The organism is Mammaliicoccus sp. FSL K6-3158 (assembly GCF_038005105.1).
Lineage (GTDB): Bacteria > Bacillota > Bacilli > Staphylococcales > Staphylococcaceae > Mammaliicoccus > Mammaliicoccus sciuri.
Genome location: NZ_JBBOSL010000001.1, coordinates 1,960,828 through 2,018,498, shown reverse-complemented (window position 1 = coordinate 2,018,498; position 57,671 = coordinate 1,960,828). Strand labels below are relative to the sequence as shown.

The 57,671-nt window shown below is 32.0% G+C and carries 65 protein-coding genes and 2 pseudogenes (2 of these 67 only partly in view); 52 read left to right on the top strand and 15 right to left on the bottom strand.

Features of this window, described 5'->3' with window-relative positions; translation table 11 throughout:
• The 31 genes and pseudogenes from MHH94_RS10055 to MHH94_RS09910 form a co-directional block, all read left to right on the top strand.
• Positions 1-7: the 3' end of a PBSX family phage terminase large subunit gene (locus MHH94_RS10055; protein WP_340840919.1), read on the top strand. Its footprint begins 1,217 nt before the window's first position; the window shows 7 of its 1,224 coding nt (coding positions 1,218-1,224); the start codon falls outside the window, past its left edge; the stop codon is at positions 5-7.
• Between the two features lie 2 nt (positions 8-9).
• Positions 10-1,404: a phage portal protein gene (locus MHH94_RS10050; protein ID WP_340840917.1), complete on the top strand. Its 1,395-nt coding sequence runs from the start codon at positions 10-12 to the stop codon at positions 1,402-1,404.
• Positions 1,391-2,320, top strand: coding sequence for a phage head morphogenesis protein (locus MHH94_RS10045; protein WP_340840916.1), 930 nt, complete (start codon positions 1,391-1,393; stop codon positions 2,318-2,320). Before MHH94_RS10050 ends, MHH94_RS10045 begins: the two co-directional genes overlap by 14 nt.
• Position 2,321: 1 nt before the next feature.
• Positions 2,322-2,516 (top strand): hypothetical protein, encoded by a 195-nt coding sequence (locus MHH94_RS10040; RefSeq protein ID WP_340840914.1) that lies wholly within the window; start codon positions 2,322-2,324, stop codon positions 2,514-2,516.
• A gap of 160 nt (positions 2,517-2,676) precedes the next feature.
• Complete coding sequence (locus MHH94_RS10035; protein ID WP_204172960.1) at positions 2,677-3,261, top strand: DUF4355 domain-containing protein; 585 nt, start codon at positions 2,677-2,679, stop codon at positions 3,259-3,261.
• A gap of 21 nt (positions 3,262-3,282) precedes the next feature.
• A complete protein-coding gene (locus MHH94_RS10030) occupies positions 3,283-4,209 on the top strand; it encodes a phage major capsid protein (RefSeq protein ID WP_340840909.1) in 927 nt (308 codons plus the stop codon).
• 12 nt (positions 4,210-4,221) lie between these two features.
• The gene (locus tag MHH94_RS10025; protein WP_191835796.1) at positions 4,222-4,365 is read left to right on the top strand and encodes a hypothetical protein; all 144 of its coding nucleotides are present in this window, start codon (positions 4,222-4,224) and stop codon (positions 4,363-4,365) included.
• A gap of 5 nt (positions 4,366-4,370) precedes the next feature.
• Complete coding sequence (locus MHH94_RS10020) at positions 4,371-4,721, top strand: phage head-tail adapter protein (protein ID WP_340840906.1); 351 nt, start codon at positions 4,371-4,373, stop codon at positions 4,719-4,721.
• Between the two features lie 13 nt (positions 4,722-4,734).
• Positions 4,735-5,034 carry a Rho termination factor N-terminal domain-containing protein gene (locus tag MHH94_RS10015; RefSeq protein WP_340840904.1) on the top strand — a complete coding sequence of 100 codons (300 nt, stop codon included), beginning with the start codon at positions 4,735-4,737 and terminating at the stop codon, positions 5,032-5,034.
• Entirely contained in the window at positions 5,027-5,359 is a 333-nt protein-coding gene (locus MHH94_RS10010) for a phage head-tail adapter protein (protein WP_340840902.1), read from the top strand. Before MHH94_RS10015 ends, MHH94_RS10010 begins: the two co-directional genes overlap by 8 nt.
• A complete protein-coding gene (locus MHH94_RS10005) occupies positions 5,352-5,765 on the top strand; it encodes an HK97-gp10 family putative phage morphogenesis protein (RefSeq protein ID WP_340840901.1) in 414 nt (137 codons plus the stop codon). The genes MHH94_RS10010 and MHH94_RS10005 overlap by 8 nt, the downstream gene beginning before the upstream one ends.
• 9 nt (positions 5,766-5,774) lie before the next feature.
• Positions 5,775-6,200, top strand: a complete 426-nt coding sequence (locus MHH94_RS10000) for a DUF3168 domain-containing protein (RefSeq protein WP_340840899.1) — start codon at positions 5,775-5,777, stop codon at positions 6,198-6,200.
• Positions 6,201-6,203: 3 nt separating this feature from the next.
• Positions 6,204-6,728, top strand: a complete 525-nt coding sequence (locus tag MHH94_RS09995) for a phage tail protein (protein WP_218696636.1) — start codon at positions 6,204-6,206, stop codon at positions 6,726-6,728.
• Between the two features lie 53 nt (positions 6,729-6,781).
• Entirely contained in the window at positions 6,782-7,273 is a 492-nt protein-coding gene (locus MHH94_RS09990; RefSeq protein WP_119493535.1) for a tail assembly chaperone, read from the top strand.
• 68 nt (positions 7,274-7,341) lie between these two features.
• Positions 7,342-7,617, top strand: a complete 276-nt coding sequence (locus tag MHH94_RS09985; RefSeq protein WP_340840894.1) for a hypothetical protein — start codon at positions 7,342-7,344, stop codon at positions 7,615-7,617.
• Between the two features lie 13 nt (positions 7,618-7,630).
• Entirely contained in the window at positions 7,631-10,612 is a 2,982-nt protein-coding gene (locus tag MHH94_RS09980) for a phage tail protein (protein ID WP_340840892.1), read from the top strand.
• A 15-nt stretch (positions 10,613-10,627) separates the two neighbouring features.
• Positions 10,628-11,542, top strand: a complete 915-nt coding sequence (locus tag MHH94_RS09975) for a phage tail protein (RefSeq protein WP_340840890.1) — start codon at positions 10,628-10,630, stop codon at positions 11,540-11,542.
• Between the two features lie 10 nt (positions 11,543-11,552).
• Positions 11,553-12,818 (top strand): tail tube TT1 domain-containing protein, encoded by a 1,266-nt coding sequence (locus tag MHH94_RS09970; protein ID WP_240815407.1) that lies wholly within the window; start codon positions 11,553-11,555, stop codon positions 12,816-12,818.
• Between the two features lie 4 nt (positions 12,819-12,822).
• Positions 12,823-14,559, top strand: coding sequence for a phosphodiester glycosidase family protein (locus MHH94_RS09965; RefSeq protein ID WP_340840886.1), 1,737 nt, complete (start codon positions 12,823-12,825; stop codon positions 14,557-14,559).
• A gap of 17 nt (positions 14,560-14,576) precedes the next feature.
• Positions 14,577-16,472: a BppU family phage baseplate upper protein gene (locus MHH94_RS09960; RefSeq protein ID WP_340840884.1), complete on the top strand. Its 1,896-nt coding sequence runs from the start codon at positions 14,577-14,579 to the stop codon at positions 16,470-16,472.
• Positions 16,465-16,764 (top strand): hypothetical protein, encoded by a 300-nt coding sequence (locus tag MHH94_RS09955; RefSeq protein ID WP_340840882.1) that lies wholly within the window; start codon positions 16,465-16,467, stop codon positions 16,762-16,764. Before MHH94_RS09960 ends, MHH94_RS09955 begins: the two co-directional genes overlap by 8 nt.
• On the top strand, positions 16,761-16,910 hold the full coding sequence (locus tag MHH94_RS09950) for a hypothetical protein (RefSeq protein ID WP_167739951.1): 150 nt from the start codon (positions 16,761-16,763) through the stop codon (positions 16,908-16,910). Before MHH94_RS09955 ends, MHH94_RS09950 begins: the two co-directional genes overlap by 4 nt.
• 38 nt (positions 16,911-16,948) lie before the next feature.
• Positions 16,949-17,365, top strand: coding sequence for a hypothetical protein (locus MHH94_RS09945; RefSeq protein ID WP_340840878.1), 417 nt, complete (start codon positions 16,949-16,951; stop codon positions 17,363-17,365).
• Positions 17,349-17,744 carry a hypothetical protein gene (locus MHH94_RS09940; protein ID WP_340840876.1) on the top strand — a complete coding sequence of 132 codons (396 nt, stop codon included), beginning with the start codon at positions 17,349-17,351 and terminating at the stop codon, positions 17,742-17,744. Before MHH94_RS09945 ends, MHH94_RS09940 begins: the two co-directional genes overlap by 17 nt.
• Positions 17,745-18,163: 419 nt before the next feature.
• Positions 18,164-18,409: pseudogene (locus MHH94_RS14365) on the top strand (CHAP domain-containing protein); the annotation flags it as partial.
• A gap of 333 nt (positions 18,410-18,742) precedes the next feature.
• Positions 18,743-19,960 (top strand): N-acetylglucosaminidase, encoded by a 1,218-nt coding sequence (locus MHH94_RS09935; RefSeq protein ID WP_340840874.1) that lies wholly within the window; start codon positions 18,743-18,745, stop codon positions 19,958-19,960.
• Between the two features lie 11 nt (positions 19,961-19,971).
• Positions 19,972-20,220, top strand: coding sequence for a phage holin (locus tag MHH94_RS09930; RefSeq protein WP_204256355.1), 249 nt, complete (start codon positions 19,972-19,974; stop codon positions 20,218-20,220).
• 85 nt (positions 20,221-20,305) lie between these two features.
• Positions 20,306-21,175 (top strand): peptidoglycan recognition protein family protein, encoded by an 870-nt coding sequence (locus tag MHH94_RS09925; protein ID WP_053076881.1) that lies wholly within the window; start codon positions 20,306-20,308, stop codon positions 21,173-21,175.
• Positions 21,176-21,354: 179 nt separating this feature from the next.
• Positions 21,355-21,531, top strand: a complete 177-nt coding sequence (locus MHH94_RS09920; RefSeq protein WP_155403652.1) for a hypothetical protein — start codon at positions 21,355-21,357, stop codon at positions 21,529-21,531.
• Positions 21,532-22,122: 591 nt separating this feature from the next.
• The gene (locus MHH94_RS09915; RefSeq protein ID WP_340840869.1) at positions 22,123-22,965 is read left to right on the top strand and encodes a hypothetical protein; all 843 of its coding nucleotides are present in this window, start codon (positions 22,123-22,125) and stop codon (positions 22,963-22,965) included.
• A 20-nt stretch (positions 22,966-22,985) separates the two neighbouring features.
• Positions 22,986-23,624 (top strand): hypothetical protein, encoded by a 639-nt coding sequence (locus MHH94_RS09910; protein WP_340840868.1) that lies wholly within the window; start codon positions 22,986-22,988, stop codon positions 23,622-23,624.
• Positions 23,625-23,938: 314 nt separating this feature from the next.
• On the opposite strand, the gene MHH94_RS09905 is transcribed toward MHH94_RS09910, so the two are convergent.
• From MHH94_RS09905 to MHH94_RS09890, 4 genes are all read right to left on the bottom strand, one after another.
• A complete protein-coding gene (locus tag MHH94_RS09905) occupies positions 23,939-24,310 on the bottom strand; it encodes an AAA family ATPase (RefSeq protein ID WP_340841589.1) in 372 nt (123 codons plus the stop codon).
• Positions 24,283-24,435 (bottom strand): hypothetical protein, encoded by a 153-nt coding sequence (locus MHH94_RS09900; protein ID WP_340840866.1) that lies wholly within the window; start codon positions 24,433-24,435, stop codon positions 24,283-24,285. The genes MHH94_RS09905 and MHH94_RS09900 overlap by 28 nt, the downstream gene beginning before the upstream one ends.
• Positions 24,436-24,589: 154 nt before the next feature.
• Positions 24,590-25,057, bottom strand: a complete 468-nt coding sequence (locus MHH94_RS09895) for a hypothetical protein (RefSeq protein ID WP_142383034.1) — start codon at positions 25,055-25,057, stop codon at positions 24,590-24,592.
• Between the two features lie 43 nt (positions 25,058-25,100).
• Complete coding sequence (locus MHH94_RS09890; RefSeq protein WP_340841587.1) at positions 25,101-25,520, bottom strand: YolD-like family protein; 420 nt, start codon at positions 25,518-25,520, stop codon at positions 25,101-25,103.
• A gap of 417 nt (positions 25,521-25,937) precedes the next feature.
• Between MHH94_RS09890 and MHH94_RS09885 the strand changes: the two genes are divergently transcribed.
• From MHH94_RS09885 to MHH94_RS09875, 3 genes and pseudogenes are all read left to right on the top strand, one after another.
• Positions 25,938-26,183: a hypothetical protein gene (locus MHH94_RS09885; RefSeq protein ID WP_058592491.1), complete on the top strand. Its 246-nt coding sequence runs from the start codon at positions 25,938-25,940 to the stop codon at positions 26,181-26,183.
• Positions 26,184-26,717: 534 nt separating this feature from the next.
• Positions 26,718-26,957 (top strand): hypothetical protein, encoded by a 240-nt coding sequence (locus MHH94_RS09880; protein ID WP_058592490.1) that lies wholly within the window; start codon positions 26,718-26,720, stop codon positions 26,955-26,957.
• A 3-nt stretch (positions 26,958-26,960) separates the two neighbouring features.
• Positions 26,961-27,151 (top strand): annotated as a pseudogene (locus MHH94_RS09875) (LSM domain protein).
• 98 nt (positions 27,152-27,249) lie between these two features.
• Here the strand turns inward: MHH94_RS09875 and MHH94_RS09870 are convergent.
• Positions 27,250-27,459, bottom strand: a complete 210-nt coding sequence (locus MHH94_RS09870; protein WP_058592433.1) for a hypothetical protein — start codon at positions 27,457-27,459, stop codon at positions 27,250-27,252.
• 297 nt (positions 27,460-27,756) lie between these two features.
• On the opposite strand from MHH94_RS09870, the gene MHH94_RS09865 reads away from it, so the two are divergent.
• Complete coding sequence (locus tag MHH94_RS09865; RefSeq protein WP_088592438.1) at positions 27,757-27,861, top strand: hypothetical protein; 105 nt, start codon at positions 27,757-27,759, stop codon at positions 27,859-27,861.
• A gap of 188 nt (positions 27,862-28,049) precedes the next feature.
• Here the strand turns inward: MHH94_RS09865 and MHH94_RS09860 are convergent, their stop codons facing one another.
• The gene (locus MHH94_RS09860) at positions 28,050-28,535 is read right to left on the bottom strand and encodes a tetratricopeptide repeat protein (protein WP_058592432.1); all 486 of its coding nucleotides are present in this window, start codon (positions 28,533-28,535) and stop codon (positions 28,050-28,052) included.
• Between the two features lie 740 nt (positions 28,536-29,275).
• Here MHH94_RS09860 and MHH94_RS09855 point away from each other — a divergent pair.
• The 4 genes from MHH94_RS09855 (at position 29,276) to MHH94_RS09840 (ending at position 31,976) form a co-directional block, all read left to right on the top strand.
• On the top strand, positions 29,276-29,743 hold the full coding sequence (locus MHH94_RS09855) for a GNAT family N-acetyltransferase (protein ID WP_232156526.1): 468 nt from the start codon (positions 29,276-29,278) through the stop codon (positions 29,741-29,743).
• Between the two features lie 34 nt (positions 29,744-29,777).
• Complete coding sequence (locus tag MHH94_RS09850; protein WP_232156524.1) at positions 29,778-30,506, top strand: alpha/beta hydrolase; 729 nt, start codon at positions 29,778-29,780, stop codon at positions 30,504-30,506.
• A 108-nt stretch (positions 30,507-30,614) separates the two neighbouring features.
• Complete coding sequence (locus MHH94_RS09845; protein WP_107609507.1) at positions 30,615-31,187, top strand: LysE family translocator; 573 nt, start codon at positions 30,615-30,617, stop codon at positions 31,185-31,187.
• A 15-nt stretch (positions 31,188-31,202) separates the two neighbouring features.
• Positions 31,203-31,976 (top strand): AraC family transcriptional regulator, encoded by a 774-nt coding sequence (locus tag MHH94_RS09840; protein WP_048542081.1) that lies wholly within the window; start codon positions 31,203-31,205, stop codon positions 31,974-31,976.
• A gap of 48 nt (positions 31,977-32,024) precedes the next feature.
• On the opposite strand, the gene MHH94_RS09835 is transcribed toward MHH94_RS09840, so the two are convergent.
• Positions 32,025-32,963: a 1,4-dihydroxy-2-naphthoate polyprenyltransferase gene (locus MHH94_RS09835; RefSeq protein WP_078355618.1), complete on the bottom strand. Its 939-nt coding sequence runs from the start codon at positions 32,961-32,963 to the stop codon at positions 32,025-32,027.
• 205 nt (positions 32,964-33,168) lie between these two features.
• Here MHH94_RS09835 and MHH94_RS09830 point away from each other — a divergent pair, with 205 nt between their 5' ends.
• Genes MHH94_RS09830 through menB form a run of 4 tightly spaced genes read left to right on the top strand, consistent with a single transcriptional unit; the run spans position 33,169 to position 37,781 of the window.
• A complete protein-coding gene (locus MHH94_RS09830; RefSeq protein WP_229412500.1) occupies positions 33,169-34,503 on the top strand; it encodes an isochorismate synthase in 1,335 nt (444 codons plus the stop codon).
• A 2-nt stretch (positions 34,504-34,505) separates the two neighbouring features.
• Entirely contained in the window at positions 34,506-36,185 is a 1,680-nt protein-coding gene (gene menD, locus MHH94_RS09825) for a 2-succinyl-5-enolpyruvyl-6-hydroxy-3-cyclohexene-1-carboxylic-acid synthase (RefSeq protein WP_107609138.1), read from the top strand.
• Positions 36,166-36,987, top strand: a complete 822-nt coding sequence (gene menH / locus MHH94_RS09820) for a 2-succinyl-6-hydroxy-2,4-cyclohexadiene-1-carboxylate synthase (RefSeq protein WP_084754894.1) — start codon at positions 36,166-36,168, stop codon at positions 36,985-36,987. Before menD ends, menH begins: the two co-directional genes overlap by 20 nt.
• Complete coding sequence (gene menB, locus MHH94_RS09815; RefSeq protein WP_171992079.1) at positions 36,960-37,781, top strand: 1,4-dihydroxy-2-naphthoyl-CoA synthase; 822 nt, start codon at positions 36,960-36,962, stop codon at positions 37,779-37,781. Before menH ends, menB begins: the two co-directional genes overlap by 28 nt.
• Positions 37,782-37,844: 63 nt before the next feature.
• On the opposite strand, the gene MHH94_RS09810 is transcribed toward menB, so the two are convergent.
• Positions 37,845-39,443 carry a M20/M25/M40 family metallo-hydrolase gene (locus MHH94_RS09810; protein WP_058592425.1) on the bottom strand — a complete coding sequence of 533 codons (1,599 nt, stop codon included), beginning with the start codon at positions 39,441-39,443 and terminating at the stop codon, positions 37,845-37,847.
• A 15-nt stretch (positions 39,444-39,458) separates the two neighbouring features.
• The gene (locus MHH94_RS09805; RefSeq protein WP_058592424.1) at positions 39,459-40,616 is read right to left on the bottom strand and encodes an aminotransferase class I/II-fold pyridoxal phosphate-dependent enzyme; all 1,158 of its coding nucleotides are present in this window, start codon (positions 40,614-40,616) and stop codon (positions 39,459-39,461) included.
• A gap of 126 nt (positions 40,617-40,742) precedes the next feature.
• Between MHH94_RS09805 and MHH94_RS09800 the strand changes: the two genes are divergently transcribed.
• The gene (locus tag MHH94_RS09800; protein WP_058592423.1) at positions 40,743-41,279 is read left to right on the top strand and encodes a hypothetical protein; all 537 of its coding nucleotides are present in this window, start codon (positions 40,743-40,745) and stop codon (positions 41,277-41,279) included.
• Between the two features lie 53 nt (positions 41,280-41,332).
• On the opposite strand, the gene MHH94_RS09795 is transcribed toward MHH94_RS09800, so the two are convergent.
• From MHH94_RS09795 to MHH94_RS09775, 5 genes are all read right to left on the bottom strand, one after another.
• A complete protein-coding gene (locus tag MHH94_RS09795; protein WP_084754890.1) occupies positions 41,333-42,334 on the bottom strand; it encodes an acyltransferase family protein in 1,002 nt (333 codons plus the stop codon).
• A 148-nt stretch (positions 42,335-42,482) separates the two neighbouring features.
• On the bottom strand, positions 42,483-46,310 hold the full coding sequence (locus MHH94_RS09790; RefSeq protein WP_340840855.1) for a GW dipeptide domain-containing protein: 3,828 nt from the start codon (positions 46,308-46,310) through the stop codon (positions 42,483-42,485).
• A gap of 119 nt (positions 46,311-46,429) precedes the next feature.
• Positions 46,430-46,852 (bottom strand): GNAT family N-acetyltransferase, encoded by a 423-nt coding sequence (locus MHH94_RS09785; protein ID WP_078355623.1) that lies wholly within the window; start codon positions 46,850-46,852, stop codon positions 46,430-46,432.
• Between the two features lie 963 nt (positions 46,853-47,815).
• Positions 47,816-48,295: a DUF2538 family protein gene (locus MHH94_RS09780; RefSeq protein WP_025905460.1), complete on the bottom strand. Its 480-nt coding sequence runs from the start codon at positions 48,293-48,295 to the stop codon at positions 47,816-47,818.
• An 18-nt stretch (positions 48,296-48,313) separates the two neighbouring features.
• Entirely contained in the window at positions 48,314-49,555 is a 1,242-nt protein-coding gene (locus MHH94_RS09775) for an LCP family glycopolymer transferase (protein ID WP_241958422.1), read from the bottom strand.
• A gap of 230 nt (positions 49,556-49,785) precedes the next feature.
• Here MHH94_RS09775 and MHH94_RS09770 point away from each other — a divergent pair, with 230 nt between their 5' ends.
• The 6 genes from MHH94_RS09770 to MHH94_RS09745 all read left to right on the top strand — a co-directional run bounded on the left by MHH94_RS09770 (position 49,786) and on the right by MHH94_RS09745 (position 55,028).
• Positions 49,786-50,634, top strand: a complete 849-nt coding sequence (locus tag MHH94_RS09770; protein ID WP_232156520.1) for a WecB/TagA/CpsF family glycosyltransferase — start codon at positions 49,786-49,788, stop codon at positions 50,632-50,634.
• Positions 50,635-50,755: 121 nt separating this feature from the next.
• Complete coding sequence (locus tag MHH94_RS09765) at positions 50,756-52,129, top strand: AMP-binding protein (protein ID WP_106417888.1); 1,374 nt, start codon at positions 50,756-50,758, stop codon at positions 52,127-52,129.
• Positions 52,111-53,253 carry a thiolase family protein gene (locus MHH94_RS09760; RefSeq protein WP_106417887.1) on the top strand — a complete coding sequence of 381 codons (1,143 nt, stop codon included), beginning with the start codon at positions 52,111-52,113 and terminating at the stop codon, positions 53,251-53,253. Before MHH94_RS09765 ends, MHH94_RS09760 begins: the two co-directional genes overlap by 19 nt.
• Positions 53,216-53,578, top strand: coding sequence for a hypothetical protein (locus MHH94_RS09755; protein ID WP_078355625.1), 363 nt, complete (start codon positions 53,216-53,218; stop codon positions 53,576-53,578). Before MHH94_RS09760 ends, MHH94_RS09755 begins: the two co-directional genes overlap by 38 nt.
• Positions 53,579-53,586: 8 nt before the next feature.
• Positions 53,587-53,838, top strand: coding sequence for a hypothetical protein (locus MHH94_RS09750; protein WP_078355626.1), 252 nt, complete (start codon positions 53,587-53,589; stop codon positions 53,836-53,838).
• Between the two features lie 122 nt (positions 53,839-53,960).
• Positions 53,961-55,028 (top strand): acyltransferase family protein, encoded by a 1,068-nt coding sequence (locus MHH94_RS09745; protein WP_078355627.1) that lies wholly within the window; start codon positions 53,961-53,963, stop codon positions 55,026-55,028.
• Between the two features lie 42 nt (positions 55,029-55,070).
• Here the strand turns inward: MHH94_RS09745 and tagH are convergent, their stop codons facing one another.
• Positions 55,071-55,865 (bottom strand): teichoic acids export ABC transporter ATP-binding subunit TagH, encoded by a 795-nt coding sequence (tagH, locus tag MHH94_RS09740; RefSeq protein ID WP_058591044.1) that lies wholly within the window; start codon positions 55,863-55,865, stop codon positions 55,071-55,073.
• A gap of 207 nt (positions 55,866-56,072) precedes the next feature.
• On the opposite strand from tagH, the gene MHH94_RS09735 reads away from it, so the two are divergent.
• Positions 56,073-56,876, top strand: a complete 804-nt coding sequence (locus MHH94_RS09735; protein WP_048542119.1) for an ABC transporter permease — start codon at positions 56,073-56,075, stop codon at positions 56,874-56,876.
• A gap of 118 nt (positions 56,877-56,994) precedes the next feature.
• Positions 56,995-57,671, top strand: partial view of a CDP-glycerol glycerophosphotransferase family protein gene (locus tag MHH94_RS09730; protein WP_107609530.1) — the 5' portion only. 379 nt of this gene lie beyond the right edge of the window; only the first 677 of its 1,056 coding nucleotides appear in the window; its start codon is at positions 56,995-56,997; its stop codon lies off the right edge, out of view.

The following is a 57,671-nucleotide window of genomic DNA, read 5'->3' as shown; positions in this document are numbered from 1 at the left end:
TAATTAAAATTGTACAAAATTGCAGATGACATAAAAGATAATGGCGTTTTACCTAAGCATATAGAAGCTATTATAGAGTCTCATAAAGAAGATAGAGAACGAATGATTAATCTGTATAACAGATATAAAACTGACATTGATTATGTGCCTATTTTTAGAAGACAACCAATTGAGCAAAAAGAAGATTTTGAGACTGGTGGAAACGTTAGAAGATTAGATGTATCAATCAATAACAAATTGAATAACTCGTTTGATAGTGAAATAGTAGACACTCGAGTAGGATATTTACACGGGATACCAGTAACTTATGATTTAGATGAAAACTCAACTAAAAATGATAAGTTAAAAGAATTTATCTCTAACTTTGTTATTAGGAATAATGTAGATGATGAAGACTCTGAAATGGGGAAAATGGCTGCAATATGTGGGTATGGTTCAAGACTCGCATATATTGACCGCGAAGGTAATATCAGAATAAAAAATATAGATCCATTTAACGTGGTTTTTATCGGAGAAGATATCACAGAACCTCAATACTCATTACGTTATTTCTTTGAAAAAGACGACGACAATAAAACAGAGTATGTTTACGCAGAGTTTTATGATAACGAATACTATTATGTATTCAGAGGAGAAGGTATAGACGCGTTAAACGAAATCGGAAGATATGAACATCTATTTGAATATAATCCGTTGTTTGGAGTACCTAATAACAAAGAAATGATTGGCGATGCTGAAAAGGTTATCCATTTAATTGATGGTTATGACATAACAATGAGTGATGCATCTAGCGAGATAAGTCAAACGAGATTAGCTTATCTGGTATTACGTGGAATGGGTATGGATGAACAGATGATTCAAGAAACGCAAAGAAGTGGTGCGTTTGAATTATTTGATAAAGATATGGATGTAAAGTATCTAACTAAAGATGTTAACGACACAATGATTGAGAACCATTTAGATCGTTTAGAAAAAAACATTATGCGTTTTGCAAAATCAGTTAACTTTAATTCTGATGAATTCAACGGAAACGTACCTATTATTGGTATGAAATTGAAATTGATGGCACTAGAGAATAAATGTATGACATTTGAGCGTAAAATGACTTCTATGTTGAGATATCAATTCAAAGTTATTATGTCTGCACTTAGACGTAAAGGATATAACTTGGATGAAGATAGTTATTTAGATATTATTTTCAAATTCACACGAAACATACCTGTAAACAAATTAGAAGAATCACAAGTACTAGTTAACTTACGAGGTCAAGTATCTGAAAGGACAAGGTTAAGTCAATCTCAACTTGTAGATGATGTTCATTATGAGTTACAAGAAATAGAGAAAGATGCATATGAGTTTGGAGACTCCACAAATGAAGTAGGTGGAGATAATGAAACAAGATGATATCGATAAAAGAATAGATAAACTTATTGCTCAATCCGAAAAAGAAATTGAGAAGTTATTCTCTAATAGATTAAAAGTGATTAAAGCATTAATAGAAGATATGTTCGAGAAATACGAAGGTAGTGAACCACATATTACTTGGACTAACTTTAATAAATACAACAGGCTCAATAAAGAACTGAAACGTATAAGTGAGATGATGAATGATGATTACAAAATAGTTGCTAAGACTATTAAACAATCACAACAAAACGCTTATATCGAAAAGTATATGATGAGCCTGTTTTTGTATGAATTGGCTAGTCAAAGCGATATGCAAGTTAAGGTTCCTAGTGCAGAAGTTATACAGAAAGCAATAGAACAACCGATTGAATTCATTAAACTTATACCTACATTACAGAAACAACGTAATCAAGTATTAGAAAAGATACGTATGCATATCACACAGGGCATTATGAGCGGAGAAGGTTACAGTAAGATAGCAAAAGCATTACGTGATGATATAGGAATGTCTATGGCTCAATCAAAGCGAGTTGCTAGAACTGAAGCAAGTCGTGCAATGAGTATAGCTGGTCAAGATAGTGCAATGAAAGCTAAAGAGAATGGCATTGAAATGACTAAGATGTGGAATGCTACTAAAGACACACGCACTCGTGATACACATAGACACTTAGACGGTCAGAAAAAGAAATTAACAGAAACATTTAAGTCTAGTGGGTGTGTAGGGTTGTCTCCTAAAACGTTCGTAGGCGTTTCTAGTGCAAAAGAGAACATCAATTGTAGATGTAAACTTATGTATTTGATTGATGACGAAGTGCCTGAAGTTATGCGCGTTAGAAATGATGATGGTAGTACGAGTGTTGTTGATTTTCAGACATATGAAGATTGGTTAAAAACTAAAGAAAAGGGTGATTGATGTGGAAAATAACACAGTAATTTTAGATTTATATGTTTATAATGAATTACTTGAAAAATCTATTAAGTATGACGAAACAAAAGAAGAAGTTGAAGTGTTAAAAACTCTTATTGAGGAAAATAAAAAACAGATTAGAAACGTGAATTTAGATGAGAAAAAATATGTAAAAATGTATAACCCAAGCCGACAGTCGTGAGATTGCCGGTTATTTTTATGCGTTCATTTATCCCCAAGGAAGTGATCTGTATATCTCGTTTATAGCAGACGTTAGCTATTTGACCTAAGCAAGTCACTAAAAGGCTCAATATGAACTTTATGGACTTTGTGTACATGAAGGTCAAAAAGGAGCAATGAAAATGAATATCGAAGAAGTAAAAGCATTTTTAGATGAAAATAAAGACTCAAACGAAGTTAAGGAGTATTTAAAAGGACTTAAAACGGTATCGGTAGATGACGTTAAAGGCTTTTTAGATACTGATGAAGGCAAGCGTTTTATTCAGCCAGAATTAGATAGATATCACACTAAAGGTCTAGAGTCATGGAAAGAAAAGAATCTTGAAAGCTTAATTGACAAAGAAGTGCAAAAACGTAATCCAGAGCAGTCGGAAGAACAAAAGCGAATTAGCGCTCTTGAGAAGGAACTGGAGAAACGTGATGCAGAAGCAAAACGTGAAAGAATTAAAAGTTTTGCATTAGGTAAAGCGCAAGAACTAAATATTCCATCTAGTTTAATAGATAACTTTTTAGGTGATACTGATGAAGAAACAGAACAAAACTTATCTTCATTAAAAGAAACATTTGATAAATATGTTCAAGACGGCGTTGAATCAAAATTTAAAAATGGTGGTCGTGATATTCGTAACAACGAAAATGATTTACCAGAATCAACAAGTGTTAAGTCTATTGAAGAAATGGCACAAGAAATTAGTTTAAGAAAATAATAAAAAGCGAGGTAATAAATTATGGCAGTTCCAAATTACACACCAAGTAATGTAATATTATCAGATTTTAAAAATGGGGTTATCCCTGCAGAACAAGGTTCATTAATTATGAAAGATATTATGGCTAATTCATCAGTCATGAAACTAGCAAAGAATGAACCAATGACAGCACAAAAGAAAAACTTTACGTACTTAGCAAAAGGCGTAGGAGCATACTGGGTATCAGAAACTGAACGTATTCAAACTTCTAAACCAGAATACGCTCAAGCAGAAATGGAAGCTAAGAAAATCGGTGTTATCATTCCATTATCTAAAGAGTTTTTAAAATGGACAGCAAAAGATTTCTTCAACGAAGTTAAACCTTTAATTGCAGAGGCTTTTTATAAGAAGTTTGACCAAGCAGTTATTTTTGGTACTGAATCTCCATACAATACTGCAACAAGTGGTAAACCTTTAGTAGCTGGTGCAGAAGAAAAAGGAAACGTAGTAAATGATTCTAATGATTTATACGTTGATTTATCTGCTTTAATGGGAACTATCGAAGATGAAGAATTAGATCCAAACGGAGTATTAACTACACGTTCATTTAAAACGAAAATGCGTAATGCTTTAGATGGAAACAAACAACCATTATTCGATGCTAACGGTAATGAAATCATGGGCTTACCATTATCTTATACTGGTGCTGATGTGTTTGATAAAACTAAATCATTAGCATTAATGGGCGACTGGGACTATGCACGTTATGGAATCTTACAAGGTATTGAGTATGCTATTTCAGAAGATGCTACATTAACAACGTTACAAGCATCTGATGCATCTGGACAACCAGTATCATTATTCGAACGTGACATGTTCGCATTACGTGCTACTATGCATATTGCTTACATGAATGTTAAACCAGAAGCGTTTGCTTCACTTAAACCTGCAGAAGTTACAGAAGGATAGGAGTGGTTATACATGAATAAGCAAGCTGAAGAAATAAAAGTAAAACGTGATGACCAAACTATTACGGTAACACGCAAAGCTTTCGATGCCTATTATAGCCATGTTGGTTATAAAGAGGTTAAATCAAGACGAACAACGTCTAAAAAGAGTGAGTGATGTTTATGTCTCTTTATGAAGAAATAGAATTACTTCTTAATAAAAACGGAATAGAAATAAATCCGGATGAAAGAGAAGTATTCGAAATGGAAGTTGAAGGGATACTCGAAGATGTTAGAGATATTACAAATAATGATTTTGTAAAAGACGGGCAAATTGTATACCCGTTTAAAATCAAAAAGTATGTTGCTGATGTCTTGGAGTATCAACAACGTCCAGAAGTTAGAAGGAATATTAAGTCAAGGAGTATGGGGACAGTATCTTACACATACAACGACGGTATTCCAGAATATATAACTGATGTATTAAAAAGGTATAAACGTGCTAAATTCCATGTTTATAAACCTTTAAGATAATGGAGTGATTACAGTGACGTACAAAGTTATTAATTACTTCACTGACTTACAAGACAACAACCATGAATATAACGTAGGTGACGTTTTCCCTCGTTCTGGTAAGCAAGTGAGTGAAGAAAGACTAACTGAATTATCCAACACATCTAATCGTCAAGGCAAGCCTTTAATAGAACGTGTAGACGAGCAATTAAGCTATTCTGATATGAATGTATCAGAACTTAAAAAACTCGCTAAAAAACGTGATATTGAGGGCTTTTCTAGTATGAAGAAAGCAAAGTTAATCGAAGTGTTAGAAGGTAATGATCATGTTTAATCCATACGACGAATACCCTCATACAGTTGAATTAGGTTTCATTGAAAAGGTGGGACAGTTTCCAAATGTACAAGAGCGCTTTGTGAGCGAAAAACCAATACGAGCATTTATGGATACACCTACAACTTCTGAAACACTTAAATTTCATCAAATGGAACAATCAGTCGATTTAAATATGTATACGCCTTACCTTACTAAATTTAACCCTAAAAAAGCACATTTCAGATATAACGGTAAAGTTTATCAATGCGTTGGTGACTTAGAAAATCAAGGTGGTATGAATGAAGTCCACAAAACACATTTAAAGGCGACACCATATGGCTAAAGTTAAGTATGGTAATAATAACTTAGTTGTAGCATTAGAAGATTACCGTGAAGAAATGGAAGATTGGGTTAAAAAAGGTATAGCTAAAACAACACAGATGATATATAACACTGCAATATCGTTAGCCCCAGTAGATATGGGTTACTTAAAAGAAAGTATCGATTTTATGTATAAAGATGGTGGTTTAACTGGCGTGATAAGCGTTGGTGCAGATTACGCTATATATGTGGAATACGGTACTGGAATATATGCTACTGGTCCTGGTGGCAGTCGTGCTAAAAAGATACCGTGGTCATATCAAGATGCAGACGGCGAATGGCACACTACAAAAGGAATGGAAGCACAACCGTTTTGGAACCCTGCTATTGATGCTGGTCGCAAAACATTTAGTAAGTATTTTTCATGAGGTGATTAGATGAGATGGGTATCAGTTGAACCTGAACTATTTGTAAAGATATATAACAATTTAAAAAGTAGCGCGACCATTGACATGTTAGTTGGTGGTCGCGTTTTTGATTGCGTTCAGAAAGACGTTGAATACCCATACATTGTGGTTGGAGAAACAAACGTCACTGAACGACCTTCAATGAATGGCATGAGAGAAACAGTCGCAATTACATTGCATGTCTATAGTCAAGCTACTACGAGTTATGAGACTAGGGACATATTAAAGTATCTCAACATTCTAGCAAGAGAGAACGTAGACATAGAAGACTATGAATTAGATTGGGTTCAGAAAGGCAACAGTGATGTGTTTATCGATATTGACCAATTCACAAAACATGGTGTTCTACGTCTTTTATTTAGATTTAGACACAAAACATTACAAGAAGGAGTGTAGAGTATGAGTAATTACATTTTGGTTGTAGCGCCAGAAAAGAATTTGATTGGTTCAGAAGGTTATTTAGTTGCTGAACTTAAAGAAGGCGAATACAATGTTTCGAATGAATTAAAAGAAAAACCAGTCGCTGGAAAAATGGACTATGACTATAGTGTTACTTCTGAAGAATACACGTTTACTAACGATAAGATTCCAGGAGATAAAGGGCAAGAACAATTCTTAACTGCTATCAAAAATAAAGAACAGATAAGAGTATGGAGAATTGAAAAGAAAAAATATGAAGAAGGATATAAATCTGAATTCGCGTATACGGTAGTTGAAGAATATGGTAACTCGTTTGACGACGAAGAGGATACTATCGAAGTAACCTTAAAAGTTAAATTTAATACTGCTAAAGGAGTATTTGAAAATTTACCGGCATCATGGTTAGATCCATCAGCTGCTGCACCTAAAGTTGATTTCGAAAAACCTGGGGAATATGAAGGTAAATTCGAAGAGCGTGAACAAGTAGCAGGTTCTGGTGCTTAATAAGGGGTTAAGTCCCCTTATTTTTTTATATCAAAATTAAGTGAGGTAATAACATGACAAATGTATTTCAAGAAGAAAAATTCAATCCGATTACTGAATTAGAAATTGGAGATGTTAAATATAAAGCTAAAGGTTCACTGGCGTTTGACCGTAAAGCAAAAGACTTTGCAACAAAAAATGAAGAAGGTAAAAAAGAAGGCACTGGTATACAAGCTATTTATAACGGTTTATTAAACCGTAATAGTGAATCGATTATTCAGTTTTGGATTTGTGCATTAGCGCATAAAAAAGAATTGAAAGAAAAAGATATTGAAGAAGCAGTAGAAAAAATAATTGATGAAAAAGATGACACAATTGAATTGTTACAAGGTGCTGTAACTGTATTAAATGATTCGGGTTTTTTCAAACAACAAATAAAAATGTTTTGGTTCCAGATGTCTCAAGCACACAAATTAGTGAAGGACGACGAGAAGGAAGAAGCGAAGAAAGCGCACGAATTCATGAAAGAAACATACGTGATTCTAACAGGCAAGCAACCTTACTAGATTACGATGATATACGTATACAGACTGCTCAATATCTAGGATATATCAGTGAAGACGAGTTATTTGCTATGACACCAAGAGAATGGCAATCGTGGATAAAAGGCGCAAGAGAACGTGAACTAGACAGTTTAGAACACAACTTGCATTTAGCTACTGCTACTGCCTTAGCACAAAACGGTAAAAAGTTAGGCAAATTACAAAAACAAATAGAAGTATCTCGTAAGAAATTGTATCAAAACAATGATGAATTTAAAGCTGACAGAAAAGCAGAACTTGAACGCAAGAAGAATATAAGAGCAAGACAAATAGAAGATGCTGAAAAATTATTTGGTAAGAACATGTAAGGAGGGATAAATATTGGAAAAGAATTTCGTAGCGCGTATATCAGCTATTATTAGTAATTTCGAACGTAATGTTCGTAAAGCACAAAGATTAGCCAAAACTTCTATACCGGATGAAATTGAAACGGATATTACTGCTAATACATCTAAATTCCAACGTGGCTTAATGCGTGCAAAAGCTATGGCTCAACGTTTTCGGAAGCATACAGTCGATATAGATGCCGACACAAGTAAATTTAGACGTGCAATGTTAACTATGCAACGAGGTTGGGCTCAAACGCAAAAAGCACAAGATGAATTTGACAGAACAATGATGTCTATGGCTCAATCCATTAGATCATTCGGAACAGTATTTTCTAATCAAATTAAAGGTACATTAATCGCTAGTTTCCAAGGCTTAATACCAATTATCGCAGGGTTAGTACCTGCCATCATGGCAGTGGGTAACGCGTTAAAAGTAGTAACTGGTGGTGCTTTAGCCCTAGCAGGCGCAGTAGCTATTGCAGCAGGTGGTTTTGTTGGATTTGGTGCAATGGCATTTACAGCAATAAATCTAGTTGGTGACGGTACTTTAAAAGCTACAAAAGAAACACGAAGATATGAAAGTGCGTTGCAAGGCGTAAAAGATGCTTGGGTAGATATCGTGAGCGATAACTATACGAAAGTATTCAGTGCAATGGCTAATGGTATGAACGCAGTAAAAGTTGCGTTGAAAGGTATAGCGCCATTTTTAGCTGGTGTAGCTAAAGGAATGGATAAAGCATCTGAATCATTATTACAATGGACTAAATCAAGTAGTGTAGCTAAAGCTTTCTTTAATATGATGGAAACAACAGGCGTATCTGTGTTTAACAAAATGTTAAGTGCTGCAGGAAAATTTGGAGATGGACTAATTAATGTATTTACTCAATTAGCACCCTTATTCCAATGGAGTGCTAACTGGTTAGATCGTATCGCTACTAACTTTAGTAAGTGGGCTAATAGTGCGAGCGGTCAAAACAGTATTAAGCAATTTATGGAATATACAAAACAAAATTTACCTTTAATCGGTAAGATATTCGGTAATACGTTTGCAGCTATAAATAACTTGATGAAAGCATTTGGTAGCAACTCAACTAACATCTTTGAAGCATTGGCTGAAATGACACAAAAATTTAGAGATTGGTCAGAAACAGTTGGTAAATCAGAAGGCTTTAAAAAGTTCATTGATTACGTACAACAAAATGGTCCAAAAATCATGGACTTAATCGGCAATTTAACAATGTTGCTTGTTAATTTCGGGACTGCAATGGCACCAATAGCAAGTAAGATACTTGATGTAGTGAATGCAATCATTAGCTTTACAAGTAATCTATTTGAAGCGCATCCAGGAGTTGCAAAGTTAGTCGGTATTATGACTATTCTAGGTGGTATATTACTCGCAGTCGTTCCTACGATTGCACAGGTAGCTATATTCGTCAAAGACTTATTGATCCCATTCATTAGTTGGGCAAGTAAAGCAGGTATTGTTAGTAAAGCTATGGGCGTTCTTAAAGGTGTACTTGGTAAGTTAGCATCTCCACTAACTCTACTTAGAACTGCATTTGGAGCAATAGTCGGCGCATTAGGTGCTATCAGTGCGCCAGTATGGATAGTGATTGGTGTTATTACAGCATTAATCGGTGTAATTACTTATCTATGGAAGACGAACGAAGATTTCAGAAATGCAGTAGTAAATGCCTGGAATACTATTAAAGATAAAGTAGGAGAAGCTATAAACGGATTGGTTACATGGTTCCAAGAGCTATGGTCTAATATCCAATCCACACTTAAACCTATCATGCCATTACTTCAACAAGTTGGAGAGATTGCACAACAAGTTTTAGGTGCAACATTTGTAGGGGCTATTCAGTTATTAATGTTAGCTTTCAAGCAAATATGGGCAGTCACACAAGTTGTATGGCAAGCAATAGGCGCAATTATATCTGTTGCAGTTCAATTGGTAGTCGGTATTTTAACAGCATTTATTCAATTGCTATCTGGCGATTTTAGTGGTGCTTGGTTAACGCTGCAAACTACTATTTCTAATGTAATGGATACAATATGGTCTACTATTCAATCAATATGGACAACAATTTCAGAGTTCTTCTTTAGTATCTATAACACAATATTAGGTACTACGATTTCTAGTTGGTCTGAAATGTGGTCATTCATCAGTGGTAAGCTATCTTCAATACTTGGTAGTGTAATCAGCTACTTCGGTCAGATACTAAGTAATATCATTAGTTACATGTCTCAAGTGCTAGGGAACATCATTTCTACGTGGAACAGTATTGTTATTAACATTACCAATTATCTTGCTAACGCAGTAAGCGCTGTGATCAATGGAATGTCTAATATGTTATCTAACGTAGTTAATGGCATGGTCAATATCGTTAACGCAGCAATCAACGGAATGGTCAACTTTGTCGGTGCAATAACAGACGGAATAAGCAATGCAGTAAACGCTGCACTAAGTTTCGTCGGAGACTTCATTTCTGCAGGTACAGATTTAATCATGGGCATGGTGCAAGGGGTTAAAAACGCAGCAGGTGCTTTAGTAGATGCAGCAGTTTCTACTGTACAAGATGCGGTAAGTGCAGCAAAGTCAGCGTTGAAAATTAACTCTCCATCTAAAGTGTTCGCAGAAATCGGTATGTGGTCAGTTATGGGTATGGTCAAAGGAATAGATAAACATAGAGGTTCTGCTATTTCAAGTACAGAACATTTAGCGAATTCTATTACTAATGCCTTTAGTCCTCAACTAGTGCCTAGTGTCGATAGTAGCCTTATGCGTGATGGTATTTCATCAGCTGTCGGTAACATTGACGGTTATATTGATTCAGATGTAAGACATAGCATTGCAGAAAATAGTAAACCTGTTGTTAACTTACACGTTCATAATGAATCAGATTTACCTGCTATTAAATCATGGATAGATGATGCTAGTTCTAAAGAAAATAATACATTCAATTTCTAATTAAGGAGGGATAAATTGAAAGTTTCAGACTTAGAAATTATAAAAAACGGTACAAAGTATCGTGTTAATAACAATAGTATTACTGGAGATGTTTTAACGGTCGATAGCTTCAATGTAGATGGTTTGGAGTATATTTATAACCATGAAAGCATTGATGGCATTAACGGCCGTTTTTTAACGTCTAAACGCAATGATAAAAGAAAAGCAACCCTCCTAGTTAGTTACAATGTAGAAAAGATGTCGAGGGCACAACATTTAAAAGGACAACTCGCTTACTTATTTAGTGGCGAGTTTTTTGTTAGGGAAATGGGAGCATCTGTAGTAGAAATTCCATTTCAACATTTTAACGATAAACCATTTAAATTTGAGCCAAACTATCTAAGTGGTAAGACGATTAAGTTACAACTGAATTCAGAAATATCATTCGACGTAACACAGATAAGTGGGCAAATAGCTATCGAATTTGAAACTGTAGATTTGCCTTATTATGAAAGTGTTGGGCGATCATTAGACTTAGCTAGTGGAAGAACATCTAGTTTATGGTCGTCAGATATGTTAATGGATTGGGAAATGGGTTCGAGTACACGTAAATATGTATTCGAAAACGTGAAAACTGGAACGGTTTACTATCACGGGACATACCCTATAGAACAGTTTAACCAAGAGTGTAAGGTTTCAATCACACTTACTGAAAGCACAAAAGAATTTAACTGGTACACATCAGCATCTGACATGATGGAAATTAAGGGTCTCAACTTAAAAGGTGGAGACGTTATAACATTCGATGGATTACAAACCTATCGTAATAACGTTCCAATTAATGAATACACACGTTTAAACTTTCCGAAATTTAATCCAGGTGCTAACTCATTTAAATTTAATCAGAAAATAGAAAAAGTCATTTTTGACTTAAAATTCTATTACTTATAGGAGGGATAAAATGCCGATAATGTTAAAGAATCTCATTGGTAAAGGTTATCCCGTCTATACTGGTACATCATTAAATGAAAAGATAAGTGCTGATGGTGCTTTGACATTCGATATTGTAGAAAATAACAATACTAAAGATATCATTACTTCAATAACTAATATGTGGACTGTAACAAATGTTGGTGGATATAAAGACAATAAAGTATATAAAATCATCATGCTTGATAGACAAGCGCGTGGCGATAAAAACTACGTTTCAGTAACTGCAATACAAAAAGAAATACACGACCTAAAATTTTCTAGGGTTTATGAAAATGTCACAGGGTCACTGACACCGTTCAACTATTTTACCAGTGTGTTTCGCAATAGTGGTTATAAGTTTAAGTTAACAACTAAACCTAACTCTAGTAGATGGGAAAACGCAGGGGACGGAGATACACGATTAGAAATGTTACAGAATGGTTTAAATAGATATTCCCTTGAATACACGTATGATGAAGCAACTAAGACATTTACATTCACACCATATTTTGAAAATAAAGCAAAATACTATATTTCAAGCGAAGTAAATGCAAATAACATTCACCTCGAAGATGATGCCAACGAGTTGTGCACTTATATTCGTGGATATGGTGGGTTTGATGATGATGAAGATTTTAGAACAGCTGCGTTACAAGTTGAATATACACATCCTTTAGCAACGCAATATGGAAAGTTAGAAGCTGAGCCAGTTATAGATGGACGTATTACTAAAGAAAGTACGATGAAAGCTAGATTAGAATCAGAAATCAATAACTCTTTTAAAACTTCATTGTCTCTTGATTTTATAGCTTTAAAAAAATACTTTCCTGAAGCAGTACCTAGATTAGGCGATGTGGTTCCAGTTAGAGACGATGTTTTAGATCTAAACGAAGAAGTAAGAATAGTGGAAATCAATACACAACGTGATGCTAATAATGAAATCATTAAACAAGATGTAACGCTAGGAGATATCAAGCGTAGAGATAGATATAGAAGAAGTATAAACCAAGCCGCTAATTTTGCATCGGGATTAGGTAGAAACGGTGGCATGGGAGCAAGCAAGAATTTTAAAGTTGTTACCAACAAGGTAAATGCAGTCACTTCTGTTGTGCAAAAAACAAACCTAACAACTGATGAAAAAGAACGTGTTAATCAGATATCTGATAAGAGTATTACTCTAACGGGTGATGATGACAAAAAATACGCAATAAGTGTTGTAGGCGGTAAATTACAAGCTACATTACTAGGAGGCTAGATAAATGGAACAAACAAGGCTTATAAAATATCTCGATGATATATTCAACGAACACTTTGTTGGTCAGAATGAGCGTAACTTCAGAGAGATTGAAAAAGCATTAATCAATATACGTGAATTAGCTAAAGAGCATGAAGAAAAGAAAGATTATGCACATAATGCTGAACAGATAAAGATATTTAACAATAATTTAAACAAAGTTGTAGGCATGATGAAATCTCAAATCGAGAATATTATCACGGGTGCTAATGGTGACGGTAATGCCGAACTGAAAGATGCACACGTTGCAATTGACGGCACTAAACATCAAACATTACAAGCAAGATTACAGAATGACTTATTTAAATTAGATGAGATAAGTAACGAAGCTAAAACGCTAGCTAATAAACATGAAACACAAATAACAAAAACAGCATTTTATGATGAAATTACATCAACAAAAGGTCGTAAACATGATACTTCTTATAAATTGATTATCATTCCACACAAGGACAAAGAAGGTAACTTGATTAAGCTTAAAAGAGGTATTGTAGGGGACGATAAAAGTCATCCAGAGCATATAACACCTCGTGAATTTGCTCAATTAAGTGGGGCAACCTTTGTAGCAAATGCTAGTACGGGTAGTGGCTCAAGATTAATGTTACACGGTCAACAAATATACGAAGGTAAAATATTAGAAAGCGTCAAAGATTATGAACCATTAAAAGATAGATGGACAATGACAATCGGAGATAACAATGAGTTATACGCCTATCCACAAGCAGTAACAGCTTCTGAAATAAAGAAAAAAGGAATTAATAACACAGTCAGTGGTTTTGGACCATTATTCCTAGATGGTAAAGTTGCATATCAAACAGGTATGTATAGTCCAAATAGTGAAGCTTCTCACCCTAGACAAGTAGTTGGCCAATTACCAAACAATGATATTTTCTTCTTCACATGTGATGGTCGTATTAAAACTGGTCAACTATATCATAAAGGTATGACATTACCAGAAGTAATTGATACATTACAAGATCACTTTGGTAAAGGTGACGGTAAAATTAAATTTGCTTATAACTTAGACGGTGGCGGTTCAGCAGCGTCTATTTTAAATGGGCAAATGTTAAATAAATTAGTTGATAGTAATCATAAGGCAGAACGACCTGTGCTTGATTTCTTATATGTGGCCAAAGAAAAGGTACAGCCTAGAGATAATGACATTCACAGAATTATGAATATGATTGGCGATTTAAGATATGATAACCAGTTCATTTTCGGAATGCTACAACATTACAACACAATTGAGAGTAAAGAACTTAACTTAATCAATGGTAACAAAGGATATGCCGGGATTGTAATGCGAGATGATAAGCGAAAACCTATGAGCAAGTTATATCTTGATAAACGTGTCGCTTTTTATAGATATGACTTAAAGAAATCAATATTCATAGTTGATGATAGAGGGTTACATGTTGGTGGAAAGATGATGGCCAAAAAAGATAGCGCACCTAGATTAGTTAGAAACCCTAATACAATACGTTATGGTGGCGACTATCATGTATTGAGTGATGCTACAAACGGTCCTTATCCTAACCAATCATCTTCAATCGTTACACATTGGAATATAGGTTCTATTGATTTCACTAAAGCAAGTTCAGCTATTCAAAGAGCAACGCCATTCGCTAGAAGTGCAAGCGTTAAAGAAAAGCGTAGAACATATACTAAAAAAGATGGTTGGAGTAAGTGGTTCGAAGTCTAATAATCGGAGGTTTTTAAATGGTACAAAAATATGGTGATATAAAATTAGAAACATCAGCAGAGTATAAAGCACCTATTAAGACAAATATATCTTTTGATGATACGGATGTCGGTAGTGCAGTATTACGTTTCTTTTTAACTTATGGCAATCAACCTTTGTTATTAGATGAAGCGACTACTGAACTATCGATTTTTTTAGTGGCACATGATGGTTATTTTGAAAAACACAATCTAAATTATGATGATCCATTAAACGGTAAAGTATCGGTTAAATTAACTGATACTTTTTTAGCACATAGTGGTTTAGCTAAAGGTCAGATTTACATTAAAGTCTTAGGTGAGAACAGTGTCATTACACAAGTTAAATTCACTTTCAATATTGAAGATAGCTTAATAAATGATATTCCTGCAGATGTTCAAATGAAAGAAATCAGGATATTTGCTGAATTAGAAGCTGAAATCAATAACATGGTAAATAACATTAATGAGAAACTATCAGATGGTCAAGCTGTTGTTGATGAAATGAACGCACTAATCAATCAAGCAAAGTTAGATTTACAACTTACAGTAAATACAGCTAAAAATGAATTCGAAGACATTAAGACAACATTTTCAAATGACGTACAAACGAGTACTGATAATGCTAAAACAGAAATAGAAACTGCTAAAAATAGTGCAGTCAGTGATATAAACGCATTAAATCAAGCTGATACTTCTAATTGGCAAAAGTCTAAGATAACTGGTGATGATGGGTTTACACGTTCAATATCACAACCAGACTTAAAAAATCCAGATGAGTATTTTAAGAAAACTGAATTTGTGTATGTAACCAATTCTCTTAATCAACCTAATGGAGAGAATCCTAATGCATTTATTTCTGTATTGTTTAGGAGTCCTAATTACGCGATTCTAACTTATCAAGCATATAATTCAGATAAAATTTTTATCAAACGTAGAGTTAACTCGCCAACATGGACAGATTGGGCAATGTACGAACCATCATCAAATAAGAATAAAAGAGTATGGTTAGGAACTTTATCCAACTCATTATTACAACTTGCACCTGGTTTATATGAATGTACAATACCTGCACAAGCAAATACTGTTGATGCACCATATGATGCGAATTTAGGTTCTTATATTGCAGAAATCGATGTTTTCGAAGGTGCTAATGGTAGAAAACAAATTAGATTACGACATAACTATAGAAATCTTGAATATATAACTACTATCCACACAAACAATCAGTTCACTGGCTGGAAAAAGATAGTCACAGAAGAATACGGCAAACAACAAAATGCTGATACAGGTTGGATACAATGGCAATTAGAAAATGGTGCGGTTAATAGAAATGAAACTACTGGCGAGGGTACATTATATAGGAATGAGTATCGAGTAATTACTACTAATGGCATAACACGCGCACATATTCGATTTAATATTAGCAATATAACACCTAACGCTATTGTCGGTCGTATACCAGCAAAAATGGTAACAAAAGCTCAAACTGGTTTGTTACGTTCTGGATTATCAAGAAATCCAGTTGTTTATACCATTAATATTGACGGTTCAATTAAACTGATGGTTCATTCTAATGATATTAGTAATTGGGATACAGCAAGTTACTGTATAGGAGAACACAGTTGGATAGTTGATGGAGAATTCTTCGACAATATTGACACTGGTGGAACAAGTGGTTTAGAAGGTGAATCTGCTGACGACTTAGTAGATGAGGATATTGTAGAAAATCCAGACGATGACCCAGATTATGACGACCCAAGTGCTGGCGACCCTACAACTGATGAAGAACCATCTGACGAAGAAATAATTGAAGATGGCGAAGAAGATTTACCAGATTACGGCGATGCTTTAGATGAATTAGACGAAGATTTGGAGAGTGATAATAATGGCTAATCAAGTATGGGAATATGATGGGACACCTCATTTAATTATGAACCCTAATGATTTACCGGATGAATATACAGATATACCACCAACAGACGGATTGTATTATCCCATTGTTTTTGACCCAGAATTAAGTCAATGGTTTGGTACAGATAAAGAGGTGTGGGAAGAAGAAAACCCACCAGAAGAAGATTTACCCGATGATATCACCTCATTAAAGAAAATTATCCAACTACAATCTGTTCAACTAGCTAGTTTAAGTACTAGAGTATCAACGCTAGAAGGGGTTGAGAAATCATGACAATGCATGAAATGTTTTTAGAACAAGCTAAAATATTTTTTGATATGAATATGGATCCAATTTTTCTCGTTCCAATTGCAATTACTATGGAAGAATACAATCAAATAAGGGAACAATACTTCCCAACTACAGAGCCTACTGAATAATCAGTGGGCTTTTATTATTAAATGAAAGTGGGTGTCGTATGAATAAATTATCATTACCCGAAATATTATCTAGCACATTGTTATTTGGATTAGGAATTTTCACAATGTTTCGTGGTGTTTTTTGGATAGTGGAACAAGAAAAGGTATTAAATGATTCAGATTTTTATAGAGCACTTCATGAAATTATGCCGATATGGATTTGGGGCATCATGCTATTTGTTTCTAGTTCATTTCTTATAGGTGCAAGTTGGCTAATGCCCAGAAGAAATAGGTTGTTTCACTGGTTACTTTTACTAGGTGGAATAACCTGTTCATTGATGTATTTGACAATGACAAGTGCAAGTTTATTCAATGCAATAAATTGGTTATCACCAATGCAATTTGCTACTTTGTCTGCAACTTGTGGTGTTATTGCATTTTTCGGAGGTGCTGAAATATATGCTAGACGAAAGTAAATACGTTTTAAAATCAGAACACATCAAAGATATTGGCAAGGTTACAGGAAAGATAAAAGACGTAGATGCAAAGCACATGCAATTGCATAACGAGTTGAATCTGGTTGTCACAACAATTGGCAAAAGTACGGAATCACTTACTAAAACAAGTGAACGAACAAACACTATTTTAGAACGTATAGATGAAAAAATGGATGTATATAATGATCGAATTAAAGATGTTGAGTTTGATGTTGAAACAACCACTAGGAGAGTGGACAGTATTGAAAACTCTGTGACAGAAAGACAAAAAGGAAATGTGCAATTATGGGTAGCTATTGTTGGTGGTATAGCAACAGTTATTGTAGGTGCTCTAGGATTTGCACAAGTATTCTTTTAAGGAGTGATGTAATGACTCAAAAACCGACAGCTACACAAGTAGCCAAATGGGCTAAAAGTGTTATAGGCAAGTCCATAAACGTGGACGGTGCATATGGTGCTTAATTTATGGGTTCCATATAAAAAAATAATGTGAATTGCTGGAACACCCTGAGAGCCTTTATAACTACAACGTAACTGGCAACGGTAAGCGTGATAGTTTGAAAATATAAAGGATTGGGCAATCAGCAGCCAAGCATCTATGGTAAAAGTAGATGAAGGTTCAACGACTAGGTACTATCAATTGATAGGCAGTGCATTACACTAATATAGTGAAGATATAGTCTAGTCTTACGTGAAAGCGTAAGGCTCTTTTTATAGAGCAATTTAACGTTATACAAGCATGATAAGAAATTATCATAGGGAAAGGCGTTAAATTAAATACAAACGCAATGTTGGGATCTAAACGCTTATATATCAATTAAATATTGGAATTATTGGCCACCTGGTAACGCTATCGCATGGGGATACAACAAGTTACCAAGTGGCTTTATTCGTTATAAAAACACTACAAATTTTGTACCTAAACCTGGAGATTTCGCTATATGGGGTACTGGCTCATTTAACAATGGTGTAGGGCATTGCGCGATAGTTGTTGGACCATCTACAAAAAGTTATTTCACAAGTGTAGACCAAAATTGGTATAACGCCAGTTGGTCGGGTAGTCCTGCAAGACTAGTTAAGCATAGTTATTACGGTATATCTTACTTTGTTCGTCCTCCATACAGAAAAGAAAACACGACAAGTAACAATAAACAAAAAGAAGACAACAAAAAAGAGCCTAACAAACCAACTACTGTAGAACCAGAGAAAAAAGAGGATGTAAAACCAACTTATAGAACAATCAAAACAATTAAATACACGACTTATGACGAAGATAAAGGCGAGATTGATAATATCTTTCAACATATCGTTGAAGGTAACCTACGAGTTGGTAAGCCTAAAGGTGTGACGATTCGTATGGCTCAATCATCACGATCAGTTCAAGAATTGTATAACGATAGAGATACTATTCCTAAAAATGACTTACCTCACTTTTATGTTGATAGAAATCGCATATGGTCTCCTAGACATTCTAAGTATGAAGTACCAGGAGATACAAACAACATTGTTGTAGAAGTTTGTAGAGATATGAACGATGTTAAAAATGATTATCTGTTTAATGAAGCAACTGCTTTAATAATGGCAGTTACGATGATGGAAGAATACAAAATCCCTTTGAAAGTTCAATATTTAAACGTTTCTAATACGATTTGGCGTGCGTTAAAAGAACATACAGGCTATGACGTGATAAAAGATGGTAAAGCAAGTAGTGGCGAATTGTTAAAGCTTAAACAAGCGTTAATTAAATTCTATAACAATGTAGACGAATTCATGAATACAGCACCTAAAGAGATTGTAACTACTAAGAGAATAAAAATTGATGCTAAGAAAAAAGCAAGTAGTAAAGCAAGTAGTACTTCGACAAGTTCTAGTAGTTCGTCTAGTAATAATAAAGTGATTACAGACATGGACGTATCAAGATATACATTTGCTCAAGCGTTAAATAAGCAAATGAGTGTCAGTCCACAAATCAATGTTGGTCGAGGTTGGTACAACGCAAGTAGGTCACAAACACAAACGTATATGCACTCTACAAACATTAGAAAGAGTAATGTTCAAAGATATCAGATGCTTAATTTAGGTAAATATCAAGGTATTTCTGTCGCCAAACTTAATCAGTTATTAAGAAATAAAGGTAAATTGCATAATCAAGGCGCAGCGTTTGCTAAAGCAGGTAAAACATATAAAGTGAATGAAATTTATTTAATTGCCCATGCAATTTTAGAAACGGGTAGTGGTTCTTCTTATTTCGCTAGTGGTGCTAGTGGTTACTACAACATGTATGGTATAGGCGCTTTTGATAGTAATCCGAATAATGCTATTACATTTGCACGTAATCAAGGTTGGAACACGGTTTCTAAAGCTATTATTGGTGGTGCAAAGTTTATTAGAAGTAATTATATATCTAAGGGACAAAACACATTGTATCGCATGAGGTGGAATCCTAAAAGCCCAGGTACTCATCAATACGCTACAGACGTTAGGTGGGCTAATCATCAAGCTACAACGATATATAACTACTATAAAAAGATTGGTAGTAAAGGTAAGTATTATCAATATGATAGATACAAATAAGGAGTGGTTAAATGAAAATCAATTGGAAAGTACGTATTAAACAAAAATCATTTTGGGTAGCCATTATATCGGCTATCCTTTTGTTTGCTCAGCAAGTGTCGGGTGCATTCGATTACGACATCACAGTGTATACAGACCAAATAACGAATATCGTTAACAGTGTGTTAGGTGTATTGGTGCTATTAGGTGTAGTACAAGACCCGACTACTAGAGGAATCAAAGATAGTGAACAAGCACAACAATATCATCAACCAAAGTAAAGTCGGCTAAATAGTCGGCTTTTTATTATGACTTGGTTATGACAGTGCAGTTATAGCCAAGAAAAAACTAAAGGAGAGATTTATAATGAAAGATATTTATTCAAATCACATTCAAGGAAGTAAGTTAACAGGCAAAAAAGCAAGTATTGCAGGTATTGTTATTCATAATGATTACGGTTCAATGACGCCTAATCAGTATTTACCATGGTTATATACAAGAGAACAAAACGGAACGCATGTTAATGGGTGGGCTTCTGTTTATGTAAATAAAGATGAAACACTTTGGTATCACCCAACAGATTATGTAGAATGGCATTGTGGTAATAACTGGGCTAACAGTAATCTGATCGGGTTCGAAGTTTGTCAATCACATCCAGCAGCAGGTTTAACAGATGCCCAGTTCAAATTAAATGAAGAGGCAACATTTAAAGTAGCAGCAGCTGTCATGAAGTCTTATGGTTTGCCAGTCAATCGCACGACAGTTAATCTTCATAGACAGTATTTTGGCACATCTTGTCCTCATCGTTCTTGGGATATGCATGTAGGAAAAAACGCACCAGATACGTTAGCTAATCGTAATAAGTTAAAAGATTACTTTATTTCTCGTATTAAACATTATTACAACGGTGGCACAACAACTAAACCACCTAAAACAACTTGGAAATGGTCTGGTAAAGCGACAGCTAAGAAAGGTGTATCTCCAATCGCAGCTAAAAAGAAACCAGGTTTAAACGAACCGGCATTAGCACCACCAAATAACATCTTAGCTGGTCAATATATTAACTTCTTCTCGGTTACTAAAAAGGATAAATATTGGTGGGCAGAGTTTGAATATCCAACTAACCCTAAAGCTGGACGATTCTATTGTGCATTGGGGCCTATTACACACAAAGATGAGAAGTTAGAAAAAGAAACCAAATTATGGTTTGACTTGAAGATTACAAGTAAAAAGTAGTATTATATGTTTACCCTATTTAGTTTAACCGCTAGGTAGTTCATACACACAAACCCCACTTCTTATTTGTAGAGTGGGGTTATTTTTTTATTATTTAATTTGTTTTGCAAGATAATTAATCGGGTATTTGTATCTTATATCTATTATTAATACAAGATTAATTGAAAGGAATAAGTTTTATGAAAGAAATTAACTATCAAGATTTAAGCGATGATTTATTGTATGTTTCTATATTGTTAAATGAAAAATTAAATGGAGACTTCAACAATGATGTAGAAATAGCGATATTAGAAGAATGTATTACTAAATTAAAAAGTACTACCATACAAAGTCCTGATTTTAAAACAGAAGTGTGATTAAGTATGTTAAGATAACTTTAGACATATTAAACACAATATTACGGCGAGCCTACTCATGTAATTGAGTAGGTTATTATTTTGAATTATGTAATATTAATGATATAATTTGTATAGTTTAAACCTATTATCTCCGTTTTAGTTTTAAACTCATATTTAGTAATACCTTTTTGCACCTCACTAATAAGTGGGGTGTTATTGTTTTTAAGACGAAATAATGATATAGTAGCTAGATGAAAGTGTTTAACCCTAAAACACTTACCCACTACACAATGCCATGATGTAGGGGGTTTTTATTTGCTTTAATATCAATAGTGTAGTATTACTATATATAAGCACTTATATAGTGCTTAATTTTCATATTAAAATCTCCATTAACTTTCCCTGTCACTTTGTGTGATGGGGTTATATTTTTGACTAAAATTAGTATCTACTAATAGTACAAACTCTTAATATGTGGTATAATATAAGAGTGTATTAGCAACTAATGTCTTCCCCGATATTAGTTGCGCTTTTTATAAATAAACTCTTTCTACTTTATTGTGTAAAATGTATAATGTTGTTAAATACACACTGAAAGAGGTAAGGGGAATGGCAAATATATATTTAGCGAAATTAAATGTAAATGAAAAAATCCACAGTGTCTATAAAGGGGAAACTACAATAAAAACCTTTTTAGATCAACTGTATATAGACATTGATTCTAATCGAGTCATGGAAGATGAAATGTCTGGCGTAAGATATAAGATAGTAGACATTGAAAAAAATCCAAATGATTTTGTAATAAATGGAAAGTTTTTAAGAATTGAAAAAAGTAAAACTCAAAATACTTATGATGAGAAAAATGATGAATTAAAAGAACAAATAGTAGAAAGTCCAGCAGATTATATAGCTTTTTCATTTTTTGTACATAGGGAAATGATAGCATTTGTTCCAAAACAAGCATTCTCAAGACAACATTTCTTGAAAGTTTTTGCTGATTTTATTTATCTTTGTAGTCCTCAAATAGGTCGAGTTAATTTGCAAATAAAGTTAGATAATAAAGAATTAGATAAAAAATTTGCAGAAATAAATACTATGAAAAAGATATCAGTTGTGATAGTTCCTCCAAATTCAGATAAGGATTTATGGAAAGGACTTGAAAGTATATCAGAAGAATTAGAAGAAACTGAAGCGACAGAAATGGAGTTTTCTTTAAAAGCCAGTATCAGAAAACCATTAGTTAAATCATCAGAATTAGTAAAGGGACTATATAATTTTGTAAAAAGAGGATATGGTGAAATGGTTGCAGAAGGAAAAGGTAGTGATGGCATGCCACTTGAAATAAATACTTTAAAAAACAAAGAATTAATAGAAAAACATAAAATACCCGAAAGTATAAAAAACTCTCCAAATGAAATCGCATCAGAAGTAATAGATAAAAATATTTTATAATGAAAAAAAGAGGTGTTAAATTGAAAAATATAATGAATGAAATTTTTATTGAAACCTCTCCTAATATATATTTATTAAAAAGAATAAAAGAGTTGATTTGGTCAATCGAAGCATTAATATCATTGTTATTGTCTACGATCACTATATTTATTATGTACTATTTTTTTCAATTAGATTCTATATTATATAAATCTGTGATTTCAGATTTGATTTTAACTTTTATTGGTGGACTTATCACGATGATTGCTTTTTCTCTATCAGCACTAGCTTTAGTTTTATCGATTTTTAAAACCGAGGATATTGAACGTATATCAAAAGTAGGTATAGAAGAGTTATCTAATAGTAACAAGAAATTAATTTTTAGCAAAGTGGAAATTTTTGCTATCTTAATTTATAGATTTTATGCATCAGGTATACTTAATTTGATTTCTATATTCTTATTGATTATAGGGTATTTTATTGTTAATTTACCAATAACTTATTCTAATTTTGTTCTATATCCTTTGACCCTGGTAAGTGTTTATATAGTCTATTTCAGTTTGATTTTTACAGTTTTATTAATACCTACTTGTATTAAGTTTAAGTTTATTGAATATATAGATACGAATGATAAAAAACAAGATCCCATATCATCTGATGATTCAGTCGATAATCAATAAGATAAATAACAAAAAAAACCACCTTAATTGGTGGGCTTCTTTTATGATATAATTTAATTAGGCGGAAGAGGTTAAGACTATATAGCCACCCATATTACAGGGTGGTCTTTTTATTTTTACTTCTTTTATCATTATTAAATAAAAAGTGGTAAAGTAGTTGAAATATGATACAAACCACCGGTATAAGCAGGTAATATTCTGCTGGAAGTACATATACTAAAATTAGACATAAAATTAGAAAGGGAACCATTAGAATATAATACCTTTTGTCTTTAAACATTTAATCACCTTATAGAGATAGTGTACTTTATTTATTAATCATTGCTATTTATTTCTAGAATATTTAATCCTTCCAATTCCTTTGGTTCCTCGAAGAATGAAGTGAGATAATTGAAAGTAGATTCAGTATCAAAATTATTCCTTTCTGGTTCCTCTAGTTGTCTTATTTTTAGGTGTTCTAAACATTTTTGGTTATCAACATTTATATATATAAGTTTATGATAAGCATTTATTTCATTAGCTATATTTAATAACCATCTTCTTTGATTTTTGGTGTTTCCTGGAAAGTCCATAACTACATCTGTCCCAACACACAATATATTCTGTACATGTTTTTTTATCAAAGGTTTTATTTGTTTTGACAAATTTTGATAATCTTCTATTGTCTTAATTTTATTTGGATACAGACTTTCAAGCCATTCGTCTTCTGATAATAAAACTGCATTTTTTTTTTCGTTAATTGTTTTGACATTGTTGTTTTTCCAGCACCCATTTTACCTGTGAAAAAATATAAAGTTCCTAAATTGTTCATATTGAATCTACTCCTAAATGTTTTTGGATTATAATAGTTTATACTTTAATATAATATACACTTTATCATAAATGTACTGTAAATATGGTGTTTTCTATTCTATCTCAATAATACAATCCAGATTTTAAAAGTTAAACCCACCTTAATTGGTGGGTTATTTATATGGGTGATTTTTAATATATTCTTGAGCCTTCCCTTGGTTACCACTTGCAGCAGTTATTGCTTCATATTGTTCAACAATCTTGTAATCAAAGTCTTTACCCAGACCATTTGCAATGTTTGTACGTGCAGTTTGTATAGTGCCATCATATTCTTTTTGTTCTCTACTTCCCTCAGGTAATGCATCTCTATTTAGTGTCATAAGTCTGAATGCATAATTTTTATCAGATAAGTGAGGTAAGTATTCGGGATTTTCTTCTGACACTTCGTTGTTATCCTCTGCTATCTGTTCACTATTCATACTAGTATCGTTTTCAACAGTTTGATGTTGTTCATTAACACTGGTTGATACATCATCCTTTTTTGCTATTGTGTTCTCATACACCATAAACGCAGCAAAAGATAATCCTATCATCAAAATAGCTATAACTAATAAAGACATTATAACTTTTAAAATGTTCATTCTACCATTCCCTTCATTTTTTCGAACTTCCATTATTACAATATTACTCTATCTCCACAATACAATCCATACTCAATTGCACTTTCTCACCATTCTCCAACACTTCTAACTTATTTCTTTCACTATCAAACTTATTAATCTCACACTCAATCGTTTTATAATATCCATCTTCCCAATACTTAATTGTTGCTGGTGGATCATAAAATAATTTTTGCGCTAAGACATCGTTCAAATCACGCAACGCTAATTCATCAAACACAGGCTTATCAACTTTGTTTTGGTCTTCGATAAAACCGTTAATCGTTTCATATTGTTGTGGCATTGTTGCAAATGGCGCCCACTTAATCATCTTGCGACCTTCTGGGATATTACTATTCAAATACTTTTTAGGTATTTTTCTATAGTCCGTTTCATACTTATATGGTTCTGGCATATCTGGATTAATGATTTTCAATTTAAACACCTCACGTATAATTGGTAGTTTCATTATACGAACAAATGTTCTGTTTTGTAAAGTGATACTATTGATAAATTTTTAATTATTTTGGTCACAAACAGGTCACAATATCAGTGTAATAACGGTTATTACAAGGTTTTTAAAATCCCTCCATCTCCGCTCAGTTTAATTAATCACGTATAGTGAAAAGAAAAAACCTTGATAACTCAAGGTTTTTTCTTTTTTTATTTAGGCGGATTTAATATTTTGTGTCACAACGTGGTCACATTAGCACTATAGTTTTAATCATGTGACCATTATGATTATTTATTCTAGTTATAAAAAAGCTCTTGAACATGATTTAATGAAAAATTATAATATTTGATATAAAAGCGTAATAGCAATAATACCAAAATCATTTAAGTCTTAAATGGAGTGATTAAGATGTTAACAATGGAGTTAATTGAATTCAATGATAAAATTGTGACTTATAATTATTATCCTGAAGATAATAAAGAACTAACGCCTGGTCAAATAACAATGCGAAGAAAAGATAAAGAAATAATAGATTTTACTAAAACAGATGTTGAAAAATATAGGTCATTATATTTCGTACATGCTGCTAGTAGAATGAGAAATATTGTTGATTTAGAAGAATTACCTAAAACACAATTAGTTGCATGGGGATAAGCTCTGTGTAGCTTTATAATAATATGAGGTGATTACAATGACAAATAAAGCTAAAGATATTTTTATGATTACTATCAATATAATTATCATTATTTGTTGCATTTCCTTAATTTATTATATGTTAACCAAATAAAAATAGACTCGGAATTTATATATGAAAAATGAAATAGCTAACACTACATATGAATACACAAAAGCTTACCTAAATGAAATAGGTGGGCTTTTTTAGTTTGTGATCATGATTGATGTTGCTCACAATGTTTTATTATTTTTTGTTTTATTGTAAGAATTTTGAAAAAATTATATAATATAGTAAATATTAATGAATAAGTGAGATGATAAGATTGAAGAAATATGAAACGACACTAGACGCTTATATGTCACCTAAAGATGCGGCTGAAGCATTCAAAAAAATAGCTGAAAAAGCTCAAAGAGCTGAAAGATAAGAAAAAGAACAACTAAAACAACGACATACAAAAAGAGAAAAGAATTAAAACACTAGAAGGGTTAAATAGAAAATGGAGGTAGTGAGCAATGTTAGATTTAAAATTAGTAAGTAAAGACGATAAAAGCGTGACTTATGATTATTATCCCGAAAACGAAAAAGTGTCAGGGAGAATTATTATAAGTATTGATGATTGTGAAATACTCTATACAAAAAAATCAGAATATGATCAAGATACAAGTAATTATTTAGGTCATGCGATTTATAGAATCAAGAAATATATCAAAAATAATGAGTTCCCTGAAACTGATCTTGTAGCATGGTGGTAAGTTATGAAACTGTGGACTTATGTGGGAAAAATGGTATTAATTGAAGCTGATGTCAAATATTTACAGGTAAAGTTATAAGTTATGATGATGAAATGGATAATGAAAGTGGCGAATATTCTATATATTTAGATACTGGAATACAAATATATGACTTCGATGAAAGTGAAATAAAGTCGATTGAAACATTAGATTAAACACCTAACAAAGAATTAATGATTGATGAGCTATTTATAGACATAAAAACAAGCTATCACAATGTTGTGATAGCTTGTTTTTATGTCTATAAATATTACTATGTTATTTTTCTATTTTTATTTTGTTTACCAGAATCTAATACCTTTAAAACGAGAAGTGTGAGCATAATTGTGAAGATTATCATGCTAATTACAGCAATTACTCTAGCGATAGGGTTTTCTTTATATATAACTACATAGAATCCTTGAATAAAGAACAATATGTAGATAGGTAATGTAGATAATAATATGTACTTTGGATGCTTCATAGTTTCACTCCTAGTAATGATTTAAATCATAAAAAAAATAATCATCTCTTACAACTTTAGACTAGTTTGAGAAGGTTTATTTGCATTAAATTAGTCACCGTCTTTAAAACGGGTTCATTGGACAACGTGTTACAGCACGTTGTTTTTTCGTTTGTATAATATCATAATTTGGCATATTTTGTCTATAATGAATAATAATGTATATAACAAATACTGGGAATTTGGTATAATATAACAGAGCAAGTTGGATAGATGGTGGCTAATCTCTTAATAAAGGGGTGATGCCTATGGTTATAGTTGTTACTCCTAGAAAGGAATAGCATGTCTGATTTTGAAATGCTAATGGTTGTATTGACAATCATTGGTTTACTATTAATCAGTAATCAAGACCATAAAAAATAACCTTCTCCAACTTTGACGAGTAATGGAAGGTTATTTTTATAATTTTTCTATGAAAAGCCACCGTCTTTAAAACGGGCTCATAGGACAACGTGTTACAGCACGTTGTCCTTTCTTCAATTGGATTATAACATAATTTGGTAGAATTTGTCTATTTTGTAGTCGGATTATTACGGGTGACTTTCTAAATATCAGTTGAATATTTTATCTAGATTTTCATTGTAAAATTTCAAAGCAGTTTTATATTCGTGAATCTCAGTATTTTCAACATTTGTTAGCAATGTATCAATTAATAGAGAAACAGACTTCTGATTATTATTCATATTATAATGTGTAATAGCAAGGAATATTTTTAATACAGGGCTGTCATCAAATTTTGTTAATCCTTCATTTAAAATATGCTCAGCTTCTTTGTATTTGCCAATACTTCTATAAGTGCTTCCTAAACCTATATAAGCATCTTTTAGATATATTAGGTCTAAATTGTTATTAATAGCTTTATGATAATAATTTATAGCCTCGTGTTCTAATCCTAAATTATCTAGACACCATGCCATTTGATAATTGTAATATGCATTGTTAGGATCTTCAGTTAATATATCTTCCATTTTTTCTTTTGCTTTTATATATTCTTTCTTTGATCTTAATTCGATAACTTCGTCTATCGTATTCGTCATCATACACCCCTCCAATAAGATAATATTACATTATATATAATCTTATCCATACACTTTATTATAACCGATTTATGTAAAATATATTTACAAATTACAACCAAAAATTATAATAAATAAAAAGAGATAATTTTCGTTTTATAGAAAGGAGAAGAAAAGTTGAAAAGAAAAATAAATAAAACGGGGATTTTAGTATGTCTTATTTACTGTTTTGTTATGTATTTTATATTAAGTATGTATGATCAGCACGTTAGCAACCATGTCAATAATACACACTATGTATTATTACCAATAGGTGTAGTAATAATAAAAATTATTTTTGAATATATCATTAAGAAAGATATTTTTGATAAAGAACAAAAGTAAAAAAATAAACCATCTCTTACAACTTTTGACTGAATAGAGATGATTTATTTTATCATATTTAAATACGGTCACCGTCTTTAAAACGGGCTCATCGCGCAACGTGCAGCAACACGTTGTCCTTTTTCAAAGAAGTTATAACACAATTTGTCAATATTTGTCTATTGTGAAAAATTAATGATTAAGGGGGGTGTTTGATATGAAAGCAAGTATAAGTATTCGTAAGACTACGAAGAAGGAGAAGATTGAATCACTTGTTGCTGTGAGTATTTTAATTTTGGGGATTACGTTTATTAAGTGGTTAAACAAATAATTGTATTTTTGTTTCTAATTTTTAGAAGTGTATAATGAACCTAAATATAGAGATTGGTGGGGATTATATGACTGTTGAATTAAAATTAATAGAAATGCAGGACTTTAATGATTTTTATGAGGTTTCTTTGAAAGAATTTGCTGATGAACAAGTGAAAAGTGGTTCTTGGTCTGTTGAAGAAGCGGATGAGAGAAGTAGAGTATATTTTAAGAAACTTCTACCTGATGGTTTACATACGGAAGGTCATAAAATTTTTAATATCTTTAATGAAGGGGATAAGGTTGGTATTTTATGGCTACATGTGTTCGAGAAAGATCATGTATTAAAAAGTTTTATTTATGATATTAAAATTAACGAATTTGATAGAGGTAAAGGTTTAGGTAAAATGACGATGCAAGCTTTAGATGAGTATTGCAAGGAACATGACATTAAAAGTATTCGACTCCATGTTTTCGGTCATAATCAAATTGCATATGAGTTATATAAAAAAATGGGATTTGAAACGACAAACTATTATATGGAAAAAGCGTTATAATAGTGATATCGAAATTGAAATCGGAGTGATTTGATTGTTGAAATTGAAAGAATCTCAAAATGTATTTTTAAAAGGTGGAGATGAAGCGGTTATATTATTGCATTCATTTACAGGTACAGTAAGAGATGTAAAAGCTTTAGCAGAGTTTCTAAACGAAGCGGGATACACTTGCTATATTCCAGCTTATAAAGGGCATGGATTAAGTTTAGAAGGTTTATTAGCCTATACAACAAATGATTGGTGGAAGCAAGTACAAGAGAGTTATCACTATTTAAAGGATAGTGGATATGAAAGCATTCATGTGCTCGGTGTTTCATTAGGTGCTCTTATGTCTTTAAAACTTGTCGAAACATTTGATGTGAAGAAATGTATAGCAATGTCTACACCTCATAATAGAACAAATAAAGATATTAAAAGAAGACTCTATCATTATGGAGAAAGAATTAATCAGATCCAAGGTTTAGATGAAGAAGAAAGCAAACGCCAACTTGCACTCATTGATGATTATGATGAAGGTGCACATATATTTACATCATTTATAGAGGATATTATGAATCATTTAGACGCAGTAAAAATACCTATCTCTATAAAGTATGGAGAATTAGATCAAACATTTTATCAAGATAGTGCGGAGATAATATATCATGATATAGCATCAGAACATAAAGAATTAACAGCTTATAAAAATGCAACACATTTAATGACAAGAAGTGAAGATAAAGAACAAATTGAAAAAGATATACTTGAGTTCTTAAAAAAATAAGATCATGCCAACAAAATGTTGGCGTGGTCTTATTTTTATGTGAATGCAATTTTGTACTATATCAATTTTGACATTATTGAGAGAATACAAAGATACTGGAGGGATTCGATGAGTACATTATCATTTTTATTTTACTGTTTTATAATTACTTTCACACCTGGACCTACAAATATCGTAATATTAACAACAACTCAAAATTACGGTACTAAAAAAGCTTTGCAGTATACGTACGGTTCAACGGTAGCATTCTTTTTAATTTTGTTGTTATCTGCAATATTTAATACAGTACTCGTAAACATAATGCCGAATATTATATTTACGATGAAAATAATTGGAACGATTTATATGTTATATTTGGCATATCAGATTTTAAATGCTTCTAAATCACATAATGATACAAATTACGGTAACTTTACTTCTGGGTTTGTCATGCAATTTCTAAATCCTAAAGTTGTCTTATTCTGTTTAACGGTCTTACCAAGCTTTGTTTTAAAAGCAGACTCTACTTTTAACGATGTGTTTCTTAATGTAACTATAATAACGATTATTGGGTTTTTAGCATTTGCGTCTTGGCTTTTATTCGGCACAGTTCTGAAAAAATTTATAGATCAACATTTGAAAGTTTTTAATGTCATTATGTCATTGGCACTTGTTATGGCGACATTATTAATTTGGTTATAGATAAGGAGGGGTTATATGGATAATTTTTTGTATAAAAAGCGTATAGGTGTTACAGCATTATTAGCTCAAATGAGCGAGTTTAAATATAAAAAACATGCGCATAAAGAATATGCACTTGGTGTTACGTTAGATGGTATACAACACTATACTTTAGATGGTGACCAATATTTATCATATCCTAATAATGTTATGTTCTTTAATCCAGAACAAATTCATGATGGTAGTTCTTTTGACAAGAAAGACCTTAAATACACAATGATTTATTTAGAGAGAGAACATATTCTTGGAAATGATAACATACCGCAAAATGTAATTTTCAATAAACCTATATCAAATGATCAAAATTTAAAAAACAAAATTATCCATCTCTCTAATGCCATTTTAACGAATCAAGAAGATGCTTATGTATTAGAACAATTGCTGCAAGTTAATGATGCTTTGTTGAATAATGATATAAATGTAGCGCCTAAAGATAACAGGCTCATAAACATGGCGAAGAATATTATAGAGAGCCACTTGTTTGATACATTAAATGTAGAAATGATCAGTCTAGAATTAAATATGACTCAATATCAATTTATTCGCTATTTCAAAAAGTATACTGGTTTTACACCTTATCAATATTATTTGAATAGAAAGGTAGAGCAAGCTAAATTAAATTTAGAAATAACTAAAGATATTTATGCTGCTGTAACAAATTGTGGATTTGTAGATTTATCGCATTTAAATAAAAATTTCAAGAAAATATATGGTATTACAGCTTTTGAATATTTAAACCAACTTATATAAATCAAAAAAGAGGCTGGACATTGTCCAAGCCTCTTTTTTGATGGTGTTTTATAATCCACCTAATAAACCACTAATATATACACCAAGTGCTAATAACAATCCGAAGATCGTGTTCGCTTTACCTGTAGCTGCCATTGCTGGCATCATAGTTTGTGGTGTGTCATTTTTATTGAATCGACGTACGGCTTTGATTGGGAATGGTGCAGATATTAAGACAAGCAACCATAATAGAGAGCCGTATGGTTTAAATAATGCTAAGTAAATAACAATGACATATGCGAAAATATAAAGAATTGCCATAGTCATGATAGATAGTCTTTTACCGACTAAAATCGCGTAAGTCTTTCTACCACTTTGTTTGTCTTTTTCACGGTCTCTAATGTTATTTGCCAAGTTGATAAGTCCGATTGTAATAGAAACAGGGATACTTAATAATGCTGGATAAAAACTTAAAGTACCTGTTTGTATATAGAATGAAATCATGACAATTACAAATCCCATGAAGAATCCAGCGAATATTTCACCGAATGGCGTCCATGAAATAGGGATTGGTCCACCTGTATAAAAATAACCGATTGCCATACAAACTAATCCTATTGGTATTAATAGCCATGTACTTTGTATGCATATGTAAATACCTAATATGACAGCTATAACATAGAATGCTATTGCTAAATTATAAACGGATTTAGGAGACATACCATTTCTTACAATTGCGCCTCCGATACCGACAGAAGTATGGTCATCTAATCCTCGCTTATAATCAAAGTATTCATTAAACATATTAGTTGCTGCTTGTATTAAAATACTTGCGAGTAACATTGCTAATACGACTGAAATTTTAATGGATGCTTCAGCGCCTGTTAAAAAAATCTTTGATGAAGCGGTACCCAATAGGACAGGAACAAATGACGCTGTAAGTGTATGTGGTCTCATCAAATGATAATATTTTTTCAAGCCTGAATGCTGTGATAAATTTTGTGACATGTATTTACCTCTTAAATTTATATTTTTGACAGTATTAGTATATGCTTTCGCTATCAATTGGTCAATCACTGTAATTGTGTAAAATTTTAATTTATATTCTGTATTTAAAGTACAATATTAACGCATGTTGACTTAAAAAATGATAAAATGAGTAGATAGATATTTTTCGGAAAGAAGTGGAAGTGAAATGGCCTTGAGGACGGATTTGAAGCAACAGATAATTTCTGAAATCGATGGAAATAAAAATTATATTTCAGTTGAAATTGAGCTTCAATATCAACCAGATTTAATCCATTTATTAAGGGAAGAAATCAATTATACAGGACAACATTTTTATTACAAATCTAAGGATTCTAAATTAGAAATGTGTGGAATTGGATATTTATTAGAAGCTAGGTATTCACATTTAGAACATGATGATATATATGAATACTGGCAAAATATTAAAGAACAATTAAATACAATTAAGTTACATGAAGAAAAGCACCATCTAAAGTTCTTTGGTGGCTTTCAATTTTCAGAGCATTCATTAACGAATGAATGGAAAGATTACGGGATGAGTCATTTTGTATTGCCTAAATATTTGGTGACAAAAGAAAATGGTCATTATTATCTTACTTATACGGATCATGGTAACAAATTCGATATCGATAATATTCACGAAGTTATAAGTATTTTAGAAACAGAAAATGAAAAAATCGAATCGAGTGAACCTGTAGTAGTGGATAATAAAGATATTCAAAGTGAAGAATGGAAAGCATTAGTTACTAAAGTTGTTTCACAAATGAATGAATCTGTAGCCCTACAAAAAGTCGTACTATCTAGAAGAAGACAAATCGAATTTGAAAATCATGTTAATGTTGAAGATGCATTACAAAGATCATTAGATTCTAATGAATCAAGCTATTTATTGCTATTTGAATCAGGTAATTCCCAATTTATTTCACAAACACCTGAACAACTTTGCCAAATAGAAGATGGTAAACTATATACAAATGCAATTGCTGGTACGATTTTAAGAACAGAAGATGAATCAAAGAATGATGAATTAAAAGATGAACTTCTAAATGATTCTAAAAATCAATTTGAACATCGTTATGTAGTGGATAGTATCATTCATGACATTCAATCATTTACGAAACACATTGAATACGATAAAAAGCCAACCATACTCACAAACAAACATTTATATCATTTATATACGAAAATACAAGCAGATTTACTATCTGAAAATGTATTAGAAATTGTTAATCAATTGCATCCGACGCCAGCATTAGGAGGATTTCCTAAAGTTGAAGCTATAAAATTTATAGAACATGAAGAGTTCGGAACAAGAGGGTTTTACGGTGCACCATTAGGTTATATAGATTTAGAAAATAATGGTGAATTTGTTGTATCTATTCGTTCTATGTTAGTGAATAATCATACTGCAACATTATATTCAGGTTGTGGTATTGTAAAAGATTCTGAAGCAATATCTGAGTTTGAAGAAACAGACTTAAAATTTAAACCAATGTTGAAAGCACTAGGAGTGATGTAGAATTGAGTACACATATTGAAAGTCTCACTAAACAAGTATTTACATTTGTTTCTAAATTATATGAATATGGTGTCGATGATGTTGTTATTAGTCCTGGATCAAGATCTACACCATTAGCGATAGCTTGTGAACGACATCCACATTTAAAAACATGGGTTCATCCAGATGAAAGAAGCGCAGCATTTTTTGCACTTGGCATAATCAAAGCAAGTCAAAAGCCTGTCGCAATTATCTGTACTTCAGGAACAGCAGCATCTAATTATATGCCAGCTGTATCTGAAGCATTTATTAGTCGATTACCACTTGTCGTTGTTACAAGTGATAGACCACATGAATTACGTAATGTTGGTGCACCTCAAGCAATCAATCAAGTGAATATGTTCCAAAACTTCACGAAGTTTCAATTTGATATGCCTATAGCTGATGACTCAGAAGGTACATTAAATGCAATTAATATGAATATGATTAAAGCTGAGAAACATTTTGTTGGTCCACAAAGAGGACCTGTACATTTTAATTTTCCATTTAGAGAACCATTAATCCCTAATGTGAAATTAAGAAGATATTTGTCCTCTAAAAGAAAATTAGAAACAAAATATCAAAAATCGATTGATTTTACGAGTATTCAAACATATATCGAAAAACCAAGAGGTGTCGTTATTGTAGGAGATACACAAGGTCAGGATTTATCTCAAATATTAACTTATTCAGCTATTCATAATATTCCTATATTAGCTGATCCATTAAGTAATTTGAGAAAATTAAATCATCCAAATGTGATTTCTACTTATGATGCACTTTTCAAAGGCGGATTAAGTATAGAACCGCAATTTATCATCAGAGTGGGGCAACCAGTCGTTTCTAAACATTTAAACAATTGGTTAAAAGAAATTAAATGTCCACAAATTCTTGTGCAAAATAATGATACACCTGATGCCTATCCTAAAGTACCAACGATTTCAGTGGAACTAAGTCCAAATGATTTCTTCAGACAAGCTCAAGATGTAACACCCACTCAAAACAAGAATTGGTTAGAAAAATGGATAACAATGGATAAAGAAGCGAGTGCATTGATTGAAAAATATATCGATGAAGAAACAGATGAAGGTGCTGCAGTAGGTAGTTTATTGAAAAAAATGACTTCTAAAGATACTGTATTTGTTGGTAATAGTATGCCGATAAGAGATGTCGATACATTTAATTTAAACTCAAAAGCTGAAATAGCAGCTAATAGAGGTGCGAATGGTATTGATGGTGTCGTGTCGACTGCACTTGGCATGTCTGTATATAAAAAAGTTACACTTATCATAGGTGATGTTTCATTCTTTCATGATATGAATGGCTTGATTATGAGTAAACTTCATGATTTAGATATTACAATTGTATGCTTAAACAATAATGGTGGTGGCATCTTCAATTACTTAGCACCTAAAGAAGAAGCACCTGAACATTTTGAGAAATTATTCGGTACACCACTTGATTTAGATTTTCAACATGTTGCGCATCTATATGAGTTAGGTTACGAAAAATTCGAAAGTGTTTCTGATTATAAAAAACAAACATTACCGCAATTCGGTTCTTATTTATACGAAATTCTAACGAATAGAGAAGAAAATACCGCAACACATAGACAACTCTTTGAACAAATGAAAGGTATTCAATATGTTAAATCACCACGTTAAGTCATATGATGAACATAAACCGTCTATTATTTTGTTACATGGCTTCATCAGTGATCATACATCATTTCATATAGTTGAGAGTACCTTGAGAAACAAAGGCTTAAATGTAATAACCATTGATTTACCTGGACATGGACATGATGAATCAAGTTATGATGAAATATGGTCAATGGATTTTATTGTCTCAAAGATTAAAGAAGTCATTGATTATTTAGAACTTGATAAGATTTATTTGCATGGATATTCTATGGGTGGACGTGTTGCGTTAAGCTTTGCAGTGCAATACCCAGAGTTATTAAGCGGCTTGATCTTAGAAAGTGCTAGTCCTGGACTTAAAGATTCATCAGATAAACAGAATAGAATTGAAGTCGATTATAACAGAGCAACGCGCATTCAAGAAATTGGATTACAACAGTTTGTCGAGGAATGGTCAAAACTACCATTATTTAATAGTCAGTCTATACTTTCTACTGGAGAAAGAGAACGTATTAAACAGATGAGACTTTCTCAAAATCCTAATGGGTTAAGTAAAGCACTTAAAGATTATGGTACAGGTTCACAACCATCCAATTGGCATCATTTGAATACAATGAATGTACCAACTTGTATTATCGTCGGTCAAAAAGATGAAAAGTTTATTCAAATAGGTAAACAAATGAACGAAAGTATAAAAAATAGTAAATTTTATATTGTTAATGATGCTGGGCACACAATTCATGTGGAACAACCCTCAAAATTTGATACAATAATAATAGAATTTATTTTAGGAGGCAAATTATGTCAAGACAATGGGAAACTATAAAAGAATATAAAGAAATTAAATATGAATTTTTCGAAGGTATTGCTAAAATTACAATCAACCGTCCAGAAGTACGTAATGCATTCACACCTTTAACAGTTCAAGAAATGATCGATGCTTTCTCTAGAGCTAGAGATGATGAGAGAGTAGGTTCTATCATCTTAACTGGTGAAGGCGACTTAGCATTCTGTTCAGGTGGAGACCAATCTGTTCGTGGACATGGTGGTTACGTTGGCGATGACCAAATTCCAAGATTAAATGTACTAGATTTACAACGTCTTATCCGTGTTATTCCTAAACCCGTAGTAGCTATGGTTAGAGGATATGCTATTGGTGGTGGACACGTACTACATATCGTATGTGACTTAACAATTGCCGCTGAAAATGCAAGATTCGGTCAAACTGGACCTAAAGTAGGTTCATTCGATGCTGGTTATGGTTCAGGATATTTAGCAAGAATTGTTGGACATAAAAAAGCACGTGAAATTTGGTTCTTATGTCGCCAATACGATGCAAAAGAAGCTATTGATATGGGTCTTGTAAATACAGTTGTACCATTAGATAAAATAGAAGATGAAACTGTTCAATGGTGTAAAGAAATGATGCAACATTCACCAACTGCATTACGTTTCTTAAAAGCTGCTATGAACGCTGACACTGATGGATTAGCTGGTTTACAACAATTCGCTGGTGATGCAACATTATTATATTACACTTCAGACGAAGCAAAAGAAGGAAGAGACGCTTTCAAAGAAAAACGTCAACCAGACTTCGATCAATTTCCTAAGTTTCCTTAATATTGATACAAATAAAAACAAGAGGTTGAGACATTTCATAATGTCTCAACCTCTCTTTTTTCGTTATAATAAATGTTTTCTTATGACTTGCTCAATAATTGCAGGTATTTCTTCAAACGCACTTTTCATATTGATGCGTTCTGTTACTTGATGAGCATCTTTACCGATAGGTCCAATATTAATAACTGGTGCACTTATTTCTTGTATATCTTTAAATGGTATAAAGTATGATTGATTAAACACAGGTGTTTGTTCAATATAACTTTCAAATCCTAAATCGTCTTGTCTATATTTTGCGTAACTCAGATCACTAATGCCATTAAAGAAATATTGTCTTTTTGAAACTCTATCAAACTGACTTAAAGATGTATCACTAACAGTTTGAACAATTTCATCAATAAATGCATCTTCAGAAGAGTGCGCAGCTGGATAATAAGGTGGCGCAAAAAATGTTACGACACTTGGTCCTAAACCTTTCAACATATGCATAAAACGATCTGTAATTTCTATAGATTGTGCTCTTTCATCATGAATTTCATGAACCGTTTGTTCAATAATTTGATTGATTTTACTTTTACCATATTCTTCTATTGCGCGTGCTTTTAATTCTTTGAAGGTTAAGAGGTTAATTGATAATGTTTTATGAAAACCCTCGGATTTTAATGTTTCTTGATATGCTTTTTCACAATTGTGAATGGCATCTTTAACTACATCGTTAAAAATTTTAAAAGCTTGTTCTGCATTTCTGTTAAATAAAAATACATTATATAATGAAACAGTTCTAAATGGTGTTTGAACGTCATAATGATCTTTAATATCTCTACTCATGAGAGAAACTGGAAGCGGCGTCGTTTCATCTTTGTATGTTTCCTTAAACAAAGTACAGTATTCCATTTTGCTATTAATAAAACTTTGTATGAAATTCGAACTAATACCATTCAATGGTTGTCCAACATGTGTTTCTTTACCATAGCATAATACTGAAGGCATAATTTTGCCTATTGTCCCTGAATATACATAATGATTTGGGTCATTTTCTGCTTGTGAAAAAGTAGGTTCACTGTTTAAATGTAAAGCTATATCTAAATGATCTTCCTTACGAATTTGATTGAGCTTTTGAACGGCTGCATGCATACCTTTAGACTCAACTTCTTCATCAGGTACTGAAACAACGATTATGTTAATATCCCATGATTCTTGGATTGCTTTTTCTATCATAGACATATGTATCATAAGACCTGGTTTCATATCCATTGAACCACGTCCAAATAAATAATTGTGCGTTTGGATATCTTTTTTAGCATCAGGCGTTAAGTATTTCATATCTTGTCTAAATATTTCTGTGATTTTATCCATATCGAAAGCATCATCTTTATATTCGCTATAATCATCGATACCAACAGTATCAAAATGACTTATACAAACGAGCGTTTTTTTAGATTGTGGTGCTTTGTAATATGCAAGAACTGCATGACGACCATCCCCGGTCGGTTGCAGCATAACTTGATGAGCATTACGCTTAAAATAATCTAACTTTAAGTATTGATCTCTTAAAAAGTAAGGAAAAGTCTTTTCTCCTTCTGAATGTGTAATAGATTGATGTCTGACTAAACTTTTAAGTAAATGACTTCTATCTTCAAACGTTTGCCATAATAAATCCATTGTGTTCCAGCCCCTTTAAAATAGTTCTTGAATCATTCTTTCTAATCTATTTAGTCCTTCTTCGAGTGCTTCTAAATTATAAGCATATGAAATTCTAATATAGCCCTTACCAATATGGGTGAAAGCTGAACCTGGTACAATCGCGACATGGTAATCTTCAAGTGCTTTCATACAGAATTCATAATCATCCATTCCGAAATGTGAAATTTGTGGAAAGATGTAAAATGCACCTTGAGGTTTTTCATTTAATTTAAAGCCTATGTCAATCAATCGCTTGTATACATAATCTCTACGTTCTATATATGCTTTATTCATTTCCATAGGCGAATCAATTGCATTTGTTAGTGCTTCAATTGCAGCGTATTGACTCGGCACATTCGCACAAATACAATTATAGGCATGTACAAAAGTTAATTGTTTCATAACATATTGTGGTCCTAATAAGAATCCGATTCTTAGACCAGTCATTGAATGTGATTTACTCAAACCACCTAGTAAAATACATTGATCTTTGATTGCGTCATACGAAGCGAAAGATGTATGAGTCTGATTAAATGTATTCTCTGCATATATCTCATCGCTGACAACATAAATAGGGTAGTCTTTAAATGCATCAACAAGTGCTTCTACTTCATGTTGATTCAACGTAATTCCAGTAGGGTTATTAGGATAATTCAGCAAGATAGCTTTTGTTTTATCAGTTATATGAGATTTAACTAATTCAGGCGTTATTTTGAGGCCAGTTTGGGTAGTATCTATGTATATAGGTTTAGCACCTAACAATTCAATAAGTGGGACATACCCAGCATATACTGGTGAAGGAATTAATACTTCATCGCCATGTTCAAGAATACCTCTTAATGTTGTGTCTAACGCTTCGCTTGCACCATTTGTGATAAGGATTTCATCTGTTTCAAATGAAGCATTAAAGCGATTTTTATAATATTGTGCAACGATTTTTCTCAATTCTGGTAACCCAGCATTATGAGAATAAGATGTAAAGTTATGATCAATTGCTTGTTTCATTGCATCTTTAACACTTGTTGGTACAGGAAAATCGGGTTGACCAACTGTTAAGTTAATCACATCATCAATTTCAGGTATACGGTTAGATATCGCTCTAATTCCAGACACTTGAAGTTGAGATGCAAATTTATTTAATGGTAATTGCATTTTTTTCACCTCTTCAAAACGATAGTTTAATTATAACTTTAAAAAGCATACAAATAAATGAATATAGCAAAAATTTAGAAAACGTATTACAATAAGGGAAACATTACAATAATAGGGGATGTTTATATGGTGAATTTAGCTAATATGAATCAACGATTAAAGTTACTACTATCTTTAAATATTTTTGATTGGTTACCACATCCAACCTTTGTATTAATACAAAATAATGACGAACAGTGGATGATTTCATTTGAAGAAGATTCAATACATATTTGTAGAGCAGAAGCTCAATTACCACATTTTCATCGATATTATTTCGGGCAAGATAATCGACTTATTAAGAATGCGCAATTTCATATCAAATTTAAAATGAAAGAAGAACTATCATTAGACGAAAGGAAATTTGTTTCAGACTTTATGCAACCAACATCTAAAAAAGAAAATCCAATATTATTTATTCAGTCAGATACACCTTATACGCAAGAGTGGGTAGATTATTTAACATATTTATTAAGCGCGAGTTATGAAGTATTAGAAAATCTTTATAATAATAATCATAAGCTAGCACCTATTACACATAAACATGTACAAATACCAGCATATTTATTAAATAGTGAAGATAAATTTATAGGTACGATATCGTATGAAACATTAATTAGATAAACAAAAAAAGCCAATCCTTAAGTTAAGTACTCAAAGGATTGGTTTTTAAATGCTTATTTTTTCTTTTTTGGTGGCTTTTTAATGTTAACAACAGGATTTGCATAATGTCTTACAATGTCGCTACTAAAGAAGTACACAATAGCAATTGTTATAAGAATAATAGCAACCCAAACATAGGGTTGGTCTAATAACATTTGATCCCATTCTTTTGAACGAAATAGACCTACGAAAAGACCATGTAGTAAATAAATAAACATTGTTCGAGAGCCAATATAAGTTAATGGTAACTTACGCTCTGGTATTAAATTTAAGAAACTAAATGTTGAAACGAAAATGACAACATATATGAATAATCTTTTAAATGCACTATAAACATCTACATCGCCTTCAAGTGCTGAATATGGTTTGCTACCAAATAACCATTCAAAGTTATAGTCAGTTAGTAAATAAGCGATAAAGATAACGATTAAACTAATGGAAGATAACCACATATGTTTTTTATTTCTTAAAATAAATGACTGTTCTTTATTAATGTAATAGCCTAATAAGAAAATTGGGAAGAATACAAATGTTCTTGATAGACTAAGTTTTGCATTAATAAAGTCAAAATAACCGACAACTAAACCAAATAATATTGCTACTGTGAATGTGATATATGGATTGAAGTTTCTCACAAAATGCAAAATAATATGCCATGAGAATAAACTTACTAAGAACCACATTGCCCACTGTGGATCGAAGGGACTAATATTTAATGTATCGTCTCTATCAATATAGTAGTAATATAAACCATAAAATAATTGGAATATTAAATAAGGTAATAAGAGTTTGATTGTAATTTTTTTTATGTAACCTGGTTTTCCTACACCTTTAGCAAAGAATCCTGATATCAGTACAAATGCTGGCATATGGAAACTATAAATAAACATATATAGTGCTTTGAAAATATGACTTTCATTAACATAAGATCTTGTTAAATGACCGAATACAACTAGCACAATTAAGAAAAATCGTGCGTTATCAAAATAATGGTCTCTTTCTTTTTCGTTTGCCATGAAAAGTGCTCCCCTAAAACGATAATCTACAATTTGCTTGAAATGTAGATTATAAATTAAATTTTTCAAAAGTACAAATAATTTTATTTTGTTAATACTATAAAATCAAACGAATGCCTTATGAAAGGCATTCGTTTGAACTTTAGTATTATGCTTTATACTGATCAACATCGTAATATTGACCATCTGTTTGAATCTGTTGATAGAAGTCGCTAATTCGTTTTGCATTAGACTTAGCAAAGTCTATGCCTGTAGCATATTGATGAACGCCAGGATTTTGCGGATTAAATCTCATTTTATAGAGTGTGTTTTGTCCAGATTTAATGTAATTATTAGCTATAAATTGAGCACCACCTAAGATTGCTTTTTCAGGTGTGTTCCATCCTGCTTGTTGTGCATATTTAATACCACCATATAATGCATTTTTATCAATAGCGCCAACCCCAAACATATTATAATATTTTGTTTGAGCATTTAAATCAACATTACCATTTTGGTCGATTGATCCGCCATTAGCTAAATCACTTGTACCATTACCAGTTTCTAATAACGCATGTGAAATTAAATATATTTCATTAATGCCTACTGCTTTTGCTGCTTGGCTAAAGGCATTACCTTGATTTTCAAGAATCCCTTTACCACGTAACAATTCATTTAATTTAGTTGCTGAAATATTTTGAGACTTGTTTAGGTCTAAAAATTGATATTTTTGAACTGGGTCATTTACATATTTACTTGTATCCATAGCATCTTTAACTTCAGCTCTCGTAGCATTTCTAATACCACTTGCTAATACTTTTTTAGGTTCAGAACCATTTCTTAATGCCATTTGAATATCGACAGCTTGATCTAACGTATATGGGCTAGTTGAAACATTTGTTGATTCTGTAGCGAGTTGTAAATACTTAGCATTAATCCATACAGTTTTACCATTTAATAAACCTTTATACCATAATTCATTACCAACTTTTTGAGATGAAATAACTTTAAAGTATGAATATTGGTAGTTTTGTAATGAACCTAGTAATGTTTTTTTAGATACTGAAGGTTCACTATAGAAATATCCACTGTTATCAAAAATTAAGTAGTTTTGATAGTTTTCTTTTAAAGCAATAGGCTGATTGTTAACAGCACTTGATTTTATAGCATTTGTCTTTTTAGGTTGAGCGACAGTTGGTTTATTAACAACTTTTGGTTGTGTTGCTACTTTTTGTAATTGAATGTCTTTAGCATTCACCCATCCTAATGGAATGGCATTATTATCTTGAAGTAGATAATATGTTTGATTATTATAAGTAGATTGTTTACCAATCTTGAATGTTTTTCCTGCTTTGTTGATTGCAGGTACAGTTTTTTGGTCATATACAGAAGTATATACACCAGAGATATTTTTATTAACTTTACCTAAATAGTTAACACGAACCGTTTTAGCAACTGCATTTGTTTTTGTTGTGTTAGAAGCAACAGGTTTCGGAGTTGCCTTAGGTTTCGCTGTGTTAGAAGCAACAGGTTTCGGAGTTGCCTTAGGTTTCGCTGTGTTAGAAGCAACAGGTTTCGGAGTTGCTTTAGGTTTCGCTGTGTTAGAAGCAACAGGTTTCGGAGTTGCTTTAGGTTTCGCTGTGTTAGAAGCAACAGGTTTCGGCGTTGCTTTAGGTTTCACAGTGTTAGAAGCAACAGGTTTCGGCGTTGCTTTAGTATTGTTTTGCAGTTGAATGTCACTAGATTTCACCCAACCTAAAGGAGTGCCGTTATTATCTTGTAATAAATAATATACTTGGTTGTTATAGTTAGATTGTTTACCAATATTAAATGTTTTACCAACTTTGTTAGCAGCTGATTTAGTTTTAGTATCATAAACTGAACTATAGACACCTGATGCATTTGTATTAACTTTACCTTTATAGTTAACAACTATTGTTTTTGCAGGACTCGCTACAGGCGTAGACGGTTTAGGTTTAGACACTACAGGTTTAGTAGGTTTAGGTTTAGACACTACAGGTTTAGTAGGTTTAGGTTTAGAGACTACAGGTTTAGTAGGTTTAGGTTTAGAGACTACAGGTTTAGTAGGTTTAGTAGGTTTAGGTTTAGACACAACAGGTGTAGTCGGCTTAGGCTTAGAAACTACAGGTGTAGTGGGTTGAGTTACACTACCTGTTTTATATAAATATTTCTCTCGCACTAAATCTATAAGTTCATTAAAAGTATAATTATTTTCAGCAAACCAACCATATGGGTCACTATGATCCGTGCCTCCTAAATATTTTGAAACAGCATCATGAGACCATAAAGTACCAGTACCATCATTTTCAGCACTATCAAATGGTAAGCCGTAATATGATAAATTAGTTGCGATATAATCTGCATAATTGTTAATAGAGCGAGCAAAACGATCTCCGCCATAAACACGAACTAATTCTACATGTATGAATCGTTCATTTGCGACGCCACCAGCACCCCAAGCTAAGTAATCAGTTGGCGCAACTTCAATAATATTATTATCATCTACAAAGGCATGTACAAATGCACTTTCATAGTTGTTTTTCATATATGCAATTTCGCCTTGAATTGTTGAATTAGGATTTGCAGTTTCATGTGCAATAATACCTTCAGGTTTACCAACACCATTACGATATGGAATTTTTGGAATATGACTTGAAAAATCTTCAACATATGTCGGAACTGCATAATTATTATTTCTAATTTGATTATTTATTGACGAACTTACTGTAGGACTATAAGAACTAGATGTAGTAGAGACAGCTTTTTTAACAACAGGCGCACTACTTACAGATCTAAATGCAAAAGTGCTAACTTGTGGTTGAACACTAGCAGTTTCTAATTGAACTTTGGCATTTTGCGTACTATTAGCCGCTTCAGTTTTTTGATCTTCTTCGTTAGAAGTAGGCTGAGCTAAGTCATCAGAAACCTCGTTGTTATTCGTAACTTCAGAATTATCATCAGTAGAAGTTACATCAGTATCTTGATCTTCTTCGTTAGAAGTAGATTGAGCAGTATCTTCAGAAACCTCGTCGTTATTCGTAACTTCAGAATTATCTTCAGTAGAAGCTACATCAGTTTTTTGATCTTCTTCGTTAGAAGTAGGCTGAGCTAAGTCATCAGAAACCTCGTTGTTATTCGTAACTTCAGAATTATCATCAGTAGAAGTTAAATCAGTACCTTGATTTACTTCATTAGAAGTAGGTTGAGTTGTATCTTCAGAAACTTCTTGGTTGTTATTAACTTCCGTATTATCTTCAGAAGAAGCTACTTCAGTTTTTTGATCTTCTTCGTTAGAAGTAGATTGAGCAGTATCTTCAGAAACCTCGTCGTTATTCGTAACTTCAGAATTATCATCAGTAGAAGCTACATCAGTATCTTGATCTTCTTCGTTAGAAGTAGGTTGAGTAGTATCTTCAGAAACTTCGTCGTTATTCGTAACTTCAGAATTATCTTCAGTAGAAGCTACATCAGTATCTTGATCTTCGTCGTTAGAAGTAGATTGAGTAGTATCTTCAGAAACTTCGTCGTTGTTCGTAACTTCAGAGTTAGCATCAGTAGAAGTTACATCTGTGTTTTGGTCTTCTTCGTTAGAAGTAGGTTGAGTAGTATCTTCAGAAACTTCGTCGTTGTTCGTAACTTCAGAATTATCATCAGTAGAAGTTACATCAGTATCTTGTTCTACTTCATTAGAAATAGGCTGTACGGATTCATTAGTTGTATTTTCTACTTTTTGGTTAGGCTCATCAATTATAGATGGATCTTTATATTCTTTAGTACCTGAAACGTTTAAAGATTGGCTTTTTAATTCTTTTTGTTCATCTTGAATCTGACTAGCATTATCATGTTGTTCAATGATGTTTTTATTTTCTTTGTTTGTGGTTTGTTCTTCTGCATTTACTTGATGTGATACAAGGGTAGTACCTGCTAAAGTCATTGCTACAAGTGCGGGTGTTTTGTAATAGAATTTTTTATCCATAAACAATCTCCTTTTGTATAGGTATTTATTTATAATCAGTATAAGGCTTTTTGATGTTAAAAGATGAACTTTTTTAGAAATGTAATGTAACTTTAATATTTGAGATATTAATAATTTATCTAAAAAGTTAATTTCATAAAATAGTGAGGAATGTTTTCTTCTAAGAATTCTTCACCTTCAGTTTTATAACCTAATTTTTCATAGAAACCTTTAGCGTGTGATTGTCCATTAAGTACTGTACCTTTATATCCATATTCGCTAGCTTTTTGATTAATAAAATTCATCACATCTTTACCGTAACCAAATTCTCTATAAGGTTTTAAAACGGCAACTCTCTCTACTTTCGCATAGCCATTTTTATAATTTCTAAAACGACCTACCGCAGCTGGTTTATCATTGTGATATAGAACAACATGCTTAGAAACATTTTCAAATTCATCTATCTCTGCATCTATAGAAACACCTTGTTCTTCAACGAATACAGTTTTTCTAATATTTAACCCATCTTGTATGTCTTTTTGGCTTTCTGCAATTTTAATCATTGTGAAACCTCCATAGTTTTGATTCAGTTTATTATACATTATGTTTATTCTAATTGGTGTAGTAAATTAAAAACTCAAGAAATAATAAATAGTTGGTAAATATAGGGGTGTATTTATCAAGACTGATCAAACAAGATAAATAGGGACGCTGTATTTATCAAGACTGACTAAACAAGATAAATAGGGACGCTGTATTTATCAAGACAGACAAAACTAGATAAATAGAGACGTTGTATTTATCAAGACTGATCAAACAAGATAAATAGGGACGTTGTATTTATCAAGACTGATCAAACAAGATAAATAGGGACGTTGTATTTATCAAGACTGACTAAACAAGATAAATAGACATCACCAATATTGCAAGACGATGCCGACTAGCAACATTGGGTGACTGAATATTGCAAGACGATGCTGACTAGCAACATTGAGGATCTGAACATTGCAAGTGAGGCATGACTAGCAACATAGGAGGACTGAATATTGCAAGACGATGCTGACTAGCAACATTGGGTGACTGAATATTGCAAGACGATGCTGACTAGCAACATTGAGGATCTGAACATTGCAAGTGAGGCATGACTAGCAACATAGGAAGTCTGAATATTGCAAGACGATGCTGACTAGCAACATTGAGGGTCTGAATATTGCAAGACGATGCTGACTAGCAACATTGAGGGTCTGAATATTGCAAGACGATGCTGACTAGCAACATTGAGGATCTGAACATTGCAAGTGAGGCATGACTAGCAACATTGAGGGTCTGAACATTGCAAGTGAGGCATGACTAGCAACATAGGAGGACTGAATATTGCAAGACATCCCGAACAAGCAACATAGAAGCTCCGTATGTTGCAAGTCATCTCAATTTAGTAACATTCACGCTACATATTCTCAATTAGTTCCATATTATTCATGTCCACACAAAAAAGCTGAACCATTTTATATGGATCAGCTTTTAATTTATATTGTTTGAACTGCTTGTCTTCTAACGATTGCGGTATATTGCCAGAATAATCTTAATTGGTGAATACTCCAATTTGTCATACCCATTGTATATCCGCTCGGTGTAAATATTTGAATTTGGCTTGTTTCTAGTGCTGCTGCTACTAGATATTGTAAATGAACACTTAATGATTTCATTTCTTCTGTTAAACCTGTTTCTGTATATACCCATGAAAAAGGTAAGGGGTTATCAAAGATATTGATAACATTAAATATTTCTGGGATGGCAATGATGTAACAAGCGCCATCTACAATTGGATCGTTGTTTGCTTGATTATAGTATAGTAATAACGCTTCATAATTCTCATGATGTTCGTGATTAACATAGTACAAATTTTGTCTAAAGTGAGACAAATCTCCAGAATGAATAATTTGATTTTCAAGTGCATCAAACATTGTATTGATTTGTTCATATTTTTCATATGTTTTACGTTGAATCATAATTTGCCTCCTTTCCTAGTAAACTTCTGGACCAGGTTGTTGAGCGCTTTGATCCGGTGCTTGACCACTTTGATCTGGTGTTGTTTGTTGAGGTACTTCTTGTTGAGGTACTTCTTGTGATGGCGCTTGTTCTATAGGTTGTTCTACAGGCTGCTCAGACGGTTGTTCAGTTTGCTGCTGAGTTGATTCTTCAGTATCAGGCTCTATAGCAGGTTCGACTGTTTCAGCTGAATCGCTATTAATAGATGTGTTTCCACTCTTTAGACTTTTCTTAGATACTTCAATATAAGGTGTTAGATTTCCATATGCTTGAATCATCAAATAATTCATTAATTCTGTTTTCTTAGTCTTAGGCAAGTTTAAGTCTTTTCTAAGTTTATTAGACAGTTCTAATAAATTATCTAAGTCAGGATTGAAGAAGTAGACACCATTAAAATTAGCATCAGTTCCTGTAACTTGCTCGGTTTTAATTTTTACTTTACTTGATGAATAAGTCGTTGCTAAGTTTTGGATATCTTCAAATGAGAAATTGTGTTTCGCATTTTTACCAACGATTTTAACTAAGTCATCTAATTTATTAATTGAATTTGTTTCTTGAGCTTTTTTGATAATGGCTTTAATCATTTCCATTTGACGTTTACCACGTTCTAAATCTGAATCTTGTTTTCTTGAACGAACAACGGCAAGCGCTTCGTCACCGGATAAATTACGTTTACCTTTTTTGACTTTAATTCGACCTTTATCTTCAGTGTTTGGCTCATTTAAATCAAACGGTACGTTATATTCAATACCACCAAGTTCATCAACAACTTCAACAAAAGCTTCCATATTAATTCTTGCATAGTAATCTACTGGAACATTTAATGTACTTTCAACACTTTCCATTGAACCTTCTGGCCCATCTATTGCATGAGCATGCGTGATTTTATCATAATATTTTACGGCTGGTATATAACTTAATGTATCACGTGGAATACTAACCATACGTATTTGTTTTTTATCTCTATTAAAAGTTGTATAAATCATAGCATCAGTGCGAGATTGGTTAGCCTTTTGACCACCTTCACGTCTTGATGTACTATCATCGACACCTAAAAATAATACCGATACATGATCTAAACTAGGATCTACTGGTTTATCTCTTAAAGATGATTTGCTTTTTTTAGAATCAAGAAATGAATCATTAATTGCACCTTTAGTTTCAAGATAAAGCATGAGTCCAAATACTACGGGTAGAATCATGAGTACTATTGACATCAAAAGTAAACCTATTTTTGCGAATCTTTTCATATTATATATTTACCCTTCTATTCGTATTGTGTTTTGAAATATCTATTTTTGCATATTATACATCATATATGATTATACAAGTAAAATTCAACAATTTAAATGAATTATGTGTACTACTTATCAAATATAGAATGTAAATTTGTTGTAAAATTTATGGAAATGGTGTAAATTATAGTGAAGAATGAGAGGTGAGACAAATGGCAAAAGTACTAGAAAAAGATTTAAATAGTATTAGTGAACAAATAGAATTAAATAGAGAGAATTCGTATGATGTGATTAAGCCTCCAACCGTTAATGTTCTAGGTTTGCCATTTGCAAACCTGACGGCAAATGAAATGGTAGAACGTATTAAATATTTTGTAAATCAGGAAACGAATGATAATTTATTTATTGTAACAGCTAATCCTGAAATTGCACATTATGCTTATAGTAATAATCACTATCAACGACGTATTAAACATGCAGATTACATTGTACCAGATGGAATTGGTATAGTTAAAGCAGCTAAATATTTAAATACACCATTAAAAGAACGTGTTCCGGGAATAGAGTTAATGGAAGAAATGTTGAATATTGCAAACGCAAGTAGCAAGAGAGTATTCTTATTAGGATCTTCTAAAGAAGGCGTTAAAGCGACTCGTAAAATTCTAGAAGAACAATACCCTAATATTACGTTTGATCATAAACATGGATATAAACATGTACTAGATTATAAAGTAACTAAGAAAATTAAGAAATTTAATCCAGACTTTATTTTTGCGGCAATGGGTTTTCCTAAACAAGAAGATTGGATTTATTATAACCGTCATCATTTTGAACACACGGTAATGATGGGTGTGGGTGGCTCGTTTGATGTTATAAGTGGAAATGTTAAGCGTGCACCAAAAATGTTTATTAAACTTAATTTAGAATGGTTATATAGAATTATAACTGATTTGAAACGTGTGAATAGAGCACTTAAAATTCCAATGTTTTTAAAAGAAGTTCAATTTCAAAAATCATGTACACCTAAAAAGAATAAATATGATTATATGAAGAATAGATAAATAGTAACACCTTAATGTTGAAATTTAACATTAAGGTGTTTTATTTTATGAGGATTTTTAGCTATTTAATTGTTAACTAAATGTTATGATGGAGGTAACAATAAAAGTAGGTGACTTTGTAATGCGAGTACTGGAACTCATAAATCAACAATTAATAACAAATGAAGATAAAATTGCAATGTATATTGATGAGATGCATATATCTTATAACGATTTAATGATAGAATCTGAAAAAATTGCCACAGCGTTAATACAATATCCAAAGAATATTATGATTGGTATTACGATGAAAAACCCCATTCAGTTTATAAAATGGTATATTGCAGCTTTAAAGTGTGAACTCATACCATGTGTCCTAGATCCTTATATATCTGAAGAGAAAACGAATGAAATGTTAACGCTATATCATATTCCATTATTAGTAGATGACAGTAGTAAAGTTACGTATCGAAAAATAGAAAGTAATACATCATTACCACGAGATATTTTACATATTGGATTTACTTCTGGGACGACAGGCATACCTAAAGCTTATATGAGAAATCATCAATCTTGGATTCAATCATTTAAATATAATGAAGGCTTACTTAAGGGTTATACAGACATTATTATAGCACCTGGTCCACATGCACATTCTTTAACACTATACGCTATGATTTATACATTATGTACAGGTAGAACGTTTATTGGGCAAAAGAAATTTAATACTCAAGTACTTAATAAATTAATCAATAAATTTAGTGAAAATCAAACGATGTTTATAGTACCTACAATGCTATATAGTTTATTGAATCATAACGTTCATTTAATGAGTGTTACAAGTATTTTTTCATCAGGTGCAAAATTATCTACTCAAATATTTGAAAAATTTAAGCATAAGTATCCTTATATTGATTTAATTGAATTCTTTGGTAGCTCTGAAGCGAGTTTTATAAGCTACAATATCAATGGACAAGCTGATTCAGAATCTGTAGGTAAACTATTTCCATCTGTTCAAGTTCAAATTAAAGACAAAGATGAAAATGATATAGGTAAATTATATGTCAAAAGTGACATGACATTTAGTGGTTATTTGAATGAAGAAGTCCATGATGAGTGGATTAAAATAGGTGATTGGGCATCAATTTCTGCAGACCAAGAACTACGATTATTTGGACGAGAAAGTGACCGTTTAATAATTGGTGGTAAAAACGTGTATCCAGAGATTATTGAGCAAAAACTATTAAATCTAGATATTATTGATGAAGCAATTATTATAAGTAAGCAACATAATAAATTTGGTGAAATAGCAATTTTATTATATAAAGGTAAGGATCATTTGCAATATTTAAGCATGAAAAAGTATTTATTAGCATGTGGATTAAGTCGTTATGAAATACCATCTCAGATGATACGGGTTAAAAAGATGAAATATACATTTAGTGGGAAGATAGCGAGATATAAGATGAAATCTATTTATGAATTAGGAGGAGAAGCATGGAACCAGTTATTGTAGCTGCAAAACGAACGCCATTTGGTAAATATGGTGGGGTATTTAAACACTTAGAACCTGAAATGCTCTTGAAACCTTTATATGAATATTTATTTGCTGATCATGCTGAAGCACTTGAACATTTAAGTGATGTTGTTTTAGGAAACATAGTAGGTAATGGAGGGAACATTGCTAGAAAGTCATTGCTAGAAGCTGGTGTATCAATTGATATTCCTGGTGTCACAATAGATAGGCAATGTGGTGCAGGATTAGAAGCGGTAACGTATGCTTGTAGAATGATCCAAGCAGGTGCTGGTGAAGTTTATATTGCTGGTGGTGTTGAAAGTACAAGTAGAGCACCTTGGAAAATCAAGAGACCACAATCAGTTTATGACGCACCTGAATTTTTTGAGCGCGCTTCATTTGCACCTGATGGAGAAGATCCTTCAATGATTGAAGCGGCTGAAAATGTTGCACAAGTCTATCAAATCTCTAAAGAAAGTCAGGACGAATTTGCATACAATAGCCATCAAAAGACAATAAAAGCTATGGAAAAAGGTTATTTATCAAATGAAATTTATCCGATTAAAGTAGGGAATGAATGGATCCAACATGACGAAGGCGTTAAACCTAAATTAACTTTAAGAACGTTATCACGTTTAAAACCACTTATTAAAGATGGAACTGTAACAGTAGGTAATAGTTGTATGAAAAATGACGGTGCGGTTTTACTTTTAATTATGAGTAAAGAAAAAGCGACTGCTTTAGGTTATCATGAAGGATTGGAATTTATCAATAGTTCTGTAAAAGGTGTTGATCCAAGATTACTAGGTATAGGACCAGTACCTGCTGTAGAAAGTGTATTGAAAAATTCACAATTAACAATGAAAGAAATTGATTGTGTTGAATTTAATGAAGCATTTAGTTCTCAAGTGCTTGCTTCAAAAGAAATGTTAAATATTCCCGACGATAAATTTAATTTGTATGGTGGCGCATTAGCTATTGGACATCCATATGGAGCTAGTGGTGCAAGCCTCGTTACACGTTTATATCATATGAAAGATATTGAGACATCGATAGCAACAATGGGAATAGGAGGAGGCATGGGACATGCAACATTATTTAGAAGATGGCATCGAAATAATTGAGGTTATTTTCAACAAAGAAGAGGTTGAAGCATATAAACAGACACTTACTATAAAAAAGAATGCATCTTCTGTACCAGTATTGTATTTAGCAAGTATATGGCCAAAATTTTCATTGTTTGAACGTTTTTTAGAAAAAGAGATTTACTTAAAAGAAACCTCAGTTGAACAGTTTAAAGCATTGGATGTTGATACAATTTATAAAGCAAAATTAAAAAATGAGAAAATAAAAAAAGTGAAGTCGTTTACGATTTACGAATTTAGTTTAACGATTAAAAGCGGAGATGACATATACACTAGGCTCAACCAAACATTCGTTGGAAAGTGAGGTATAGTATGAAATTTGATATTAGTCTTGTTAATCAATATTTATCTATTATTCATGATTCAAATCCGATTCATCAAGAAATTGTACCAGGGCAACTTGTATGTGAATGGTTGTTAGAAGAAGTGGAGTGGCAACATTTTACTGTAAGATACAAAAATCCAATTTATATAGATGAAACATTAGAAAAATCTTTGCAGGATAATAAGATTAAATGTATCAATGCACAAGGGATGGTAAAGATTATGATTGAAAAGCAATAAAGTACGTACTTAATTTATCTCTAACAAAAGTTTAATTATAAACAGATTATATAATTATTTTACAATTAATTTAAAATCATGTAATCTTCATAAGTGACAAAAAATTGTGAGTTGGAGTACTTATGAATAGAAAACATGAAATTACTTATGCAAGGGCAATATTTTGCTTAATTATAGTAGCAGTGCATATATTATCAAATTACTTGAGAGACATAGAATTACAAGATCATAATCGCATGGTTGTATTAACATTTCAAATATTAATTTTGTTTGCGACGCCGTGCTTTATTATTTTGTCAGAATCGTTGATTTCTATGGTTTATAAAGATAAATTACCGAAAAATTTTTTAGTCAAACGCTTTAAATATATTATGATTCCATATTTTTCAATTGGAACATTTTATGTGTATACAAAGTATAAAGTTGATGGAAATGAAGAAACATTTTGGCAGTTGTTTAAAGAAAATTTATTAATTGGGAATTGGTATGGTTGGTTTGTCGTTGTCATATTCCAATTTTATATTCTACATTTAATCTTCCATAAAGCATTAAGCAAAGCAAATCCAGTTGTTATGCTGGTCATCAGCTTTGTAATCAGTCTGGCGCACTCATATTTAATGTATGATAATGATGCGTATACGAATTGGTGGAATGAATTTTACCCGTTATTCCATAGAACGAATATTCTTTATTGGTTATTCTATTTTGTATTTGGTTATTACTTAGGTAGGTACTACAATGAAGTTCTAACGTTTGTGGAGAAGAAGTTTATGTGGTTAGTAGGAAGTTTAGCTGCCGTAACACTTTTAGTTATTTATTCAATTTATCAAAATGATGTAACAGTCGTTCAATCTAATCGCTATGACATTTTATTATATTCTTCATTAGCGTTTATATTTATATTAGTCATTTCTAAAAAGCTGTCTAAATTTAATATTAGCTTTTTATATTTTATTGGAGAAATATCATTCTTTATATACTTAACACATAAAATTATGGTCTATTACATGGCAAAATATACATTTCATTTTATAGATCAATTCTTTATGTATAATATTGCAACGTATATCTTTGCATTATCGTTAAGTGTCGGTTTAGCAGTTGTTCTTTCATTTTTACCACTTTCTAGATTTATAATTGGAAGAAATTCTATTAACTCAATGATTAGAGGAAACTATAGAGTAGAATAAAAAAGCACGTCACCTTCATTATAGGAGGTGACGTGCTTTTGGTTATTTAAAATAAAAACGTGTAGCATCTAACTCGTCTTTAAAAGCTTTTTTATCGTTTGCTGACTTTTTGTTGAACTCTTTTAAGAATGCTTGGTATTTTGGAAGTACATCTTCAGTAGAACCAAAATCTTTTAGTATGCCGCCTTCAATCCAAGCTATTTTTGTACAAAAATCTTTAACTTGACCTATATTGTGACTGACAAAGAAAATAGTCTTGCCAGCTTCTTTAAATTGATTCATTTTGTCTAAACTTTTCTTAGTGAATGTTTGGTCACCAACAGATAATGCTTCATCAATAACAAGAATATCAGGATCAACGGTTACATTGATTGCGAAACCTAATTTAGATTTCATACCGCTTGAATATTTCTTAACAGGTTGATATATAAATTCACCTAATTCAGAGAATTCTATAATTTGAGGTGTAAGTTCTTTAATTTGTTTTTTAGAGAAACCAAGTAATAACATCTTGTATTCGATATTATCTATACCGTTTAATTGAGTGTTTAAACCAGAGTTAATTGCAATAACGTTAACATCGCCGTGGCGTTCGATTATACCGCCTGTTGGTTGTAGTGAGCCACCGATAATATTACTTAATGTTGATTTTCCTGATCCGTTAATACCTACTAAACCGATAATATCGCCTTCGTATGCAGTGAATGATATATCATTCAGCGCTAAAAATCTTTGTGATTGATGCTTTGGTAAAAACACATCTTTTAATCTATCTTTATTACTACGGAAAATTTTATATTCTTTTGTTAGATTATTAATGATAACTGATTCTTTCATATGTACTTCATTCCTTATAATTATTAACAGTTCTATTATGCATTATTTTATGAGTTTAGTAAATTTATTGTAAATTCTGTTAGAATCATGTAAATTATATATGTTCTATAATTACGAGATTAACCTAAAGTTTAATATATCATCTATGCTCATTTGATGCTATATTAAAGATTAAGTTATAAATGTCTTAGCGAGAGAGTGATATTCATGCATGCTGTTTTTACAGTAATAAAAGAGCACGTCAAAAACTTTTATTTGATTCAAAGATTAGCACAATTCCAATTAAAAATTTCGAATCATGATAATTATTTAGGATTAGCTTGGGAGCTTATTAATCCTATACTACAAATATTTGTATATTGGTTTGCATTTGGTTTTGGTATACGTCAGAATGCTCCGATAAATGGTGTACCGTTTATCTTATATTTATTAGTCGGTATTAGTATGTGGTTCTTTGTAAACCAAGGTATACTTGAAGGGACTAAGTCAATAGGCACTAAGTTTAATCAAGTTGCAAAGATGAATTTTCCGTTGTCAGCAATACCTGCTTATGTTTTAACAAGTAGATTTTATGGTCATATTATTTTAGTTTTAGTTATTATTTTATTATGTATACCAACTGGTATTATACCTTCGATTTATATTTTACAATTATTTATATATTTACCTTTAGTGTATTTATTTGCATTTTCAGTTTCATTATTAACGTCAACTTTAGGTGTTATTATTCGAGATACACAAATGGCAATGCAAGCTATTTTGAGAATGCTATTTTACATGTCGCCAATTCTTTGGGTACCTGATAAAGGTTCAGTGATTGAAATGATAATGAAATTAAATCCAGTTTTCTTTTTTGCAGAAGGTTACAGAGCGGCAATATTATATGATAATTGGTACTTCATAGATCATTGGCAATTATTACTTTATAATATATGTGTGACAGTGTTATTCTTTGTAGTAGGTGCAATATTGCATGTTAGATTTAGACAAAGATTTGCTGACTTTATTTAAAATGATTAATAAATGATAAGGCTGAGACATCGATGATTGTCTCAGCCTTTATCTCAATTTAGAGCTTCTCATGGTCAATTTTTTAACTTTAGTAAATTTTACGTAAGGAAGTGTCAATGTGGTAAGAAACATAATTAAACAAGTCTATCTTTCTATAATTTTTGTATTTAATAAATTATTTAAAAGTAATGTGAAACGTAAAAATGTCGTGGTATTTATGACTTTTAAAGAAGATGTGTTACCTATTATCGAAGCGTTAAATAAAGAACAATATCATATTACAGTTATTGCACATCCAAAGTGGATTAATTTTTTGAATGATTTAGAAGTAGATAAAGTGATTAATTTAAGTAATAAATATGTCTTGCAACAGTTAAAAGCAATTAAAAGTAGTAAAATAATCATTATCGATACATATTATTTATTATTAGGCAGTATCAGCAAAACACCAGAACAAAAAGTTATTCAAACTTGGCATGCTGCCGGTGCCTTGAAAAAATTTGGATTAGAAGATAAAAGTATTAATCTTGAGCATAAACAACTGATAAAAAATTATTTATCAGTTTATCATTTTACAGATTATTATTTAGTAAGTTCAGATATTATGAAAGACGTCTTTATTAAAAGTTTAGATGCCAAACCCAATCAAATATTACCATTTGGATTACCAAGATTAGACCAATATAAAGATAAACATGAGTACCCTAATAAAACTAAAAAAATAGCTTTATATGTTCCTACTTATCGAGACTATACAAATGAAATTCATACGATAGATAAACAGAAATTTGAAAA

Excerpts from the sequence above, each read along its gene's own strand:
- MHH94_RS10045 (WP_340840916.1), top strand. The coding sequence starts at position 1,391 with ATGAAACAAGATGATATCGATAAAAGAATAGATAAACTTATTGCTCAA.
- MHH94_RS10035 (WP_204172960.1), top strand. The coding sequence starts at position 2,677 with ATGAATATCGAAGAAGTAAAAGCATTTTTAGATGAAAATAAAGACTCA.
- MHH94_RS10030 (WP_340840909.1), top strand. The coding sequence starts at position 3,283 with ATGGCAGTTCCAAATTACACACCAAGTAATGTAATATTATCAGATTTT.
- MHH94_RS10025 (WP_191835796.1), top strand. The coding sequence starts at position 4,222 with ATGAATAAGCAAGCTGAAGAAATAAAAGTAAAACGTGATGACCAAACT.
- MHH94_RS10020 (WP_340840906.1), top strand. The coding sequence starts at position 4,371 with ATGTCTCTTTATGAAGAAATAGAATTACTTCTTAATAAAAACGGAATA.
- MHH94_RS10010 (WP_340840902.1), top strand. The coding sequence starts at position 5,027 with ATGTTTAATCCATACGACGAATACCCTCATACAGTTGAATTAGGTTTC.
- MHH94_RS10005 (WP_340840901.1), top strand. The coding sequence starts at position 5,352 with ATGGCTAAAGTTAAGTATGGTAATAATAACTTAGTTGTAGCATTAGAA.
- MHH94_RS10000 (WP_340840899.1), top strand. The coding sequence starts at position 5,775 with ATGAGATGGGTATCAGTTGAACCTGAACTATTTGTAAAGATATATAAC.
- MHH94_RS09995 (WP_218696636.1), top strand. The coding sequence starts at position 6,204 with ATGAGTAATTACATTTTGGTTGTAGCGCCAGAAAAGAATTTGATTGGT.
- MHH94_RS09990 (WP_119493535.1), top strand. The coding sequence starts at position 6,782 with ATGACAAATGTATTTCAAGAAGAAAAATTCAATCCGATTACTGAATTA.
- MHH94_RS09985 (WP_340840894.1), top strand. The coding sequence starts at position 7,342 with ATGACACCAAGAGAATGGCAATCGTGGATAAAAGGCGCAAGAGAACGT.
- MHH94_RS09970 (WP_240815407.1), top strand. The coding sequence starts at position 11,553 with ATGCCGATAATGTTAAAGAATCTCATTGGTAAAGGTTATCCCGTCTAT.
- MHH94_RS09965 (WP_340840886.1), top strand. The coding sequence starts at position 12,823 with ATGGAACAAACAAGGCTTATAAAATATCTCGATGATATATTCAACGAA.
- MHH94_RS09960 (WP_340840884.1), top strand. The coding sequence starts at position 14,577 with ATGGTACAAAAATATGGTGATATAAAATTAGAAACATCAGCAGAGTAT.
- MHH94_RS09955 (WP_340840882.1), top strand. The coding sequence starts at position 16,465 with ATGGCTAATCAAGTATGGGAATATGATGGGACACCTCATTTAATTATG.
- MHH94_RS09950 (WP_167739951.1), top strand. The coding sequence starts at position 16,761 with ATGACAATGCATGAAATGTTTTTAGAACAAGCTAAAATATTTTTTGAT.
- MHH94_RS09945 (WP_340840878.1), top strand. The coding sequence starts at position 16,949 with ATGAATAAATTATCATTACCCGAAATATTATCTAGCACATTGTTATTT.
- MHH94_RS09940 (WP_340840876.1), top strand. The coding sequence starts at position 17,349 with ATGCTAGACGAAAGTAAATACGTTTTAAAATCAGAACACATCAAAGAT.
- MHH94_RS09935 (WP_340840874.1), top strand. The coding sequence starts at position 18,743 with ATGGCTCAATCATCACGATCAGTTCAAGAATTGTATAACGATAGAGAT.
- MHH94_RS09930 (WP_204256355.1), top strand. The coding sequence starts at position 19,972 with ATGAAAATCAATTGGAAAGTACGTATTAAACAAAAATCATTTTGGGTA.
- MHH94_RS09925 (WP_053076881.1), top strand. The coding sequence starts at position 20,306 with ATGAAAGATATTTATTCAAATCACATTCAAGGAAGTAAGTTAACAGGC.
- MHH94_RS09920 (WP_155403652.1), top strand. The coding sequence starts at position 21,355 with ATGAAAGAAATTAACTATCAAGATTTAAGCGATGATTTATTGTATGTT.
- MHH94_RS09915 (WP_340840869.1), top strand. The coding sequence starts at position 22,123 with ATGGCAAATATATATTTAGCGAAATTAAATGTAAATGAAAAAATCCAC.
- MHH94_RS09900 (WP_340840866.1), bottom strand. The coding sequence starts at position 24,435 with ATGAACAATTTAGGAACTTTATATTTTTTCACAGGTAAAATGGGTGCT.
- MHH94_RS09895 (WP_142383034.1), bottom strand. The coding sequence starts at position 25,057 with ATGAACATTTTAAAAGTTATAATGTCTTTATTAGTTATAGCTATTTTG.
- MHH94_RS09885 (WP_058592491.1), top strand. The coding sequence starts at position 25,938 with ATGTTAACAATGGAGTTAATTGAATTCAATGATAAAATTGTGACTTAT.
- MHH94_RS09880 (WP_058592490.1), top strand. The coding sequence starts at position 26,718 with ATGTTAGATTTAAAATTAGTAAGTAAAGACGATAAAAGCGTGACTTAT.
- MHH94_RS09870 (WP_058592433.1), bottom strand. The coding sequence starts at position 27,459 with ATGAAGCATCCAAAGTACATATTATTATCTACATTACCTATCTACATA.
- MHH94_RS09860 (WP_058592432.1), bottom strand. The coding sequence starts at position 28,535 with ATGACGAATACGATAGACGAAGTTATCGAATTAAGATCAAAGAAAGAA.
- MHH94_RS09855 (WP_232156526.1), top strand. The coding sequence starts at position 29,276 with ATGACTGTTGAATTAAAATTAATAGAAATGCAGGACTTTAATGATTTT.
- MHH94_RS09845 (WP_107609507.1), top strand. The coding sequence starts at position 30,615 with ATGAGTACATTATCATTTTTATTTTACTGTTTTATAATTACTTTCACA.
- MHH94_RS09840 (WP_048542081.1), top strand. The coding sequence starts at position 31,203 with ATGGATAATTTTTTGTATAAAAAGCGTATAGGTGTTACAGCATTATTA.
- MHH94_RS09835 (WP_078355618.1), bottom strand. The coding sequence starts at position 32,963 with ATGTCACAAAATTTATCACAGCATTCAGGCTTGAAAAAATATTATCAT.
- menH (WP_084754894.1), top strand. The coding sequence starts at position 36,166 with ATGTTAAATCACCACGTTAAGTCATATGATGAACATAAACCGTCTATT.
- MHH94_RS09810 (WP_058592425.1), bottom strand. The coding sequence starts at position 39,443 with ATGGATTTATTATGGCAAACGTTTGAAGATAGAAGTCATTTACTTAAA.
- MHH94_RS09805 (WP_058592424.1), bottom strand. The coding sequence starts at position 40,616 with ATGCAATTACCATTAAATAAATTTGCATCTCAACTTCAAGTGTCTGGA.
- MHH94_RS09800 (WP_058592423.1), top strand. The coding sequence starts at position 40,743 with ATGGTGAATTTAGCTAATATGAATCAACGATTAAAGTTACTACTATCT.
- MHH94_RS09795 (WP_084754890.1), bottom strand. The coding sequence starts at position 42,334 with ATGGCAAACGAAAAAGAAAGAGACCATTATTTTGATAACGCACGATTT.
- MHH94_RS09790 (WP_340840855.1), bottom strand. The coding sequence starts at position 46,310 with ATGGATAAAAAATTCTATTACAAAACACCCGCACTTGTAGCAATGACT.
- MHH94_RS09785 (WP_078355623.1), bottom strand. The coding sequence starts at position 46,852 with ATGATTAAAATTGCAGAAAGCCAAAAAGACATACAAGATGGGTTAAAT.
- MHH94_RS09775 (WP_241958422.1), bottom strand. The coding sequence starts at position 49,555 with ATGTCAATAGTACTCATGATTCTACCCGTAGTATTTGGACTCATGCTT.
- MHH94_RS09770 (WP_232156520.1), top strand. The coding sequence starts at position 49,786 with ATGGCAAAAGTACTAGAAAAAGATTTAAATAGTATTAGTGAACAAATA.
- MHH94_RS09765 (WP_106417888.1), top strand. The coding sequence starts at position 50,756 with ATGCGAGTACTGGAACTCATAAATCAACAATTAATAACAAATGAAGAT.
- MHH94_RS09760 (WP_106417887.1), top strand. The coding sequence starts at position 52,111 with ATGGAACCAGTTATTGTAGCTGCAAAACGAACGCCATTTGGTAAATAT.
- MHH94_RS09755 (WP_078355625.1), top strand. The coding sequence starts at position 53,216 with ATGCAACATTATTTAGAAGATGGCATCGAAATAATTGAGGTTATTTTC.
- MHH94_RS09750 (WP_078355626.1), top strand. The coding sequence starts at position 53,587 with ATGAAATTTGATATTAGTCTTGTTAATCAATATTTATCTATTATTCAT.
- MHH94_RS09745 (WP_078355627.1), top strand. The coding sequence starts at position 53,961 with ATGAATAGAAAACATGAAATTACTTATGCAAGGGCAATATTTTGCTTA.
- tagH (WP_058591044.1), bottom strand. The coding sequence starts at position 55,865 with ATGAAAGAATCAGTTATCATTAATAATCTAACAAAAGAATATAAAATT.
- MHH94_RS09735 (WP_048542119.1), top strand. The coding sequence starts at position 56,073 with ATGCATGCTGTTTTTACAGTAATAAAAGAGCACGTCAAAAACTTTTAT.